General features: G+C 29.8%; 63 protein-coding genes, 1 tRNA gene and 1 pseudogene (1 of these 65 running past the window's edge). 61 read left to right on the top strand and 4 right to left on the bottom strand.

The features are described 5' to 3' along the window. The 34 genes from alaS to L1S49_RS11930 form a co-directional block, all read left to right on the top strand. Positions 1-661, top strand: partial view of an alanine--tRNA ligase gene (alaS, locus tag L1S49_RS12095; RefSeq protein ID WP_238904702.1) — the end only. The gene continues 1,979 nt to the left of window position 1, outside the view; only the last 661 of its 2,640 coding nucleotides appear in the window; its start codon lies off the left edge, out of view; it ends in the stop codon at positions 659-661. 113 nt (positions 662-774) lie between these two features. Beyond that, positions 775-1,032 carry an IreB family regulatory phosphoprotein gene (locus L1S49_RS12090; protein ID WP_021802211.1) on the top strand — a complete coding sequence of 86 codons (258 nt, stop codon included), beginning with the start codon at positions 775-777 and terminating at the stop codon, positions 1,030-1,032. Between the two features lie 57 nt (positions 1,033-1,089). Beyond that, positions 1,090-1,503: a Holliday junction resolvase RuvX gene (gene ruvX / locus L1S49_RS12085; protein ID WP_021802210.1), complete on the top strand. Its 414-nt coding sequence runs from the start codon at positions 1,090-1,092 to the stop codon at positions 1,501-1,503. 47 nt (positions 1,504-1,550) lie between these two features. Further along, the gene (locus L1S49_RS12080) at positions 1,551-1,802 is read left to right on the top strand and encodes a DUF1292 domain-containing protein (RefSeq protein WP_073015851.1); all 252 of its coding nucleotides are present in this window, start codon (positions 1,551-1,553) and stop codon (positions 1,800-1,802) included. Positions 1,803-1,825: 23 nt separating this feature from the next. Next, positions 1,826-2,278 carry a Fur family transcriptional regulator gene (locus tag L1S49_RS12075; protein ID WP_021802208.1) on the top strand — a complete coding sequence of 151 codons (453 nt, stop codon included), beginning with the start codon at positions 1,826-1,828 and terminating at the stop codon, positions 2,276-2,278. Positions 2,279-2,341: 63 nt separating this feature from the next. After that, the gene (locus L1S49_RS12070) at positions 2,342-4,009 is read left to right on the top strand and encodes a ribonuclease J (RefSeq protein WP_073015852.1); all 1,668 of its coding nucleotides are present in this window, start codon (positions 2,342-2,344) and stop codon (positions 4,007-4,009) included. A gap of 15 nt (positions 4,010-4,024) precedes the next feature. Continuing rightward, on the top strand, positions 4,025-4,378 hold the full coding sequence (locus tag L1S49_RS12065) for a YlbF family regulator (RefSeq protein ID WP_073015853.1): 354 nt from the start codon (positions 4,025-4,027) through the stop codon (positions 4,376-4,378). A gap of 102 nt (positions 4,379-4,480) precedes the next feature. After that, positions 4,481-6,307: a translational GTPase TypA gene (gene typA, locus L1S49_RS12060; protein WP_238904700.1), complete on the top strand. Its 1,827-nt coding sequence runs from the start codon at positions 4,481-4,483 to the stop codon at positions 6,305-6,307. A gap of 63 nt (positions 6,308-6,370) precedes the next feature. Beyond that, positions 6,371-7,015, top strand: coding sequence for an O-methyltransferase (locus tag L1S49_RS12055; RefSeq protein WP_238904689.1), 645 nt, complete (start codon positions 6,371-6,373; stop codon positions 7,013-7,015). A gap of 4 nt (positions 7,016-7,019) precedes the next feature. Further along, positions 7,020-8,243, top strand: a complete 1,224-nt coding sequence (locus L1S49_RS12050) for a U32 family peptidase (RefSeq protein WP_238904680.1) — start codon at positions 7,020-7,022, stop codon at positions 8,241-8,243. Between the two features lie 11 nt (positions 8,244-8,254). Next, positions 8,255-8,875, top strand: a complete 621-nt coding sequence (gene udk / locus L1S49_RS12045) for a uridine kinase (protein WP_073015857.1) — start codon at positions 8,255-8,257, stop codon at positions 8,873-8,875. 52 nt (positions 8,876-8,927) lie between these two features. After that, on the top strand, positions 8,928-10,532 hold the full coding sequence (locus tag L1S49_RS12040) for a penicillin-binding transpeptidase domain-containing protein (RefSeq protein WP_238904678.1): 1,605 nt from the start codon (positions 8,928-8,930) through the stop codon (positions 10,530-10,532). A 71-nt stretch (positions 10,533-10,603) separates the two neighbouring features. After that, positions 10,604-11,308, top strand: coding sequence for an RNA polymerase sporulation sigma factor SigK (gene sigK / locus L1S49_RS12035; RefSeq protein WP_021802200.1), 705 nt, complete (start codon positions 10,604-10,606; stop codon positions 11,306-11,308). Positions 11,309-11,453: 145 nt separating this feature from the next. Beyond that, positions 11,454-12,509: a type IV pilus twitching motility protein PilT gene (locus L1S49_RS12030; RefSeq protein WP_238904675.1), complete on the top strand. Its 1,056-nt coding sequence runs from the start codon at positions 11,454-11,456 to the stop codon at positions 12,507-12,509. Positions 12,510-12,684: 175 nt separating this feature from the next. Continuing rightward, entirely contained in the window at positions 12,685-13,959 is a 1,275-nt protein-coding gene (locus L1S49_RS12025) for a glycosyltransferase family 2 protein (protein ID WP_073015859.1), read from the top strand. A 578-nt stretch (positions 13,960-14,537) separates the two neighbouring features. After that, a complete protein-coding gene (ftsZ, locus tag L1S49_RS12020) occupies positions 14,538-15,635 on the top strand; it encodes a cell division protein FtsZ (RefSeq protein ID WP_238904672.1) in 1,098 nt (365 codons plus the stop codon). 170 nt (positions 15,636-15,805) lie between these two features. After that, positions 15,806-16,609: a sigma-E processing peptidase SpoIIGA gene (locus L1S49_RS12015; RefSeq protein ID WP_238904667.1), complete on the top strand. Its 804-nt coding sequence runs from the start codon at positions 15,806-15,808 to the stop codon at positions 16,607-16,609. A gap of 15 nt (positions 16,610-16,624) precedes the next feature. Beyond that, on the top strand, positions 16,625-17,332 hold the full coding sequence (gene sigE / locus L1S49_RS12010; protein WP_021802195.1) for an RNA polymerase sporulation sigma factor SigE: 708 nt from the start codon (positions 16,625-16,627) through the stop codon (positions 17,330-17,332). 80 nt (positions 17,333-17,412) lie between these two features. Next, positions 17,413-18,186, top strand: coding sequence for an RNA polymerase sporulation sigma factor SigG (gene sigG, locus L1S49_RS12005; RefSeq protein ID WP_021802194.1), 774 nt, complete (start codon positions 17,413-17,415; stop codon positions 18,184-18,186). Positions 18,187-18,352: 166 nt separating this feature from the next. Further along, the gene (locus L1S49_RS12000; protein ID WP_021802193.1) at positions 18,353-18,613 is read left to right on the top strand and encodes a YlmC/YmxH family sporulation protein; all 261 of its coding nucleotides are present in this window, start codon (positions 18,353-18,355) and stop codon (positions 18,611-18,613) included. 59 nt (positions 18,614-18,672) lie between these two features. Further along, a complete protein-coding gene (gene nrdR / locus L1S49_RS11995) occupies positions 18,673-19,134 on the top strand; it encodes a transcriptional regulator NrdR (protein WP_021802192.1) in 462 nt (153 codons plus the stop codon). Between the two features lie 101 nt (positions 19,135-19,235). Further along, positions 19,236-19,949: a peptidoglycan editing factor PgeF gene (pgeF, locus tag L1S49_RS11990; protein ID WP_238904665.1), complete on the top strand. Its 714-nt coding sequence runs from the start codon at positions 19,236-19,238 to the stop codon at positions 19,947-19,949. A gap of 18 nt (positions 19,950-19,967) precedes the next feature. Continuing rightward, complete coding sequence (locus L1S49_RS11985; RefSeq protein ID WP_238904663.1) at positions 19,968-20,666, top strand: response regulator transcription factor; 699 nt, start codon at positions 19,968-19,970, stop codon at positions 20,664-20,666. Positions 20,667-20,668: 2 nt separating this feature from the next. Then, positions 20,669-22,366 carry an ATP-binding protein gene (locus L1S49_RS11980; protein ID WP_238904661.1) on the top strand — a complete coding sequence of 566 codons (1,698 nt, stop codon included), beginning with the start codon at positions 20,669-20,671 and terminating at the stop codon, positions 22,364-22,366. A gap of 225 nt (positions 22,367-22,591) precedes the next feature. Continuing rightward, positions 22,592-23,485, top strand: coding sequence for a phosphate ABC transporter substrate-binding protein (locus L1S49_RS11975; protein ID WP_238904658.1), 894 nt, complete (start codon positions 22,592-22,594; stop codon positions 23,483-23,485). 67 nt (positions 23,486-23,552) lie between these two features. Further along, entirely contained in the window at positions 23,553-24,449 is an 897-nt protein-coding gene (pstC, locus tag L1S49_RS11970; protein ID WP_073015866.1) for a phosphate ABC transporter permease subunit PstC, read from the top strand. Further along, positions 24,446-25,330, top strand: a complete 885-nt coding sequence (pstA, locus tag L1S49_RS11965; protein ID WP_073015867.1) for a phosphate ABC transporter permease PstA — start codon at positions 24,446-24,448, stop codon at positions 25,328-25,330. The genes pstC and pstA overlap by 4 nt, the downstream gene beginning before the upstream one ends. A gap of 9 nt (positions 25,331-25,339) precedes the next feature. Continuing rightward, on the top strand, positions 25,340-26,089 hold the full coding sequence (gene pstB, locus L1S49_RS11960; protein ID WP_073015868.1) for a phosphate ABC transporter ATP-binding protein PstB: 750 nt from the start codon (positions 25,340-25,342) through the stop codon (positions 26,087-26,089). A gap of 24 nt (positions 26,090-26,113) precedes the next feature. Then, positions 26,114-26,770, top strand: coding sequence for a phosphate signaling complex protein PhoU (phoU, locus tag L1S49_RS11955; protein ID WP_238904656.1), 657 nt, complete (start codon positions 26,114-26,116; stop codon positions 26,768-26,770). 95 nt (positions 26,771-26,865) lie between these two features. Next, positions 26,866-28,200, top strand: a complete 1,335-nt coding sequence (locus L1S49_RS11950) for a DUF512 domain-containing protein (RefSeq protein WP_238904652.1) — start codon at positions 26,866-26,868, stop codon at positions 28,198-28,200. A 3-nt stretch (positions 28,201-28,203) separates the two neighbouring features. Then, complete coding sequence (gene der / locus L1S49_RS11945) at positions 28,204-29,520, top strand: ribosome biogenesis GTPase Der (RefSeq protein ID WP_021802182.1); 1,317 nt, start codon at positions 28,204-28,206, stop codon at positions 29,518-29,520. A gap of 3 nt (positions 29,521-29,523) precedes the next feature. Beyond that, positions 29,524-30,516: an NAD(P)H-dependent glycerol-3-phosphate dehydrogenase gene (locus L1S49_RS11940; protein WP_238904651.1), complete on the top strand. Its 993-nt coding sequence runs from the start codon at positions 29,524-29,526 to the stop codon at positions 30,514-30,516. A gap of 270 nt (positions 30,517-30,786) precedes the next feature. Then, a complete protein-coding gene (spoIVA, locus tag L1S49_RS11935; protein ID WP_073015872.1) occupies positions 30,787-32,265 on the top strand; it encodes a stage IV sporulation protein A in 1,479 nt (492 codons plus the stop codon). Between the two features lie 296 nt (positions 32,266-32,561). Then, a tRNA-Pro gene (locus L1S49_RS11930) sits at positions 32,562-32,637 on the top strand. A gap of 97 nt (positions 32,638-32,734) precedes the next feature. On the opposite strand, the gene L1S49_RS11925 is transcribed toward L1S49_RS11930, so the two are convergent. Continuing rightward, positions 32,735-32,875: a hypothetical protein gene (locus tag L1S49_RS11925; RefSeq protein WP_238904649.1), complete on the bottom strand. Its 141-nt coding sequence runs from the start codon at positions 32,873-32,875 to the stop codon at positions 32,735-32,737. A 152-nt stretch (positions 32,876-33,027) separates the two neighbouring features. On the opposite strand from L1S49_RS11925, the gene L1S49_RS11920 reads away from it, so the two are divergent. Continuing rightward, a complete protein-coding gene (locus tag L1S49_RS11920) occupies positions 33,028-33,582 on the top strand; it encodes a hypothetical protein (RefSeq protein ID WP_238904647.1) in 555 nt (184 codons plus the stop codon). Between the two features lie 271 nt (positions 33,583-33,853). Here the strand turns inward: L1S49_RS11920 and L1S49_RS11915 are convergent, their stop codons facing one another. Further along, positions 33,854-34,171, bottom strand: a complete 318-nt coding sequence (locus L1S49_RS11915; protein ID WP_238904645.1) for a hypothetical protein — start codon at positions 34,169-34,171, stop codon at positions 33,854-33,856. Positions 34,172-34,624: 453 nt separating this feature from the next. Between L1S49_RS11915 and L1S49_RS11910 the strand changes: the two genes are divergently transcribed. From L1S49_RS11910 to L1S49_RS11890, 5 genes and pseudogenes are all read left to right on the top strand, one after another. Then, positions 34,625-34,771, top strand: coding sequence for a hypothetical protein (locus L1S49_RS11910; protein WP_238904643.1), 147 nt, complete (start codon positions 34,625-34,627; stop codon positions 34,769-34,771). A 188-nt stretch (positions 34,772-34,959) separates the two neighbouring features. Then, positions 34,960-35,133: a hypothetical protein gene (locus L1S49_RS11905; RefSeq protein WP_238904641.1), complete on the top strand. Its 174-nt coding sequence runs from the start codon at positions 34,960-34,962 to the stop codon at positions 35,131-35,133. Between the two features lie 15 nt (positions 35,134-35,148). Beyond that, positions 35,149-35,634 (top strand): annotated as a pseudogene (locus L1S49_RS11900) (DUF998 domain-containing protein); the annotation flags it as partial. Between the two features lie 429 nt (positions 35,635-36,063). Next, positions 36,064-36,318, top strand: coding sequence for a hypothetical protein (locus L1S49_RS11895; protein WP_238904638.1), 255 nt, complete (start codon positions 36,064-36,066; stop codon positions 36,316-36,318). Positions 36,319-36,392: 74 nt separating this feature from the next. After that, entirely contained in the window at positions 36,393-36,650 is a 258-nt protein-coding gene (locus L1S49_RS11890) for a hypothetical protein (protein ID WP_238904636.1), read from the top strand. Positions 36,651-36,815: 165 nt separating this feature from the next. Here L1S49_RS11890 and L1S49_RS11885 read toward each other — a convergent pair whose 3' ends face one another. After that, a complete protein-coding gene (locus L1S49_RS11885) occupies positions 36,816-37,172 on the bottom strand; it encodes a hypothetical protein (RefSeq protein WP_073015927.1) in 357 nt (118 codons plus the stop codon). A gap of 156 nt (positions 37,173-37,328) precedes the next feature. Between L1S49_RS11885 and L1S49_RS11880 the strand changes: the two genes are divergently transcribed. Both L1S49_RS11880 and L1S49_RS11875 read left to right on the top strand, forming a co-directional pair. Continuing rightward, the gene (locus tag L1S49_RS11880; protein ID WP_238904634.1) at positions 37,329-37,925 is read left to right on the top strand and encodes a peptidoglycan-binding domain-containing protein; all 597 of its coding nucleotides are present in this window, start codon (positions 37,329-37,331) and stop codon (positions 37,923-37,925) included. 221 nt (positions 37,926-38,146) lie between these two features. After that, positions 38,147-39,175, top strand: coding sequence for a substrate-binding domain-containing protein (locus L1S49_RS11875; protein WP_238904632.1), 1,029 nt, complete (start codon positions 38,147-38,149; stop codon positions 39,173-39,175). A 207-nt stretch (positions 39,176-39,382) separates the two neighbouring features. Here L1S49_RS11875 and L1S49_RS11870 read toward each other — a convergent pair whose 3' ends face one another. Next, positions 39,383-39,631, bottom strand: a complete 249-nt coding sequence (locus tag L1S49_RS11870) for a hypothetical protein (RefSeq protein WP_238904630.1) — start codon at positions 39,629-39,631, stop codon at positions 39,383-39,385. 194 nt (positions 39,632-39,825) lie between these two features. Here L1S49_RS11870 and L1S49_RS11865 point away from each other — a divergent pair, with 194 nt between their 5' ends. The 19 genes from L1S49_RS11865 (at position 39,826) to pknB (ending at position 57,405) form a co-directional block, all read left to right on the top strand. Then, a complete protein-coding gene (locus L1S49_RS11865) occupies positions 39,826-40,077 on the top strand; it encodes a phage holin family protein (protein ID WP_073015931.1) in 252 nt (83 codons plus the stop codon). A gap of 171 nt (positions 40,078-40,248) precedes the next feature. Further along, a complete protein-coding gene (locus tag L1S49_RS11860; protein WP_021802167.1) occupies positions 40,249-40,440 on the top strand; it encodes an aspartyl-phosphate phosphatase Spo0E family protein in 192 nt (63 codons plus the stop codon). Positions 40,441-40,541: 101 nt separating this feature from the next. Next, the gene (locus tag L1S49_RS11855) at positions 40,542-41,096 is read left to right on the top strand and encodes a hypothetical protein (RefSeq protein ID WP_238904628.1); all 555 of its coding nucleotides are present in this window, start codon (positions 40,542-40,544) and stop codon (positions 41,094-41,096) included. Between the two features lie 132 nt (positions 41,097-41,228). Continuing rightward, the gene (locus L1S49_RS11850; RefSeq protein WP_021802165.1) at positions 41,229-41,402 is read left to right on the top strand and encodes a Spo0E family sporulation regulatory protein-aspartic acid phosphatase; all 174 of its coding nucleotides are present in this window, start codon (positions 41,229-41,231) and stop codon (positions 41,400-41,402) included. Positions 41,403-41,420: 18 nt separating this feature from the next. Next, the gene (locus L1S49_RS11845; RefSeq protein WP_238904626.1) at positions 41,421-43,031 is read left to right on the top strand and encodes a bifunctional diguanylate cyclase/phosphodiesterase; all 1,611 of its coding nucleotides are present in this window, start codon (positions 41,421-41,423) and stop codon (positions 43,029-43,031) included. A 283-nt stretch (positions 43,032-43,314) separates the two neighbouring features. After that, the gene (locus L1S49_RS11840; RefSeq protein ID WP_238904624.1) at positions 43,315-44,697 is read left to right on the top strand and encodes an NCS2 family permease; all 1,383 of its coding nucleotides are present in this window, start codon (positions 43,315-43,317) and stop codon (positions 44,695-44,697) included. Between the two features lie 159 nt (positions 44,698-44,856). Beyond that, positions 44,857-45,738: a YicC/YloC family endoribonuclease gene (locus L1S49_RS11835; protein ID WP_238904622.1), complete on the top strand. Its 882-nt coding sequence runs from the start codon at positions 44,857-44,859 to the stop codon at positions 45,736-45,738. A gap of 14 nt (positions 45,739-45,752) precedes the next feature. Then, positions 45,753-46,022: a DUF370 domain-containing protein gene (locus L1S49_RS11830; RefSeq protein ID WP_021802161.1), complete on the top strand. Its 270-nt coding sequence runs from the start codon at positions 45,753-45,755 to the stop codon at positions 46,020-46,022. Beyond that, positions 46,022-46,660, top strand: a complete 639-nt coding sequence (gene gmk / locus L1S49_RS11825; protein ID WP_073015936.1) for a guanylate kinase — start codon at positions 46,022-46,024, stop codon at positions 46,658-46,660. The genes L1S49_RS11830 and gmk overlap by 1 nt, the downstream gene beginning before the upstream one ends. After that, complete coding sequence (gene rpoZ, locus L1S49_RS11820) at positions 46,641-46,859, top strand: DNA-directed RNA polymerase subunit omega (protein WP_073015937.1); 219 nt, start codon at positions 46,641-46,643, stop codon at positions 46,857-46,859. The genes gmk and rpoZ overlap by 20 nt, the downstream gene beginning before the upstream one ends. Before the next feature lie 2 nt (positions 46,860-46,861). Continuing rightward, positions 46,862-48,052, top strand: a complete 1,191-nt coding sequence (gene coaBC / locus L1S49_RS11815; protein WP_238904619.1) for a bifunctional phosphopantothenoylcysteine decarboxylase/phosphopantothenate--cysteine ligase CoaBC — start codon at positions 46,862-46,864, stop codon at positions 48,050-48,052. A 51-nt stretch (positions 48,053-48,103) separates the two neighbouring features. Beyond that, positions 48,104-50,305, top strand: coding sequence for a primosomal protein N' (gene priA / locus L1S49_RS11810; protein ID WP_238904615.1), 2,202 nt, complete (start codon positions 48,104-48,106; stop codon positions 50,303-50,305). Positions 50,306-50,314: 9 nt separating this feature from the next. After that, positions 50,315-50,758, top strand: coding sequence for a peptide deformylase (gene def, locus L1S49_RS11805; RefSeq protein WP_021802156.1), 444 nt, complete (start codon positions 50,315-50,317; stop codon positions 50,756-50,758). A gap of 11 nt (positions 50,759-50,769) precedes the next feature. Beyond that, complete coding sequence (gene fmt / locus L1S49_RS11800) at positions 50,770-51,705, top strand: methionyl-tRNA formyltransferase (protein WP_238904612.1); 936 nt, start codon at positions 50,770-50,772, stop codon at positions 51,703-51,705. A gap of 12 nt (positions 51,706-51,717) precedes the next feature. Further along, a complete protein-coding gene (locus L1S49_RS11795) occupies positions 51,718-52,401 on the top strand; it encodes a zinc metallopeptidase (RefSeq protein WP_073015942.1) in 684 nt (227 codons plus the stop codon). A gap of 7 nt (positions 52,402-52,408) precedes the next feature. Next, the gene (rsmB, locus tag L1S49_RS11790; RefSeq protein ID WP_238904611.1) at positions 52,409-53,725 is read left to right on the top strand and encodes a 16S rRNA (cytosine(967)-C(5))-methyltransferase RsmB; all 1,317 of its coding nucleotides are present in this window, start codon (positions 52,409-52,411) and stop codon (positions 53,723-53,725) included. An 8-nt stretch (positions 53,726-53,733) separates the two neighbouring features. Beyond that, positions 53,734-54,765, top strand: a complete 1,032-nt coding sequence (gene rlmN / locus L1S49_RS11785; protein ID WP_238904609.1) for a 23S rRNA (adenine(2503)-C(2))-methyltransferase RlmN — start codon at positions 53,734-53,736, stop codon at positions 54,763-54,765. Between the two features lie 17 nt (positions 54,766-54,782). Further along, positions 54,783-55,499, top strand: coding sequence for a Stp1/IreP family PP2C-type Ser/Thr phosphatase (locus L1S49_RS11780; RefSeq protein ID WP_238904607.1), 717 nt, complete (start codon positions 54,783-54,785; stop codon positions 55,497-55,499). 1 nt (position 55,500) lies between these two features. After that, the gene (pknB, locus tag L1S49_RS11775; protein ID WP_238904604.1) at positions 55,501-57,405 is read left to right on the top strand and encodes a Stk1 family PASTA domain-containing Ser/Thr kinase; all 1,905 of its coding nucleotides are present in this window, start codon (positions 55,501-55,503) and stop codon (positions 57,403-57,405) included. Positions 57,406-57,671: the final 266 nt, after the last annotated feature.

Genomic DNA, 57,671 nt, shown 5'->3' with positions numbered 1-57,671 from the left:
TGGGGAATTCTCAAAGGAACTATGTGGAGGAACCCATGTTAGAAATTCAGGAGAGATTGGATTATTTAAAATAGTTTCTGAAGCTGGTGTTGCAGCTGGAGTAAGAAGAATAGAGGCTTTAACTGGATTTAATGCTTTAAGATATATGGAAGAAAAACAAAATCTATTAAAAGAAGCTTGTGGAATATTAAAATGCAGCGAAAAAGAAGTAATTAAAAAAATTAATACAACAACTCAAGAGCTTAAGGAAAAGGACAAAGAAATTCAAGAGCTAAAGAGTAAATTAGTTTCTGGAATTGAAGATGAAATATTAGGAGCTAAAAAAGTAATAAACGAGGTAGAAGTTGTTGCTTATGTAGTTTCAGATGTTGATGCGAATTCTTTAAGAGATCTTGCTGATAAGGTAAGAAATAAATTAGACCTTGGTGTAGTTGTTTTAGGTAGCGTTTTAGGAGATAAGGTTAACTTTGTATCTATGGCTACTAAAAATGCATTACCAAAAGGAGTACACTGTGGTAAAATCATTAAAGAAGTTGCTACTGTAGCTGGCGGTGGCGGTGGTGGAAGACCAGATATGGCGCAGGCTGGTGGTAAAGATCCGCTAAAAGTTAATGAAGCTATTGCCAAATCATATGAAGTGATTGAAAATTTGGTAAAATAGTGTACATTTTTAATATATTAAGTTATAATAAACTTAGATAATGGGTATATTTATTAATATGTTAATGTAATATTGTGCGAAGGGATGGTGAAGCTGCCTTTTAGCAGCGAATTATGAACGACAATATACAAAATACTATGATGTTTGATAGAAATAGAGATAAAAAAGATTTAACAAAGGCAATGCTGACAGAAGTTTATGATTCACTTATTGAGAAAGGATATAATCCTGTGAATCAATTAGTAGGCTACTTGATTTCCGGAGATCCAACATATATTACTAACTACAATGGAGCTAGAGCTCTAGTGAGAAAACTAGAAAGAGATGAGATTCTAGAAGAAGTAATAAAATCCTATCTAGGAATAGAGTAAAGAGTGCCTTCGGGTGCTCTTTATTGTTAATTGAGTGTTAATTGAGGAGTATATATAATGCGTATTTTAGGTTTAGATTTAGGCACTAAAACTATAGGAGTTGCTGTAAGCGATCCTTTAGGGTTTACTGCACAAGGAATTACTACTGTAAAAAGGAAGAATTTTAATAGCGATATCGAAGAAATAAAAAGGATATATGATGAGTATTCTGTACAAACTATAGTGATAGGACTACCAAAAAATATGAATGGAACTATAGGAGAAGCAGGAGAGAGAACATATAAATTTTGCGAAAAGTTAAAGGCTGCTTTTAATCCTGAAATTGTGTATTGGGATGAAAGACTTACAACTGTGGCTGCTCATAGAGCTATGTTAGAAGCGGACTTATCAAGAGAAAAAAGAAAAAAAATAGTGGATAAAATAGCTGCAACCTTTATCTTACAGGGCTATTTAGATAGAAAATCTAGATAGGGTTAAGGCTTAATATATAATTTTAAAATATTTAAAGGAGTGTTTTTATGGAAAACGAAGTTGATAAAATTACCTTATTAGATGAGGACGGAGAAGAAAAAGAATTTGATGTTGTGACAAAACTTGATATTGAAGAAAATGAATATGTAATAGTTATTCCTTCAGATGGGGATGAAGAAGAAGCTGTTGCGTTAAAAATTGTTAAAGATGAAGATGGAAACGAGGTTCTTGTAAGCATAGAAGACGAAAATGAATTTGAGATGGTTGCAGAAGCTTATGAAACGTTATTTAGTGAGTAATTTATAGAAGAGAGGGTAATTTTATGCCATATTTAAATGAGGAAGAAGTAAATTCTTTAAAGGAAGATTTTAAGAAAAAAGGGTATAAGCTGACACCTCAAAGAAGAGCGATTGTAAACTCTATAATCAAAAATGAGGGTAAGCATTTAACTGCTGAGGAAATTTATGATGAGGTAAAGAGAGATTGTCCAGAGATCGGGCTAGCTACGGTTTATAGAACCATACTTTTACTTGAAGATTTAGGTATAATATATAAATTGGATTTAGATGATGGTTGTGCTAGATTCGAATTAGCTCATGAGGGCGAAAATCATAGACATCACCACTTAGTATGTAACGTTTGTGGTGGGGTTATAGAAGTGGAAGACGATTTATTAGATGAAATTGAACAAAAGATTCAAAATTCTTATAACTTTGCGATAACGGATCACTCAGTTAAGTTTTTTGGAGTTTGTGATAAATGTAGAGACAAATAAATAAAGGTATCCTCTCGATTGAGATGACATCCTTTGTAGACACCTATAAGAAGGAGGGGAAATATGAAAAGAGAAAAAGCAAAGGTTAAAATAATTCCTCTTGGGGGAATTAGTGAGATCGGGAAAAACATTACTGCTATTGAATTTAAAGATGATATCGTAGTAATAGATTGCGGAATGAAGTTTCCAGATGAAGATATGTTTGGAATAGACGTTGTAATTCCAGATGTATCATACCTACAGAAGAACGCTGATAAGGTTAGAGGAATATTCTTAACTCATGGTCATGAAGATCATATAGGAGCATTACCTTATGTCTTAAAGCAATTAAATGTTCCTGTGTATGGAACTAAACTTACCTTAGGGTTAGTTGAAACAAAATTAAAAGAGCACGGTTTATTAAGTTCAGTTGAACTTATAAGAGTAAAACCAAGAGAGGTTGTGAAACTTAATGCTGTGTCTGTGGAGTTTATAAAGATAAATCACTCCATTGCAGATGCATGTGCAATAGCAATTCACACCCCTATTGGAGCAGTACTTCACACTGGTGATTTTAAGATAGACTATACTCCTATTGATAATGAACCAACTGATTTTTCAAGACTAGCTGAGCTTGGAAGAAAAGGAGTACTTGTAATGCTTGCTGACTCTACTAATGTTGAAAGACCAGGTTATACCTTGTCTGAAAGAGTGGTTGGTGAGAACTTTATTAATTTTTTTGGAAAAGCTAAAGGCAGAATAATAGTTGCAACATTTGCATCCAATGTTCACAGAATACAGCAAATTATAACTGCGGCTCAAATATATGGCAGAAAAGTAGCTGTTTCAGGTAGAAGTATGGAGAATGTTGTTCAAGTTGCTGTAGAGCTTGGATATATAGAATTTAATAAGGATGTATTAATAAGCGTTGACGATATTAATAAGTATCCTAATGATAAGGTTGTTGTAATAACTACAGGCAGCCAAGGTGAGCCTATGTCAGCTCTTGCTAGAATGGCAAGTTCTGATCATAAGAAACTTAATGTTATTGAAGGGGATACTGTTATAATATCAGCTTCACCAATTCCAGGTAATGAAAAGTTGGTTTCTAGAGTTATAAATCTTTTATTTAAAAAAGGTGCAGATGTTATTTATGAAGCGTTAGCTGATGTTCACGTATCAGGTCATGCTTTCCAAGAAGAACTTAAACTTATGCATACTTTAGTTAAACCAAGAAACTTCATACCTGTGCATGGAGAGTTTAGACACTTAAAACAACATGGAGAACTAGCTATGAAGTTAGGACTTCCTGAGAAGAATATCCATATTCCTGAAAATGGGGAAGTTATAGAGGTTACAAGAGATTCTATAAGAAAAAATGGAACAGTAACTTCAGGACAAATTTTTGTTGATGGACTTGGTGTTGGAGATGTTGGAAATATTGTTTTAAGAGACAGAAAACATCTATCACAAGATGGAATACTTACTGTTGTAGTTACTATTGAAAAAGAATCTAGTACTGTTATAGCTGGTCCTGATATAATTTCTAGAGGATTTGTATATGTTAGAGAATCTGAAAGACTTATGGATGATGCTAGAGAGATAGTTAAAAAGGTACTAAGAAACTGTGAAGAGAAAAAGATAACTGATTGGGCTACAATGAAAACAAATATTAAGGATGAATTAAGAAATTTCTTATATGAAAAAACTAAGAGAAGACCTATGATTCTTCCTATAATAATGGAAATATAGATTTAGGAGAAATTTATGGCAAACATTAATGATAAGGTAAATGAATTAGCTAAAGCCTTAAAAGAAGATTCTCAAGTTGTGGCCTATAGAGAGGCTACAGAAAAAATAAATGGTAACCCAGAAGCTAAAAAGATGGTTGAAGATTTTAGAAAGATTCAATTTAAAGCATATAGTGAGCAAGTGCAAACTGGAACTGTTTCAGCAGAGACTCAAGAAGAAATGAGAAACTTTGGAACTATTATGACTTTAAATCCAGAAGTTTCAAATTACATTTCATCTGAAGCTAGCTTCGCTGTTATGTGGGATGGTATTTTAAAAACTTTAAATGAGGCAATAGGTGTAAATATTATTGCACCTTCTCAAGAATAAAGTTTGACTTTTTCTCACTATAAGATTAGAATGTAGTATAGACATGAAATTGGATACGTAAGTATCCAATTTTATTTTGCAAATTGTTTGGAGGAATAAATAATGAACTTAACTGTAAGAGAAGATATAAGAAATATAGCAATTATTGCCCATGTTGACCATGGTAAGACAACATTGGTAGACGCACTATTAAAACAAAGTAATATATTCAGAACTAACGAAAGAGTAGAAGAAAGAGTAATGGACTCTAATGACCTAGAAAAAGAAAGAGGAATAACAATTCTTTCTAAAAATACTGCTGTTATACATAATGGTATAAAGATCAACATTATAGATACACCAGGCCATGCTGACTTTGGTGGAGAAGTTGAACGTGTTCTTAAAATGGTAGACTCTGTTCTGCTTGTAGTAGATTCTTATGAAGGTCCAATGCCACAAACTAAATTCGTTTTAAGAAAAGCACTTGAACTTGGATTAAAACCTATAGTTGTAATAAACAAAATTGATAAACCTAATGCTAGACCAGAAGAAGTTATAGACGAAGTTTTTGACTTATTCTTAGAACTTGGTGCTGAAGATGAGCAATTAGATTTCCCTATAGTTTATGCATCAGCAAGAGAAGGTATAGCAAAACTTGAGATAGATGAAGAATCAAGTAACATGGAACCTTTATTTAATACTATAGTTGAAAGAGTAGATGCTCCTAAAGGATATCCAGAAGAACCACTTCAAATGCTTATAACTACATTAGATACTAGTGAGTATGTAGGTAAAATAGCTATTGGTAAAATAGTTCGTGGAACTATAAAGAAAAACCAAAACTTATCAATAGTTAGAAAAGATGGAAGTACAACTAACTTTAAAGCTTCTAATATCTATACCTATGAAGGACTTAAAAGAGTGGATGCTGATACTGCTTCAATTGGAGATATAATCGCTGTTTCAGGTATTGGTGATGCTAATATAGGTGAAACTATAGCAGATTCTGCTAATCCAGAAGCACTACCATTTGTTGATATAGACGAGCCTACTTTAAGCATGAACTTTATGGTTAATGACTCACCATTTGCAGGTAAAGAAGGAGACTTTATAACTTCAAGACATTTAAGAGACAGATTATTTAAAGAACTTGAAACAAACGTAAGTTTAAAAGTTGTAGAAATTACTCCAGACTGTTTCGAAGTATCTGGTAGAGGAGAACTTCACTTATCAATATTAATCGAAACTATGAGAAGAGAAGGATATGAGCTACAAGTTTCTAAAGCTAATGTTATATTTAAAATTGAAAATGGTAAGAAGCTTGAGCCAATAGAATATTTAACTATAGATGTTCCAGAAGAATTTATGGGACCTGTTATGGAAAAATTAGGACCAAGAAAAGCAGAAATGGTTAATATGACATCTGCTCAAAATGGTTATACAAGATTAGAATTTAATATCCCAGCTAGAGGACTTATAGGATTTAGAAATGAATTCTTAACTGATACTAAAGGTAATGGTATAATGAACCACGTATTCCACGGATATGAGCCATTTAAGGGTGAAATTCCAGGAAGAAGCAGAGGATCAATAGTTGCTTTTGAATCAGGTGAAGCTATAACTTATGGATTATACAATGCTCAAGAAAGAGGTACCTTATTTATAGGTGCTGGAGTTGATGTATATGAAGGAATGATAGTTGGAGAATCTTCAAGAGCTGATGATTTAGATGTTAATGTATGTAAGAGAAAGCAATTAACAAATACTAGATCTTCAGGTTCAGATGATGCTTTAAAATTAACAACTCCTAGAGCGATGTCTCTTGAACAATCTTTAGAGTTCATCAATAGCGATGAATTAGTAGAGGTTACTCCTGAAAACATAAGAATGAGAAAAAGAGTTTTAAATAGCGGAGAAAGAAAAAGAACAACATCAAGAAATAAAAAATAATTAATAGCCTTAGGGCTTTTAATTATATTAAGAGTAAATTTACCTTTAAAGGTTGGAGGGAAAATGAGCGGAATTACTTATGATTATATGGAAAGCTATATAAGAGGACTTATTCCTGAAAATATTGGAATCTTAAAGGAACTCGAAGATTATGCAAAAGAAAATAAAGTTCCAATAGTTCAAAAAGAAACTGCAAAGTTTTTAGAGTTCATGGTAAGTTTTCAAAAGCCTTTAAAAATTTTAGAGTTAGGTACAGCTATAGGATATTCTGCAATAATGATGTATGAGGCAAGTGGAAAGCTTGCTCATATAACTACCATAGAAAGAAGCGAAGAGATGATAACTATGGCAGAAGAGAATATTAAAAGATTTTCTTTAGAGGATAATATAAAAATTCTAAAAGGTGACTGTTTAGAAATTTTAGAAAGCTTAGATGAAGAGTATGATATGATTTTTATGGATGCTGGAAAAGGACATTATAATCATTTTTTACCTCACTGTTTAAGACTTCTTAAACAAGATGGAATTATTATTGCAGATAATGTACTTTTTAGAGGAATGGTTGCTTCTAGAGATTTACTTCAAAGAAGAAAAATAACTATAGTAAAAAGAATGAAAACATATTTAGACTTAGTATCAAAAGATGAAAGCTTAATCACCTCTGTTATACCAATGGGTGATGGGATAGCTATAACTAAAAGGAGGTAGGGTTATGAGGATACCAGAACTACTAGCACCAGCAGGTAGTTTAGAGAAGTTGAAAACAGCCATAGATTACGGTGCTGATGCAGTTTATTTAGGTGGGAATAAGCTTAATTTAAGAGCTTTTGCTGATAATTTTACAAATGAACAAATAAAAGAAGGGGTAGAATATGCTCATAAAAGAGGGAAAAAAGTCTATATGACTTTAAACGTAATTCCTCATAATGGAGATTTATATGGTTTAGAGGATTATCTAAAAGAAATATATTCTCTTGAAGTAGATGCTATAATAGTAGCAGACCCTGGTATAATAGCTACTGCTAGAGAAGTTGTTCCTGAGCTAGAGATACACTTAAGTACTCAAGCTAATAATACTAACTGGAGATCAGCTAAATTTTGGTATGATCAAGGGGTTAAAAGAATAGTTCTTGCAAGAGAGCTTACTATGAAAGAAATTAATGATGTAAGAGAAAACCTTCCTGAAGAATGTGAGATAGAAGCATTTATTCATGGTTCTATGTGTATGAGCTATTCTGGAAGATGTGTAATGTCTAATTACATGACAGGAAGAGATTCTAATAGAGGGGCTTGTGCGCAGCCTTGCAGATATAAGTATTATTTAGTTGAAGAGAAAAGACCAGGAGAATACTTCCCTATAATTGAAGATGATAAGGGAAGTTACATAATGAATTCTAAAGATCTATGTATGATTGAACATATTCCAGAACTGATGGAAAGTGGAATATATTCATTTAAAATAGAAGGAAGAATGAAAAGCTCCTACTATGTAGCAGCTATAGTTAAGTCTTATAGACAGGCAATAGATGCATATTTAGCGAATCCAGAAGGATATGAACTTAAGCAGTCTTGGGTAGATAATTTATTAAAGGTATCACATAGAAGTTATCATACAGGATTTTATTTTAATGAACCTAATAAACAAGTATATGACACATCATCCTATGTAAGAGATTACGATATAGTTGGTGTGGTTAAAGAATATGATGAAGTAAATAAAATAGCTACGATAGAGCAAAGAAACAGAGTATTTGAAGGAGATAAGGTAGAGGTATTAGGCCCTGTTGGAGAAAACTATGAGATAGTATTATCCGATATGCATGATGGAAAAGGTGAAAAGATTGAAGTTGCACCAAGGGCTCAAATGATATTCTCAATTAAAGTAGATGCTCCTTTAAAAGTTAAAGATATGCTTATTAAAGGAAAAGATAACTAGAGGGGGATATTATGAATAAACCTATTCTTATTGGAATTACTGGGGGAACTGGCTCAGGCAAAAGCACTATAGCAAAAGAAATATATAATAACTTTTCTGAAAATCGTATAGGTATGATTGAACAAGATTCTTATTACAAAGATCAGTCACATTTAAGTATGGAAGAAAGAGTTAAAACTAATTATGATCATCCAAAAGCTTTTGATAATGATTTATTAGTTGAACATCTTAAGCAATTACTAGAATGTAAAAGCATAGATAAGCCTATATACGATTTTTCAAATCATAATAGAAAAAGTGAAACTATAAAGGTTGATTCAAAAGAAATCATAATAATAGAAGGAATATTAGTTCTTGAAGATGAAAGAATAAGAGATCTATTAGATATAAAGATTTATGTTGATACTGATGCTGATGTTAGAATAATCAGAAGAATGGTTAGAGATATTAAAGAAAGAGGAAGAACTGTTGAGTCTGTTATTGATCAATACCTATCAGTAGTTAAACCAATGCATCTTCAATTTACAGAGCCTACTAAAAGGTATGCTGACATTATAATACCAGAAGGTGGACAGAATAAGGTTGCAATAGATATCATGGTTTCTAAAATAACTCAAATTTTACAAAATTAATTGAATAAAACATCTCTCTAGAGTCAAAAATTTAGCTGGGGAGGTGTTTTTTTTGTTAAGAAAAAAATATTCAAAAAGACTAAGAGCCATGATTATAGTATTTTCGCTAATTTTATTAGTTTTATCATACAGAACATATGATGTTGTTACAAAATATAGTCCTCAAAGTACCAAGGGAGCTGTAGCTAATACTCAAGTAGAAAATTTGTCAGAAACAAATTACATGCTTTTAGATACTAATGGCAAGGACTTAAGAAGCTACAAGAAAAAATATGTTGTTGTAATAGATTCTAAACCTTTTTCTTTAAATAATTTTGAAGAAAACATTGAGGGGCTTTTAGCCTTTAACTTTATTATGAAGTCACAGGTAGATAACTTTGCCTATGATGAGGTTCTGAAAAAAGGTGGAAAAAGTTATTTTGTTGTTAATCAAGAGGCTTATGAAAAAGTTAATAAGATTCAGGGTGTTAAGGGAATATATACATATGTATATGATGAAATAGAAAGAAACTACGCCTGGGGAATTGGAGATATTTTAAGCAATATAAATGAAAAAAATAATTACGAGGAAGACTCACTTGAGGAAAAGCTTCTAAAAGAGATAAAATCTAACGATCCTCCTCAAGGAAAATTTGAGATTGAAAAAGATGGAACTTACAAGGCTGGAGTATTAGGAGTAAATCCAGAAAATAAAAATATTAAATTAACCATAGACCTTGATATGAATGAAAAAATAAAAGATATATTAAATAAAGAGCAGTTTTCTAATTTAAGTAATATAGGGGTTATACTTATGGATAGTGAGACAGGAAAAATTAAGGCATTAGCTCAAAAAGATGACTCTATGCCAAACATCTTAATTGGAGCTGAAGGCTTAGGGTTTGAACCTGCTTCAACATTTAAATTAATAGTAGAAGAGGCAGCTTTAGAGAATAAAGCAGTAACTTTGGATTCAACCTTTACCTGTACAGGACAAATATGTCAAAAAGATGGAAAACCTTATTCTCATGGTACTCTAACCGTTAGAAAAGCCCTTGAGATATCTTGTAATGATACTTTTTACCATGTAGCTCAAAAGGTTGGTTATGACAAGTTAATGGAGATGGCTGAGAAGCAGGGACTGTATTCTAAAGTACTTGGTTTAACAAAAGAGGTTACTGGACAAAAACCTTTAGAAGAGGCTAGTTTAAGAAATATAGCAATAGGTCAATCTATGACAGTAACGCCAATACAGATGGCAGGTGCCATAAATACTATTGTAAATAATGGTGTATATGTTGAGCCAAGTGTAATAGAAGGGTTTGTGGATAATAAAGATAATGTTGTAGATACCTTTAATTATAAAAAGACTACAGTTATATCAAAGGAAACAGCAAACTTAATAAAAAGTAATATGAGAGATGTTGTTAGTAAAGGAACTGGTACAACAGCATATATAAAAAATGTTGAAATCGGAGGAAAAACTGGTTCTGCTACTGGAAGCAATGGAACTACCCATGGATGGTTTGGAGGATATTTCAAAAAAGGAAATAAAAATTACACTATGATAGTTTTTGTTCCAGACATTAATGGGAAAAACAAACAAGGAGAAGATTTAGTAGGTGGAAACACAGCAGCCCCTGTTTTTAAAGATATTGTTTTAGAACTTTTAAAATAAATTTAATGATACATGCAACATTGGATCATTATTTCATATTATATTAATAAGCATTATTAGGAGGCACATCTGTGTTTATGATTAGTAACCTTATAGATATAATATGTAACTTACCTTTATTGACTGGGTATATAAATAACAATAATAATACATTTCCAAAGCCACTTTCAGAAGCTGATGAGGAATTGTATTTAAAAAAATTCCATGAAGGAGATGTATCAGCGAAAAGTATACTTATCGAAAGAAACTTAAGATTAGTAGCACATATAGTAAAAAAGTATTCAATGCAGAACAAGGATGTAGATGATTTAATCTCTATAGGAACTGTAGGCTTAATTAAAGCCATAGAGTCTTTTGACTCTTCAAAAGGTACTAGATTAGCTACTTATGCAGCTAGATGTATCGAAAATGAAATACTTATGCTTTTTAGAAATAATAAAAAAAATAAAAGTGAAGTATATTTACAAGATCCTATAGGAATAGATAAAGAAGGTAACGAGATATGTTTAATGGATGTATTGAGCAGTGAAAGTGATTCTGTAGTTGAAATAGTTGAAAATAATCTACAAGTGAGAAGTCTCTATAATAAAATGAGTAAGTTTTTAAGTACAAGGGAAAGAGAAATCTTAGAGATGAGATATGGATTAATAGATGGAAAGGTTAAAACTCAAAGAGAAATAGCTGTAATTTTAGGTATATCTAGATCTTATGTATCAAGAATAGAAAAGAAAGCTTTAAAAAAGCTAAATAAAGAGATGAACTTTAATAAGATATAGTTAATGACCAGAGGTTAACTCTGGTCATTAACTATAATTTTTTATGAAAAAAAGGAATTTAAATTTTAGTATAGAATTTAGTTTATTAATGGTATAATTAGTTATTATTGATATTTTTTATTACACCTTAGATTGGAGGAAATTAATGTACGTTTTAGTTGAACTGTTAAGTAAAACATTAGAGTTAGGGGCATCAGATTTGCATCTTACAGTAGGAATTCCACCTGTAATTAGAGTTAATGGTGGATTAATTAAAATAGGAAGTTCTAATCTAACTCCTGTAGACACCGAAAAATTTGCAAAAGAAATACTAGAAGAAAAATTTTCAGAATATAGTCAAGTGGGTGAATATGATACATCTTATTCAATTGCTGGCTTAGGTAGATTTAGAGTGAATGTATTTAAACAAAGAAATTCAGATGCATTAGCACTTAGAGTTATTGCATTAAAGATACCTACACTTCAAGAGCTTAGTCATCCACCTGTATTAAAAGAGTTAACAGAGAAAAAGAGAGGATTAGTTCTAGTTACAGGGCCAACTGGAAGCGGTAAATCTACTACTTTGGCTGCCATGCTTAATGAAATAAATCATAATAGAGAAGCTCATGTAATAACTTTAGAAGATCCTATAGAATTTTTACATAAACATGATAAGTGTATAATTAATCAAAGAGAAATAGGAAAAGATTCAAATAGTTATCAAAATGCTTTAAGAGCTATATTAAGAGAGGACCCTGATGTTATTCTAGTTGGAGAGATGAGAGATCTTGAAACTATAGCTATAGCAATAACAGCTGCTGAAACAGGGCATTTAGTCTTTTCAACACTACATACTATTGGAGCTGCAAAGACTATAGATAGAATAGTAGATGTTTTCCCTCCGCACCAGCAACAACAAATAAGAATTCAATTGTCAGCAGTTTTACAAGGAATTGTTTCGCAACAATTGGTACCAACAGCTGATAAACAAAGTAGAGTAGCAGCATTAGAAGTTATGATCACTACCCCAGGAATTCAAAATATAATAAGAGAAGGAAAAACCCATCAAATTGAATCATCAATACAAACTGGAAGCAAATATGGAATGAAGACTATGGATATGGCTTTAGCTGAGTTATATAGAAAAGGAATTATTAGTCAAGAGACAGCTTTAAGTTATGCCGTTGATAGAGAGACTATTAAAAGAATTATGTTGCTTTAGATAAAACTAATTTGTAAGATATCAGATTCATCTTACAAATTAGTTTTTAAATATATTTGATATAGACCCAAAAAAATTAAATAATTAGCAATAAATTAACATATTAAGGCGAACAATAAGTAGTATTATAAGTTGTTTTATGCTAAAATGGGTATGAATTAGGGGGGAACTTTTGATGCAATATATAAAAGGTATACTAGACTATATCTCAGTTATTTATTCAAACGTAGTATTTGTAATATCAATGTACTTTTTATTTCTTTCATTTTTTGGACTTATTAAGGTTAAATCAAAGAAGAAAAAGAAACCCACAACAAGTTTTGCATTAGTTGTTGCGGCTCATAATGAAGAGAAAGTTATTAGCGGTATAATAGATAGTTTAAATAGGTTAGATTACCCTAAAGAATTATATGATATTTTCGTTATAGCAGACAATTGCACTGATAATACAGCTAGAATTGCTAGACAATGTGGTGCACAAGTTTTTGAAAGAATGGATGCAGAGAAAAGAGGAAAAGGATATGCTTTAGAGTGGATGTTTAATAAATTGTTTTCCATGAAGAAGCAATATGATTCAGTTGCAGTTTTTGATGCCGACAATTTGGTAAGCAAGAACTTTTTAAGTGAAATTAACAACAAATTTTTAGATGGATATAAAGTTGTTCAAGGATATTTAGATTCTAAAAATCCTAATGATACATGGATTACAGCTAACTACTCAATATCTTTTTGGTTATCTAATAGAATATTCCAATTGGCCAGAGCAAATATCGGATTATCAAGCCAATTAGGAGGTACAGGTTTTTGTATAAAAACAGATATACTTAGAGAATTAGGATGGGGAGCTACTTGTTTAACAGAAGACTTAGAGTTTACTTGTAAGCTTGTACTGAATGGATATAAGGTTGGATGGGCACATGATGCTATCATCTATGATGAAAAACCTTTAACATTAGGGCAGTCTTGGGCTCAAAGAAAAAGATGGATGCAAGGATTTGCAGATGTATCTAGTAGATATTTCTTTAAGTTATTGAAAAAGGGAATAAAAGAGCTTAATGTTGTGGTTTTAGATTGTGCACTTTATAGTATACAACCGATAATTATAGTTTTGCTTGGAATAGCTTTGGTTTTAAATATGTATAATCAAGTTGTTAATGCCCCAGAGCTTATATCGGGAGTTCTAAGTACTCTTAATAATTTTAATGCTAATATTACAAAGGTTGGAGCGACTGGACTAATAATACTACAATTTTTATATAATCCTATAATATTGGTTTTAGAAAGAAAGTTAAGCTTTAAAATACTACTATATTATATTTTAAATCCTATATATTCTTTAACATGGGTACCAATATCTATTCAAGGTATGATAGATAAAAATAAAAAAGAATGGTCTCATACAGCTCACACTAGAAATATAGATATAACTGAGTTAGAGAAGGTGAATTAACATACAGGAAACTGTATGTTTTTTTGTTTTTGGTATAATTTACATAGAGGAAAAATTAAAGTTTTGTTGAATATACTTAATAGTTCTAATTTCTTTCTGAAATGAGAATAAATATTTTAATTTGGTTATAAAACAAATCATTTTATTTACGATAATATAATGAGAGGGAATATAACCAGAATATTCATAGGGAAATTATTGATAATTTTTATAAAATAATTTAATAAATCCTTAAAATCATAATATTTCAGTTAAAAAAACGAAAATAGTATGATAAAATAAATAATATAGTTATTTTTGGTGATATCTTAATTTATTTTGAAAATACTAAGAAATGTTTATAATATTTGTAGGAAAATTGTTAATTTTATCTCCAAATGAGACTTATTTACAAATTTCTTCAACAAATTCATCCTTACCACTTGTAAAGGATGTATATGATGATTTAAAATTAATGTATAGGATTTTTACAATTGAGAATATTTTAACTAAGGAAAGTAGTAAACAAATGAACTATTAATAACGAATTAACTAAAATAAAATTTTACTAAAGGAAATTTTCTAAAGGAGGAATTACTTTGTTAGACTTTGAAGTAGATATGCATGATTTTGCCAATATAAAGGTTGTTGGCTGTGGTGGCGGAGGTAGTAACGCCGTTAATAGAATGATTGTTGAAGGATTAAGAAATGTTGAATTTATTGCTATAAATACTGATAAGCAAGCACTTATGCTTTCACATGCTAATCAGAAAATACAAGTAGGAGAAAAATTAACTAAAGGTTTAGGAGCAGGAGCTAACCCAGAGATTGGGAAAAAAGCTGCTGAAGAAAGTAGAGAAGAAATCGAAGAGGCTATTAAAGGCGCTGATATGGTGTTTATAACTGCTGGTATGGGTGGGGGAACTGGAACTGGAGCTGCCCCTGTAGTAGCTGAAATAGCTAAATCTTTAGGTATATTGACTGTTGGAGTAGTTACTAAGCCATTTCCTTTTGAAGGAAGAAGAAGAATGAAACACGCAGAAATGGGTATAGAGAATCTTAAAGAAAAAGTAGATACATTAGTTACAATTCCTAATGAAAGATTATTGTCAATGGTTGATAAAAAAACTACTTTACTTGAATCTTTTAAATTTGCAGATGATGTATTAAGACAAGGTGTACAAGGTATATCTGATTTAATAACTATACCTGGACTTGTTAATCTTGACTTTGCAGATGTTAGAGCAGTTATGTTGGACAAAGGTTTAGCACATATGGGGGTTGGAACTGGTACTGGCGATAATAGAGCTCAAGATGCAGCAAAGCAAGCTATATCATCACCATTATTAGAGACATCAATTGTAGGAGCTACTGGAGTATTATTAAATGTAACTGGAGGAGCTGATTTAGGTCTTTTAGAAATTAATGAAGCGGCAGAAATAGTTCAAGAGGCTGCTGACCCAGATGCTAACATAATATTTGGTGCTGTGATTGATGAGACATTAAAAGATGAAATAAGAATCACTGTTATTGCTACAGGTTTTGAAGAAGAAATAAGAAGAATTCAAAAACAAGAAGTTAAAGAAGAAGTAGCAGCAACTACAATGACAAGAGAGAAAGAAGAAGTAGTGGAAAGCCAGGCTTTTGATCCAGAAGAGATAAATATACCTACTTTTTTAAGAAATAGAAGAAAATAATAAAATTTATGATAAACAGCTATGAGGTTTTATAAACCGCATAGCTGTTTTTTTAACTATGCAATGTAATTTATTGTAAAAAAGAGGTGTAAAATAATTGAAATTATAATGTTTAAAATGACAAAATTCTGATATTAATAGTTTTATAATTTACTTGTGAGGTGGAATTGATGGAGATAAATTTAGATATATTTTTAATAGAGAATTTTGTGATTAATTTATTTTTAATAGTAATAATGATGAAGTTATTAAGAGCCAAGCGAAAACGAAGAATGGAAATTATAGCAGCAATGGTTGGAGCTTTTTACACTTTAGTTATGATATTTCCTGAAGTGAGTATTTTAGCCGCCTTACCATTTAGAATAATAGTAGCTGTTATTATGGTTTATATAGCTATGAGGTGTAGAAATGTTAAAGAGATACTTAAGGGAACATTAGTGTTAATATTAACATCATTTATATTAAGTGGAGTATCCTTTGGATTTTCTTTAATGGGTAATGGATATAGCTTAGAAGATGGACTTACAATAAATAATTATCCAATAAAATATTTAATAATGTCTATATTAACTATATTTATATTAGTTGAAAGAATTGTTAATACAATCAGAGATAAGATGTTTGTGGAGAATTATATATACAATTTGACAATAAAGTACCATAGTAAAGAATTTTATGCTAAAGGTTTTTTAGATACAGGAAATGAATTGAGAGAACCAATTACAGATTTGCCTGTGATTGTAGTTGAAAGCGATATATGTAAATATGCCGATTTTAATGAAAAAGAGGCTATATATATAAATATAAAAACTATCAATGGTGATGGTGGAAAGCTAAAGGGTTTCAAAGTTAAAGATGTAGTAATTGAAAATGAAAAAAGTAAGTTGATTAGAGATGTTATTGTCTGTTTAACAGAAAATATATTAAGCGGAGAAGGAGCTTATAATGCATTGTTATCTAGAGGAATAGTATAAGGGAGTTGTGACGTTATGATGAAAATACTTTTATTACTTAATAAGCTTGTAATCAAATTAAAGTTATTTAAAAAGAGGGTTTATTATATTGGTGGAAGCGATGCTTTACCACCACCACTATCAAAAGAAGAAGAAGAAGAACTTGTAGAAAATCTTATGTCTGGAGACGAAAGAATAAGAAGTACATTGATTGAAAGAAATCTAAGATTAGTTGTTTATATAGCTAGAAAGTTTGAAAATACGGGGGTAGGTGTTGAAGATTTAATTTCAGTTGGTACTATTGGATTGATAAAGGCTGTTAATACTTTTAATCCTGAGAAAAAGATAAAACTTGCTACTTATGCATCAAGGTGTATAGAAAATGAAATTTTGATGTATTTAAGAAGAAATTCAAAGGTAAAAGCCGAAATTTCTTTTTATGAGCCACTTAACATAGATTGGGATGGAAATGAATTATTATTATCAGATATATTAGGCACAGAAAATGATATAGTATATAACCTAATAGAAGATGAAGTGGACAAACAACTTTTGTTTATGGTTCTTAAAAGTTTAAATGAAAGAGAAAAGGAAATAGTTAAATTAAGATTTGGATTATATGGGGTTAGAGAAAAGACACAGAAAGAGGTAGCCGACATGCTTGGGATATCACAATCATATATTTCAAGATTAGAAAAAAAGATAATAAGTAGATTAAAAAAAGAAATGAATAAAATGATTTAAATTATTATCAGTATAAAATTTACTTCTTAGGGATATACTCTAAATGCAATCAGTTATTACTTCCTAAGGGGTTGATCATTTTGATAATTAATAAGGTTGAAATCTGTGGAGTAAATACTTCAAAGCTTCCTGTACTAAAAGGCAAGGAAATGAAGGAGCTTTTACTCAAAATGAAAGCTGGAGATGATAGTGCTAGAGAGATATTCATAAAAGGAAACTTAAGGCTTGTATTGAGTGTTATACAAAGATTTAACAACCGTGGTGAAAATGTTGATGACCTTTTTCAGGTGGGTTGCATAGGATTAATGAAAGCTATTGACAATTTTGATTTATCACAAAATGTAAAATTTTCTACCTATGCTGTTCCAATGATTATAGGAGAAATCAGAAGATATTTAAGAGATAATAATTCAATTAGAGTAAGCAGATCTTTAAGAGATATTGCATATAGAGCTCTATTAGTGAGAGATAGATTAATTAATGAAGATAATAAAGAACCAACTATATCTCAAATTGCAAAGGAGTTAGATCTACCAAGAGAAGAGGTAGTATTTGCATTAGATGCAATACAAGATCCAGTATCATTGTTTGAGCCTATTTACCATGATGGTGGAGATGCTATTTTTGTAATGGATCAGATTAGTGATAGCAAAAATGGAGATGATAGTTGGTTAGAAAATATATCGATTAAAGAAGCCATGAAGAAATTAAACGAAAGAGAGAAATTAATATTAACATTAAGATTTTTTAATGGAAGAACACAAATGGAAGTCGCAGATGAAATAGGTATTTCTCAAGCACAAGTCAGTAGACTAGAAAAAACAGCATTAAAACATATGCGAAAGTATGTCTAAGAGCTCAATTGAGCTCTTATTTTTCATTGTTTATAGGAATTAGTGGCATTGTATTAATTTAACGTGTGCAGAAATATTTTTTATTGTGCAGAAATATTTTTTATGTGCATATATTTTTAATTAAAGAATATTATGTAATACAGTAAAAGTTATAGGGGGGAGAACAATGGATGAGGAATTACATTCAATAAACTCTATTCGAGCTATGGAAGTTATTGATATTGAGCGTGGAGCTAAAATAGGATTTGCTAGAGATTTTAAAATAGATTGTGAAAGTAGTACCATAGAGTCAATACTTATTCCAGTTCAAAAAGGATCTTGGTTTGGTAAAGTGGAATTTATAGAAGTACCATGGAAAGATATAATAAAAATAGGTGATGATGTTATTTTAGTTAAGTTAAATACATTTATGGATGAAATACTCTAGAAAAAATCGTATATTGACTGTATAATATAATTACATTAGAAAAGAAGGGCGTGAAGTTAGTGAGATGTCCATATTGTTCTTATGAAGAAAGTAAGGTTGTTGATTCTCGTTCTACAGAGGATTTTACAGCTATTCGAAGAAGAAGAGAATGTCTTAGCTGTGGGAAAAGATACACAACTTATGAAAAGGTTGAAGATATACCTATTTTGGTAATTAAAAAGGATATGAACCGCGAGATTTTCTCAAAGGAAAAAATAGTTAGCGGTTTAATAAAAGCATGCCAAAAGCGACCTGTATCTAGAGCTCAAATTGAAGATTTAGCTAATGATGTTGAAAAAGCTATTAGTAATAAGATGATTTCTGAGGTTAAGTCAGAATATATTGGTGAGATGATAATGGAAAGGCTTAAGGTAATAGATGAAGTATCCTATGTTAGATTTGCATCTGTATACAGACAATTTAAGGATATCAATACTTTTTTACAGGAAATTAAAAGCTTAATGACAAACAAGGACTACTAATAGAAGGTAGTCCTTTTGTTATAATTAAGTTAAAAAAGCAATTATAATGTTTCAAATTAACTATAAAATGTTAAAATTAAATTACTTGAGGAGGATAATTGATGACAAAAATTAATAATGAAGAATTCATATCATTTTCTGATGATAAGTTTGAAATATATTTTTCTATAGGAGATAAAAATTATAACAGAAAGCTTGAAAAAGGCAGGAATAATATAGAGAAGTTAAAAGATATATTTGAATTAAGTTCTATAAAGTATCTTACCCAAATACATTCAGATAAAATCATAAATGTATCTAATGTTAATGAAGAAACTAGTAGCGAAGAAGCAGATGGTCTCATTACAATTTTGAAGAATATGGGAGTAGGTGTTTTTTATGCAGACTGTGTGCCAGTTATATTATATGATAAGGTTAAGGGCGTCATAAGTGCAGTTCACAGTGGATGGAGAGGAACTTATGATGAAATAGTTAAGAATGCAATAAGCATGATGAAAGATAAATATAAATCAAATGAAGAAGATATTAAAGTTATTATAGGGCCCCATATTAGGCAATGCTGCTATGAGGTTAGTGAAGAATTAAGAGATAAGTTTAATAATAAGGAATCTTTTAAGGGAGAAAATCTTTTTGAGGGAAGAAATCTTTCATTAGAGAAAGTAATATTAAAGACATTGAGGAATAATAGGATAAAAGAAGAAAATATACAGACTATTAAATTATGTACTTGTTGCGATACGAATAATAAATTACATTCCTATAGAAGAGATGGAAATGAAGCTGGAAGATGTTATTCGTTTATAGTTAAAAGATAATTAATTGGAGGGATTTTTGTGGCTAATGAAAAGATTCTTATTGTAGATGATGAAGAACATATATTGGAGTTATTAAAATTCAATTTAGAGAATGCTGGATATAAGGTCACTACATCTACGAATGGTATAGATGCATTAAAAAAGGTTAAAAATGATTTACCTAATCTAGTATTATTAGATTTAATGCTACCTGGGTTAGATGGGTATGATGTGTGTAAGGAAATAAGAAAAGATCCTAATGCTCAAAATATACCTATAATTATGACCACTGCCAAAAGCGAAGAGTTAGATAAAATATTAGGTCTTGAATTAGGTGCTGATGACTATATAACAAAGCCATTTTCAGTAAGAGAACTTCTTGCAAGAGTTAAGGCTGTTTTAAGAAGAATTAATACTACTCCAACTTCAGAAAGAGCTTTCAATTTTTCTAATATATCAGTAGATTTTAATAAGCATGAAGTGGTAAAAGATGGAGAAAAAGTAGATTTAACATTAAAAGAGTTTGAATTGTTAGAAATACTTATAAAAAATAGAGGTAGAGTTTTAACAAGAGAAACTTTACTAGACAAAATATGGGGATATGAATATATTGGTGAAACAAGAACTGTAGATGTTCATATAAGACATCTAAGAAAAAAAATTGAGATAGATGATAAAAATCCTAAGTTAATAGAAACAATTAGAGGAATAGGCTATAGATTTTTTAATGGAGATTAAATATGAAAAAGAAGATATTAATAACTGTAATTATAGCAATCTTATTTGCATTAATTGTAATAAGCTCTTCATTTATAGCCATAGTAAATTATAGATATATCGACAGTTCTAAGGAAACTTTAAAATTCTATAATGATTTAATAAAATATTCAGATTTAAGCAAAATTGAAAATCTAAAGGAACTAGTTAAGGCTGATGAAGAGGCAAAGCAAGTAAGAATCACATATATATTGCCTGACGGAACTGTAATTTATGATACAAATGTAGATAAATCCACACTTGAAAACCATAATAACAGGGAGGAAGTTAAAGAAGCAGAAGAAAAGGGAGAAGGTTCCGCTGTAAGATACTCAACTACATTAAAGAAAACATTAGTGTATTATGCTACAAAATTAAATGATGGGAGTATTATAAGAACCTCTATTGCTATAGAGAACACTAAAGTATTTAAAGATGGACTTTTAAAATATTATTTAATTATATTGGCGATTGTTATTTCTATTTCTATTATAATATCTTTAAAATTAATTAGGGTTATATTAGAGCCTGTTAGGGAAATGGAGTTTATCACTTCTAGAATTGCTAGAGGGGAATTAAACAGAAGAGTAAAGATATTATCAAATGATGAACTAGGTACATTAGGAAAAACATTTAATAATATGGCAGATCAATTACAAGGAAAGATAAATGAAGTTTTAGATAAACAGAATCGATTAGAAGCTATATTACAAAGTATGGATAGTGGTGTGATAGCTGTAGACAGAAAACATAATGTCATAATGATGAACCATTATTCTAAAAAGATATTTGGAATAAAAAAGGATATAATAGGGGAACCACTTATGGATCACATACGTGACTTTGAGTTAGATCTATTATTTGAAAAAAAAGATGTACGTGTTCATGAAATTAAAATAATTTGGCCGAAAGAAAGTATTCTTAGAATAAGAACTGCTGATATTATAAACGGTCTTGATTATATAGGAACAGTTGCAGTTTTACAAGATATTACTGATATAAGAAGGCTTGAGAATATAAGGTCTCAATTTGTAGCAAATGTATCCCATGAACTTAAAACTCCATTAACTTCAATAAAAGGTTTTGCAGAAACTCTTAAATATGTAAAAGATGATGAGAATAGGGAACGTTTCTTAAATATAATTAATGATGAGGCAGAGAGGCTTACAAGACTTATTAATGATATATTAACCCTTTCTAATATTGAACAAAAGGGAGATGTATTTAAGGAAGAATTTTTCCCTAATGATGTTATTGATGATGTTTTTATTCTTATGAATAATTTAATAGAGGATAAAAAAATTAAATTGGAGTTTGAAAATAATAACACTAAATATCTTTACGGAAGTAGAGATGGGTTTAAACAAATGTTAATTAATCTTATAGAGAATGCGATTAAGTATTCTGAAGAAGGAGATAAAGTTACTTTTAGAAGCTATAATTTGGACAGTAAACTAGTAATAGAGGTTGAAGATACTGGTTGTGGTATTCCGGAATCTGAAATACCTAGAATCTTTGAACGTTTCTATAGGGTAGATAAAGCTAGAAGCAGGGCAAAGGGTGGAACAGGTCTTGGATTGGCTATAGTTAAACATATAGTTAAGAATTTTAATGGAGATATTACTGTTAATAGTGTCTTAGGTAAAGGAAGTAATTTCATAGTGAAAATAAAACATATATAAAAATAGGATGCCTCAAGGGAAGTTTATAACCTTTGATGCATCTTATTTTATTTAATATAAGAATTTCAAGAAATTATTCAATTGTTAACTTTTCTTAACAATTATCTAATATTACTTAACATCAAACTAATAACAGGTTAACTTTTAATGTTTATTATATTATTTGTAAGGAATAATAAATGCATAGAAAGAAATAAACATGAAAGAATCTTTGGAGGTTAAAAGATGAAAAGAAGAGGTATAAAGTTAGCTATTTTAGGATTATCATTAACAATAGGATTAGGAGCTTTTGCAGGTTGTTCAAAAGGAACTGATAATGCTGCTCCAGATAAAAAAGAGTTAAGTGGAAGTATAACATTATCAGGATCATCTGCTTTATTACCATTAATAGAAGCTTCAGCAGAACCATTCCAAGATGAAAATCCAGATGTTACAATTAATGCTCAAGCTGGTGGATCAGGTCAAGGATTAACTCAAGTATCAGAAGGTTCAGTAGATGTAGGAAATTCTGATGTGTTTGCAGAAGAAAAATTAGATGCTGCTAAAGCAAAAGAGTTAATAGATCATAAAGTTGTAGCACAAGGTTTTGCAGTTGTTGTAAACAAAAACCTTAATGTAACTAATTTAACAAAACAACAAATTCAAGATATATTCTCTGGTAAGGCTAAAAACTGGAAAGAAGTTGGAGGACCAGATAAAGAAATAATTATAGTTCATAGACCAAGTTCATCAGGAACTAGAGCTACATTCATCAAAACAATTCTTGATGGAAAGAAAGAATTAGAAAATGACCAAATAGGTGTAACTCAAGAAAGTAATGGCGCAGTAGTTAAAGCTATGGAAAACTCAGATGGAGCAATAAGTTATGTAGGGTTAGCTTACTTAAATAGTGATGAAGCTAAAAGCAAGCTATCAGCAGTTAAAATTGATGGTACTGAAGCAACAGTTGCTAACATAACAACAGGTAAATATCCATTCTGGGCATGGGGACATATGTATACAAAAGGTGAACCAAATGAAATCTCAAAAGCATTTATTGATTATATAACAAGTGATGCAAATAAGAAAATTGTTGAAAAGCAAGGATATATCAGTGGAGCTGAAATGAAGGTTAAATAATAATCTTAATTCTCCAAGGACTGGCAAATGCGCCAGTCCTAAATTCAGTGAGGGGGAAAGTACAAAAATGGAAGACTCAAAAAATGTATTAAAGAAAATTAAAAATGAATATGCTGGAAGAGGATATGCATATTTCTGTGGAGTAATGATAATTATAATTACTCTATCCATCATGATATTTATAGCCTCCAAAGGAGTTCAAACTTTTATAAAAGATGGAGAGAGTTTAAGTGGATTTTTATTTGGAACAAGATGGAATCCTAGTGGAGATGTTCCACAATATGGTGCTTTAGTATTTATATTAGGGTCAACATTTATATCTGTTGGAGCAGTCATAATTAGCGCACCTATAGCTATAGCTTTAGCTATATTTATGAATTTAATATCATCTAAAATAGGAAAAACTGTACTTCAACCAGTTTTAGAACTATTTGTTGGAATACCATCGGTTGTTTATGGATGGATGGGTATAACAGTTCTTATACCTCTAATAAAAAATTCTTTCGGTGGACTTGGATTTAGTTTGCTTGCAGGTATTTTAGTACTTAGTGTAATGATATTACCTACAATAGCTTCACTTTCATCAGATGCTATTAAAACTGTACCAAGGGAATATTTAGAGGCTTCTTATGGATTAGGGGCAACAAGATGGCAAACAATAATAAAAGTAATATTACCAGCGGGTAAAAATGGTATATTAACAGGTGTTGTTTTAGGTATTGCAAGAGCCTTTGGAGAAGCATTAGCAGTTCAGATGGTTATAGGAAATACTGCAAGACTTCCATTTAATTTAACAGAATCTATGGCAACTCTAACAAGTATTATAACTATGGATATGGCTAATACAGCAGGTGGATCAACATGGAACAATGCTTTATGGACACTTGCACTTATACTATTAATTATAAGTTTTGTATTTATATTAATAATAAGAAAAATAGGATCTAGAGGTGAAGAGAGATGAGTGCAAAAACGCAAGACAAAATAGCTACCGTTATTTTATATATAATAGCTTCTTTAGTTGTATTATTATTAGTATCATTTTTCGCAGTTGTTATTTATAGAGGAGCATCTTCATTAAACTTTAAGTTTTTATTCGGCACACCTAAAACCACTGCGGCTGGTGGTGGAATAGGACCACAATTATTTAATTCAGTTTATATGTTAATAATTTCTTTAATAATAACTGTACCTTTTGGTATAGGTGCAGGGATATTCTTAGCTGAATACGCAAAGGAAGGTAGATTTGTTAGGTTTGTTAGATTATCAATAGAAACAATGGCATCTTTACCATCAATAGTAATAGGTTTATTTGGATTATTGATATTTGTAACCTATTTTGGATGGGGTTATTCTCTTTTAGCAGGAGCTCTATCAGTATCAATATTGAATTTACCAGCTTTAGCTAGAGTTAGTGAAACTGCTATAAAGGAATCATCTAAAAAAGTAAAAGAAGCAAGCTTAGGATTAGGAGCTACTAAATGGCAAACGATAAAAAAGGTAATATTACCTTCTGCAATGCCACAAATATTAACAGGAATAATTTTAGCTTCAGGAAGAATATTTGGTGAAGCAGCTGCATTTCTATATACAGCAGGGCTTAGTGCAGGAAGACTTAGATTCTCTAATATAAGCCTTACTAATAATGTATCACCATTTTCATTATTTAAACCAGCAGAAACTTTAGCAGTACATATATGGAAGCTTAATGCTGAAGGCATAGTTCCAGATGCTGCTAAAATAGCTAGTGGTACATCAGCAGTTTTAATTCTTGCAGTATTATTATTTAATATTATAGCTAGATTAATTGGAAATGCATTATATAAATCGTATAGTGGAAAGTAGGAGGAAAACATGAGTATTATTGAAACAAAAAAATTAAATTTATTTTATGGGACTTCACAAGCTTTAAAAGAGGTTTCTCTTCAAATAGACAATAATTCTGTAACAGCCCTTATAGGACCTTCAGGATGTGGTAAATCAACATTTTTAAGAACTATAAACAGAATGAATGATTTAATAGATGGTGTAAGAATTGAAGGGGAAGTACTTTTTGAGGGAAAAAACATATATAGCGATTATGATGAAATATTATTAAGAAAAAGAATAGGGATGGTATTCCAAAAACCAAATCCTTTCCCTATGTCTATTTATGATAATATAGCATATGGCCCAAGAATACATGGAATAAAGAACAAAAGTCAATTAGATGAAATTGTAGAAAAAAGTTTACAAGGAGCTGCTCTTTGGAATGAAGTTAAGGATAGATTAAAGAAAAGTGCTTTAGGACTATCAGGTGGACAACAACAAAGACTATGTATAGCAAGAAGTTTAGCTGTAGAGCCAGAAGTGTTATTAATGGATGAACCAACTTCTGCACTTGACCCTATTTCTACTAGTAAAGTTGAAGAACTTATGGATGAATTAAAAAAGAAATATACAGTAATAATAGTAACACATAATATGCAACAAGCAGGTAGAATTGCAGATAAAACAGCTTTTTTCTTAAATGGAGAAGTGGTAGAATATGATTTAACAGAGAATATATTCTATAAACCTAGAGATAAAAGGACAGAGGATTATATTACAGGAAGATTTGGATAAAATACTTTAAAAGGAGCGAGAATTATGACAAGAACTTCATCAGATTTAAGACTACAAAAATTACATGATGCAATTATAAAAATGGGCAGCATCGTGGAAAAGCAAATTTTTAATTCAGTGGAAGCATTAAAAAATAAAGACATAAAGTTAGCAAACGAAACAATAAAAAAAGATGATTTAGTTGATGATTTGCAGAAAGAAATAGAAGATGCATGTATAAAGTTTATAGCAACTGAGCAGCCTTTAGCTATAGATTTAAGAAATATATTTACAACTGCTAAGATAGTTACAGATTTAGAAAGAATGGCAGATCATGCAGTAGATATATGTAAGATTGCAAAGAAGTTAAAAGAAGAAATATATATAAAGGAACTTAAACACATTAGTGAAATGGCTGAGAAAGTTCAAAATATGATAAAAATATCTATAGATGCTTATGTGGAATCAGATGATATACGAGCACTTGAAATTTGCAAGATGGATGATGAGGTAGATGACTTATATAAAGCTGTTTTTGAAGAACTACTTCTATTAATGAGTAAAGACCATAATGCGATACAACAGTCAGCACAATTTTTATTTGTATGTAAATACTTAGAGAGAATTGCAGACCATGTTACAAACATATGTGAATGGACTATATATCTTAAAACTGGGAAATATGTAGATTTAAATGAATAGCTTTAAAAAGGGGGCCTAGGCTCCTTTTTTATTGACTAAAGTTATTAATTAAGTTAATATTACATAATGAAAGTAAATAATTTAGGAGACTAGAAATGAAAAATAAGATTACTAGTGTTGAACCTAATAGTTTGGGAGAAGAACTAGGCATTGAAGTAGGAGATTATTTGGTATCCATAAATGATACTCCGGTTAAAGATATCATAGATTATAAGTTTTTAATGAATGATGAATATATAGAGGTTGAAATAGAAAAATCCGATGGAGAAGTTTGGATATTAGAAGCAGACAAAGATATTCAAGAGGATTTAGGTGTGGACTTTGAGAGCTCTATTATGGATAAAGCAAAAAGCTGCTCTAATAAATGTATATTTTGTTTTATAGATCAACTTCCTGGAGGAATGAGAGATACACTTTATTTTAAAGATGATGATTCTAGATTATCTTTTTTACAAGGAAACTTTGTAACCCTCACTAATATGAAGGAAGAAGATATAGATAGAATTATAAGCTACAGAATAAGTCCTATAAATGTTAGCGTACATACAACTGATCCAAAGTTAAGAGTTCAGATGCTTAACAATAGGTTTGCTGGAAATCTTTATGATAGATTAAAAAGATTAGCAGAAGCGGAAATTGAGATTAATGCTCAAATAGTTGTAGTGCCTGGAATTAACAATGGAGAAGAACTTAAAAGGACAGTTGAAGACTTATATAAACTTTATCCTTCAGTTCAAAATGTGGCAGCTGTACCAATAGGAATAACAAAACATAGAAAAGGCTTAAAAGAGCTTGAGATTTTTAACAAGGATACAGCTAAAAAAGAAATAGAGGATTTAAAGAAGCTTCAGCAAAAGTATATAAAGGAGATAGGAGCTCCTTTTGTTAGACTTTCAGATGAATTTTACGTTTTAGCAGAGATGAATCTTCCAAGTGAAGATTTTTATGGAGAATATGATCAGCTAGAAGACGGAATTGGAATGATTACCTTATTTAGAAAATACATTAAAGATTCGCTTAATTACTTAAGCAATAAAAATAAAGGGAGTTTTACAATTGCATCTGGAGTATCTGCATATAAAGAACTTTTATGGGCAAGTGAAGTTATTAAGGAAGCTAATCCTAATATAATTTTAGACGTTTATGAAATTAAGAATTACTTCTTTGGAGAAACTATTACAGTTGCAGGACTTCTTACTGGAAAAGATATTATAGAACAATTAAAGGGCAAGATAAAAACTGACTATTTAATTTTATCTAGTAATATGTTTAGAAAAGGTTATGAACTTTCAAATTCAAAAGAACAAATAATGCTTGATGATATGAAAATAATAGATATTGAAAAGGCATTAAATATAAAAGTTATAGTTGTCGATTATACTGGTGAAGATTTAATTGACAAGATTAATACGCATTTACAGGAGGAATAAAAGATGGGAAAGCCTATAGTTGCTATAGTTGGTAGACCTAATGTTGGGAAATCAACCCTATTTAATAAATTAGCAGGAAAAAGAATATCGATAGTACAAGATACTCCAGGAGTAACTAGAGATAGAGTTTATGCAGAAGCAGAGTGGCTTAATTATAATTTTACAATGATTGATACTGGTGGTATAGAACCTGAAAATCAAGACATAATAGTAAAGCAAATGAGAAGACAGGCACAAATTGCTATTGAAACAGCAGATGTTATAGTTTTTATAGTTGATGGTAAAGAAGGATTAACTGGTGCAGATAATGAAGTTTCGCAAATGCTTAGAAAAAGCAAAAAACCAGTAGTTCTAGTTGTTAATAAAGTAGATTCTCTTAAAGAAGAAGATAATGCTTGGGAGTTCTATAATTTAGGAATAGGTGATCCTATTACTATATCAGCGTCTCAAGGTTTAGGTTTAGGAGATATGCTTGACAGAGTAGTAGAGCACTTTAAAGAATTAGGAAATCAAGACGAAGATGAAGATTACATTAAAATTGCCATGATAGGTAAACCTAATGTAGGAAAATCCTCTTTAATAAATAAACTTTTAGGTGAAGATAGAGTAATAGTTTCAGATATACCAGGAACTACTAGAGACGCTATAGATAGCTACTTAGAAACAGAAGATGGGAAATTTATACTTATAGATACAGCTGGGCTTAGAAGAAAGAGTAAAGTAAAAGAAGAAATAGAAAGATACTCAGTTATAAGAACTTATGCAGCAGTAGAGCGTGCAGATGTATGTATACTTATGGTAGATGCTCAAGAGGGTGTAACAGATCAAGATGAAAAAATCATTGGTTATGCACATGAACTTAACAAAGCTATTATGGTAATAGTTAATAAATGGGATCTTATAGAAAAAGATGATAAAACTATGAATTTATATCAAAAAGATTTAATGGCAAAATTAAACTTTATGCCATATGCTAACTACTTATTTATATCAGCTTTATCAGGTCAAAGAGTTCATAAAGTATTAGAAGTAGCTAAATATTGTTATGCTAACTACTCTAAGAGAATATCTACGGGAATATTAAATGAGGTTATTAATAAAGCAGTATTAATGAAAGAACCTCCAGTAGTGGGACTTAAAAGATTAAAAATATTTTATGCAACTCAAGTTGCTACAAAACCACCAAAGTTTTTATTCTTTGTTAATGATAGAAATGCATCACATTTTTCTTATGAGAGATATTTAGAAAATCAGCTTAGAGAAAGTTTTGACTTTAAAGGGACTGGTATAGATATTGAGTACAGGGAAAGAAAGGAATAAGGGATGAATAAAGTTGCTTTTTTAGGTGGGGGTAGTTTTGGAACAGCCCTTGCGGTATTAATAGCTAATAAGGGATATGAAGTTAACTTTTGGCTTAGAGATGAAGTTCAAGCTAAAGAAATTAATGAACATAGAAGAAATATAAAATACTTAAAAGATATTATTATACCTGAAAATGTAACAGCTACAGCTGACCTTGAAACTGCACTAGAAGGTGTTAAATATATAGTTCTCACTATACCTTCTTTTGCTGTTAGAGAAATGTGTGAGAGAATAAAACCACTTTTAAAAGAGGACCAATTAATTGTTTCCTTAGCAAAAGGAATAGAAGAACATAGTAACTTAAGGTTATCAGAAGTTATAGAAGAAACTTTAAATCACTCGCCAATAATACTATCAGGGCCTTCTCATGCAGAAGAGGTAGCTCAAGGAATTCCTACGACTATAGTATCGACAAGCAAAGATATGAAGTTAGCTGAAGAGGTGCAAGAATTATTTATGACACCAGACTTAAGAGTTTATACAAATGATGATTTAGTTGGTGTTGAAGTTGGAGGAGCAGTTAAAAATATAATAGCTGTTGCTGCAGGAATTCTTGATGCTATAGGATATGGAGATAATACAAGAGCTGCATTGATTACTAGAGGTATGAAAGAGATTTCTAGAATAGGCAAAAGCCTAGGTGGAAAAGAAGAAACTTTTTATGGGCTTACTGGTATGGGAGACTTAATAGTTACCTGCACATCCATGCATTCTAGAAATAGAAGAGCTGGAATATTAATAGGTAAAGGCCTGACTCTAGATGAAACATTAAAGGAAATTGGAATGGTTGTTGAGGGCGTTAAAGCTTGCAAAGCCTTTTATGATTTGAAAGAACATCTGCATGTATCTATGCCTATAACAGACTTGTTATATAATGTTCTTTTTGAAGGAGAAGATCCTGTAAGAGGAATTCAAGAGTTGATGTTAAGAGATAAAAAAAGTGAAAAGTTTTAATTAAAGAAACGTTGTAAAGTAATTAATAAATTATTTTGCAACGTTTTTATTTTATGAAGAAAATATATTTTTTCTTATGTAACGATTTCAAGCGTATATTTTAGATAGGATACAAATATCTTATAATAAGTAGAATTTCAGAAATATATATTATTAGAAATACTCGTAAATGATGGTTAAAAAAGATAAACTAAATCCCAAAATTTCAGTATACTTTTATAAATTATCTAATATATATATATTGTCAATAATATTATTAGGAGGATTATCTTGGAAGATTATAATATCTATAAAGATATAGCGGAAAGAACCCAAGGAGATATTTATGTTGGGGTTGTAGGACCTGTAAGAACTGGTAAATCAACATTTATAAAAAGATTTATGGATCTTATGGTAATACCGAACATAGAAAATTCTTATAAAAAAGAAAGAGCAAAGGATGAATTACCACAAAGCGGATCAGGAAAAACAATCCATACTACTGAACCTAAATTTGTACCTAACGAAGCAGTAGAAATATCCTTAGAGGAGGAATTGAAACTAAAAGTTAGACTTGTAGATTGTGTTGGATATATAGTTAAAGGAGCTTTAGGCTATATAGAAGAAAACAATCCTAAAATGGTAAATACACCATGGTTTGATTATGAGATTCCTTTTGAAGATGCTGCTGAGATAGGAACAAGAAAGGTTATAACAGATCATTCAACAATAGGTCTTGTAGTAACTACAGATGGATCTATCACAGGAATACAAAGAGAAGACTATGTAGAGGCTGAAGAAAGGGTTATAGGAGAATTAAAATCTATAAATAAACCATTTATAGTAATATTAAATACAAATAATCCTAATGCTACAGAAACAATGGAATTAAAGAAAAGCATGGAATTAAAGTATAATGTATCAGTTGAAATAATGGATGTACAAAAAATGGATGAAGGATCCATACAAAAATTATTCAAAAAAGTACTTAAAGAGTTCCCTGTAAAAGAAATAAACATAGATATGCCTGAGTGGATAGAAAAATTAGAAGGTTCTCATTGGTTAAAATCTAATTTTATAAACATAGTAAAATCAATGTGTGAGAACATATTTAAAGTCAGAGATATAAAAGAATGCCTAAATAATAATTCTGGAGAAGATATCTTTGCACAATCAGAAGTTACTGAAATGAATTTAGGAAATGGTACAGCTAGAATTAATATGAAGCCTAAGGATGGAATATTCTATAAAATTTTAAGCGAACTATGTGATACAGAAATAGCATCTGAATCACACCTTATAGATTTAGTAAAAGACCTTCACCATGCAAAAGTTGAATACGACAAAGTATCAATAGCATTACAAGATGTTAAAGATACAGGTTATGGATTAGTAGCTCCTCAGCTTTCAGAAATGAAATTTGAAGAACCTGAAATAGTTAAACATGGTTCTAAATATGGAATAAAACTAAAAGCAAGTGCACCTAGTTTACATTTAATAAAAGCAGATATAGAAACTGAAATATCTCCTATTATGGGAACTGAAAAAGAAACAGAAGAATTAATGAAATCATTACTTAACCAATTTGAAAATGATCCATCAAAATTATGGCAGAGTAATATGTTTGGAAAGTCTTTAGAAGTATTAGTAAAAGAAGGACTTCAAAACAAGTTATATAAGATGCCAGAAGATGTACAAGTAAAGATACAAAAAACACTTCAAAAAATTATTAATGAAGGTAATGGCGGATTAATCTGCATAATTCTATAGTTTAAAATTTGACCACAATATTTCTAAATAAATATTTAAGAAGTAATGTGGTTAAATTTATTTGCAGTTACAAATTGCCTTCAGAAATATGGATATGATAATTAAAAATAAGGAGGAAATACTATGCCTGATAAAGGAAAAAGTAAAAGTGGCTCAACTAAAAAACCAAAGGCAAATAAAAACAATAAAGCAGGTACCAGCTCCAAATCTACTTCATCAGATAAAAAGAAAAAGAAATAGCTAAAACTATGAACATTGCGCGAACACCTAATTTGGTATATAATTATATTTAACTTCTGGGTATAGCGCAGATGGTAGCGTACAAGACTGGGGGTCTTGGGGTCGCGGGTTCAAGTCCCGCTACTCAGACCAAAATAAGATTAAAACCCTGTAAACATGAGAGTTTGCAGGGTTTATGTTTTTGTGGGAAATATGGGCTTGTGGCCAATTTGTGGTCTAAGTAAAAAATTTAGTCAAAAATATCTTCAAGTTTACGTACAGCTTCAAGCTGCATATTAGGAAAAACATGAGAGTAAATATCTAAAGGCATACTTATATTTGCATGGGCTAAACGCTCACTAACTATCTTTGGATGAATACCTTGCTGCAATAGTAAAGTAGCAAGTATCCCCCTAAACTCATACCAGTTTGAAAAGATAGAAAAAGTATATAGTAACATTTACTGGATAATATGTAATGTATAGAAAATAAATAGGGGATATGGTATACTAATTTTATTGTAAAATGCGTATTAAAGGGAGGGTGGTACTGAAAATGAAAAGTATGATGAAAAGTATGAGAATGAGTAAAAATGAAATTCCAGTCGATATAGTGCCTTTGTTTGAGAAGATTGTTCAAACATATAAGGGAGACGAATGTGAAGAAAAGTTTATGATAGCTATGGAAGAACATCTCTCTAAAGAGCAGCGATTCCGCTTATGTGAACAAAATGGAAGTTGTAGGGGTACTGGGGAAGATAAAGAGAGAAAAGCATTCGCACTTGAACATGCTGACAAACCTCTTGGCGAGAGATTGAGATTATTTACAAATAAATTTAGAAGAACAGCTGTTTTAAATGAGGATAATACAATTACAGTCAATTTTGCTTGTAATCATGGATACTATAAGCATGCACCAAAAGGAACGTTTCAGTTTCCAAAATCCATTGAAACATATTTTGAAAGATGTGCAGGTGGGCGCTTGTATGAATATCAAAAGGCATTAGGAATAAAATTGAAGATTAAGTCAGTTGATGTATCTCCACTCATCGAAAATATGATAAATCCAGTCGTATTTACTTTTGAGATAGTGAATTAATACCAGGTTAAAAAAAGATAGTAAATATGTACATAAGAAAATAGGGTGTCTGTCACGGACACCTTTATCTTTTATTCCCCTTTCCATACTTCTATCTAACATACTCAATAAAGTAATCTATTATTTTCAGCAACACCAGTAGCATCGGTAATGCCAGTAACACTAGTTGGAGAAACTATATCATTTTACACTGTGACTAGATTTACTTCAACAAATACGATTCTAAAATAGCAAATATTAAAGCAATTTTAAAGATGCTTATTAGTACCTTTTAAGATATATAGGCTTCTCCATCACCTATAATCACTATTCTGTGCTCTGGTTTTAATGATATTAAATTAAATTTTTGTGATTTAGGAGGTAGGCGTATAGCTTGTTGTGCAATCTGATCTTTATCATAAATCTGCAATAAGAGAGAGCCCTTTTCAGATATATTTTGAATATAGTGAAGATTGTCTTCTGAAAAATTAAAATCAGATACTTTATAACCCCCTTCTTTAAAAGTATTCGAATTTGGAACTGCGTTAGCTTTATATGGAGTTAAAAATAAGAGCAAAATAATTAAAAAAGTACTAGTAAATTTCCTCATATGCATAGCCACCTTTCATGGTTATTGTGAGAATAAGTAAATATAAATATTCATAAGTTGGAAGAAACCTTAAAAACATAAAAGAATCATATCTGAAGGATGTTAATCTTCAAATATGATTCTAAGAAGGGTAATTTATATATTAGCATATAATGAGGATACCAACGCTTTGGAATTAAGTATCAGCACATTAGTAAGAAAACTTTTAGGAAGATGGTACATCAATAGTTTAAGCGAAAAATAGATGCCTATACTAGAAATTAATAGAATTAGGCTTGAATGCCCTATATAAGCCATTCATTAGAATTTGTAAAATATTATGTTTAATAACCATATAACCAGTTAACCAGAAATACAGATAACCATATAACCAGAAATACAGCAAATTGGAGCAAAATAAGAAAAATTGGTTCTTAAGATTACACCAGGTAATGAGATAGCTGTAACTACAGTATGGCAGTAGACAAGTTTAATCCATCTACAGGTAAGAGAGAAGCTGATTTGATCTCAATAACCATATGGGTAAACAGGCTGAAAATACAGCTAACTTCTATGGCTATGCAGATAAAGTTTATCATCATGCATATGAAAGGTAATTAATTATTCAGTAAAAAGATAAAAAGATAAAGTATCTAGCAACTTTAAGATATGAGCAATTAACCAAGGGAATTTTAGATAGAAGTTGCAAGAAATTCTTTTTTAATGTTCCTTGAGAAGTGAATAATGAGGTTTTGAAAATATATTTTTGTTGTTTATTATAGGGTATAATTAAGTAATCTAACTATATAATGAAGGGGTGCTTAAACATAACAAATTATAAAATAAAGTTAGTTCAAAAAATCGGAACTATATGTGGAATGTTAAGTTCCGTGGTATATATTTTACATGTATTTTTAGGGGCGAATTTATGGGGTGAATATTCTTCTATAAAGCAGCCAATTAGTGATTTAACTGGAGAATGAGCTCCAAATGCTGAACTTCTTAGGCTTTTTACTGGTATATATGGAGTATTAGCAATATTTTTTGCTGTTACTTTATATTTAAGCTTAAAAAAGTATGTAAATATACCTTCTAAAATAGGAATGGTATTATTAATAATAATGGAAATATCATCATTTTTGGGATACTCTTTATTTCCTCTTGATGATATAAATGCGGGAATGACATTTCAAAACCTAATGCATATTATAGTAACTGCAATTGTTGTAATAACTACTATTGGCTCAACATTTTTTATTGGGATAGGCTTTAGAAAAATAGAAAATATGGGGACATTGGGTTCATTTATTATCCTATGTGGATGTATAATAACAATTTCTGGAGCTTCCACAGGTATAGTTATATCAAACTCAATTCCTATTTTAGGATTAATAGAGCGTATAAATATTTTTACCGTACAATTAATGATTTTTATACTATCGCTTTTTTTAGCAAAAAACAACAAATATAGAATCGAAGTATAACTCAATAGAATTGTAAGGTGAAATTGAAAGCTAAGATAAGCAAAAGAGAAGTTATAGTTTTCTGTTGATTGTGATTAGGAGAGTTTATAATATTTCTTACGCCTCTTCTTTAGGATGGATAGTGGTAGGAATAGCAGTTTAATACATATCCTTAAAAACGATAGCATATGATACCGCATTATTTAATAAAAAGAATATGCGGTATTTTTATTCAACAATTAATTCTATGAAAGTGCTGTTAACCATAAACGTAAAATGATTATATTTATTTAGAAAACTCAATAAAGAATTTTAGGATTGAGTTCAACAGTTGTGGCTTTTAATTTATAATCTATATTCTTGTCCTAAGAATATCATGTTAAAATACAATAAGAATGGTAAATTATCATAAAGAGTAAAAAAGAAATATATTAATTATGGAGGGGTATTATGGAATTTTATTTCAAAAATGTTGGTGGGAAAACACACCTTTATAGTGAAGATGGGTTTATTGATGAAGATTTAGGTGAATTAGAGACAACATTTACAGGTAAGTTGAAAACTAATAATATTTTTGGTGAAGATTATGAGCTAGAGGATATTTCAGGTTTCTTTTCTAAAGGAAAACGATATTCTATTAAAAGTAGTAATGGAATTAATGGTGTAATAGAGAAATCCTCTGGTGGTAAATATGTTCTTAAGTAGCTACTTATAGTTATAAATTGTAATTGAAAAGTAAATCAATATTTTGTTCAATTATGTTTGTATTGTATTTTAGTGTGCTAATATTTTATACAAAAGATGGTATGATTGCAGGGGTAAAAGATGTACTTAAATTAATAACTAATGATTATGAGTACACTACTGGTATTGTTTATGAAGTTAGAAATGGGAGGGGTAGTAATATAATATATGTGAATGGTCTTAAAATTTATGAAACCAAAGTCTTTATAAAAGCTAAAATCAAACAAGGACATGAATATAGGATTGCATATTTAAAAAATACAAAAGAGTGTGTAGGTTTTAAAGAACTATAAATACTTAAATAAGGTGGACAAAAAGGTAAAATAACTTAATAAAAAGAAAGTGTTTTTGATAAAATTATTTGAAATATTAGTTAATTAACATTTAAGATGTATTCTTAATTTTATATACACAGGTAGCTTAAATTGAAAAAGGTAGTTTAAGCTACCCTTTTTAAATTACCTTATAATAGACCCAAGTAAGAACAAAGGTAGCGGATTAAATCCATATATAGGGTAGGTATAGTATGGATAATAATGAGGATAGTAAGGATTGTAGGGATATCCGAACTGATTATAATAAGGTCTAGGGAACTCAGAATTATAGGGTCTATTAGTATTAGATATAACTTCGGGATCTATAGGTTGTTTAATAGGAATATTTTTATAGTTTGGATTAATAAATAGAAAATTACCCATAAGCTCATAATACTCTTCAGGATATCCTGTTTCATGCATTAGTCCTGGAAGCGTATGTGAGTCAATATATTCTAAGTTTTCTTTTGTATCTTGATTTAAGGACTTTTTAGTGTCCATATTATCCTCCAATAAAATAAATCACATTATTTATATATGAAACTAATAAGTCTATGTGAAATAAAAACATTATGATATTTAGTGAAAAAAGAAGGTATTTAAATATTAATATTGAATTACTTATTTTGTATACTAATATTTATAAGGAGTGGTTCAATGATTTTAAAAAAAGCATGTACGATAACTTTAGTATTAAGTATTTTATCAGGAACAACAGCTTTAGCTGCAACAACTACAAACAGCAATAAAAACATTTTAGATTCACAATATCAGTCAGAAAAATCTTCTGAACTTGGGCTGAATTTAACTCAATATACATACATAAATGCACCAGAAGATATTCGTAAGATGCATGAAGAAAACTGTATATCAATAGGTAAAACGGTTAATTTAGATGACGTTATTTATGTCCCTTCTGTAAATAAATTAAATGAAGTGATGTATAGTAATAGTAACTCTACATATCTTAATAATGCGTGGGCTCTTGATAATGGAAATAGAATAGAATTTTATTTAAGAGGAACTTGGTATACTGTTTATAAAAGCACCTATGTAGGATATAACTATACAACTAGTGGGATTCCAGTATACTTATTACAACATCTATTGATATTGAAGGGGTATGATGTTGGAATAATGGATGGAGTTTTTGGGTCTAAAACCCATAGTGCCTTAATTAATTATCAAAGTAGTAGAGGGCTATCTGTAGATGCAATATGTGGACAAAATACCTGGAGCTCTTTTTGGTGGTAAATATAAAAGCTAAATATTTAATAGATTTTTTAATATTTTAAGAAAACTAAAAGACATCAAAACCTGAATGAATAAAGGGTTTGATGTCTTTTTATATTTTATAAACTTTTTTTAGAGATATGTTTTGTGGTCAATTTGTTGTGAAGAAAAAATAAAAAGTATCTTAAAAAGGCTTAAAAGAATATTTTAATTATATATATAATAATTAACAGGGGAATAATATGAAAAGTTTCATTTCAAAAACCTTAAATGGTTCATTTAAATATATAGATTTAAGAGAATTAGGTATAGAACAATTAAGAGAATGTAATTTTATGAATAAAAAAGAAAATAGAGATAATGAACGTGTTGGTATTATTTTACCTAATCAGCGAGAAGAAAGATGGAAAAGAGATAAATCTGCTATGGAGAAAGAAGGAAAGATAAGAGATCTAAGTTTGATATTTGAGTATAACGATTTTGAAATGGATAAGCAAATTGAAGCAATTAACAAATTAATATTAGAAGAGGTGGACGTATTAATTATATGTCCAATAAATGGAGAAGGAGAACCAGAGGCCATTGAGAAGGCTAAAAAGAGAGGTATTAAGGTAATATCGTATGATATACTTGCAATGAATAGTGATATAGATTTATTTGTTTCCTTTAACCTTATGAGAGTAGGAGAACTCCAAGGTAAATATCTTATAGGAAAAGTACCTAGAGGTAACTACATTATTTTATTAGGGGAACCAAATGGAGAGGTTTTTATAGAAGGGGCAATGGAGTATATTATGCCCTTAGTTTATACAGGGAATATAAAAATTATCACTCAAGAAAAGGTAGAAAGATGGAGTCCTGATTACGCTTATAATATTGTAAAAAATTCTTTAATTCAATATGAAAATAATATTGATGCTGTCTTGGCTCCGAACGATGCAATAGCAGGAGCTGTAATAGGGGCCTTGGATGAAGAAAATTTGGCTGGAAAAGTTGCTGTAACTGGTCAGGATGCAGACATTTCTGCAATTAGGAGGATTATTGAAGGTACTCAATCCATGACAGTACTTAAAGATACTAATGAATTAGCCTGGGTTGCTATAAATGCCGCAATTAAATTAATAAAAGGTGAACAGAAAATCACGTATAAGTCAGTTAATAATGGAAAGATAAATGTTCCTTCAATACTAACTAATCCAATATTAGTTGATAAAAATAATGTATACTCTATTCTTAATGAAACAGGATATTATAAAAATTATATTATATAAGATATTAAGTTGTTAGACTTTTTTATTATAGAAAGTCATATTTGAAGAAGCCTAAGCTTCAACAAATATGACTCTACAAAAGGGGTAATTTATATATTTGCGTATCGAGAGGATACCAATGCTTTGAAACGAAATACATGCCAATTAGTAAAATTACTTTTAGGAAGATGATACATCTATAGTTTAGTCGAAATATATAAATTTATACTATTTTTTTTTGCTTTTTGAGGGATTTGAAAGAGCCTCAATTTTATCATTTAACTCATCTAATTGCTTTTTAAATTTTTCTTTTACTTTAATAAGTTGTTTTATTTTTGGATCCAAATTTTTTAATAATTTAGTATTATTAGACTGATCATCTTTTAAATTATCTATATCTTCACTAATTGTTTTATAACCAAAATCTAATTCAGAATAGATCTTATCTAGCAATTCAAGTAAATCTTTATCTTCCAATTATAGACACTCCTCTAACTAATAATAAGGCTTATAGTATTAGTATATATTTAATATGTTAAATATAGAATTGAGTTCAATTTTAAGCAACAAATTAATTAAACTTGAATATATAATTATTAAGGAAATTTTTTTACTAAAGAATATACCTTATTATAAACTTTTCACTTTAAGATGTAAGGGGTGAGTCTAATATGGATTTTGTAAGTTTAATTACAGATAATGCACTTATTTTAGTGCCTGCATTATATGTCTTAGGAATGATATTTAAGGGAACTGAAAAGATACAAGATAAATATATACCTTTGATATTATTGCCAATAGGAATAGCTGGTGCAATTGCTTTAATAGGATTTAGTGTACAAGGATTTGTACAAGGGATATTAGTAGTTGGTGCAGCTGTTTATGCTAATCAATTGGTTAAACAATTTAAAAAAGATGAATAATTGGGGAGGATATCCTCCCTTAAACTATGGAATTTTAGTTCTTTATAAAAATATTATTATAATTGACATAAATAATGTTCAAATATTAAAGAGATGAATAATATAGTAGTGAGAATGTATATAAGTATTAAACCTATAAATAAGTTTATAGTAAAAACTTAGGAGGAAAACATGGGAAGAATACTTCTTTTAATAGAAAAAAAAAGATTTGAACTAAATAAAGCTATAGAGATATTTGGGATTAATGATTATAGAGTTTTAATTATAAGTGAAGAGCTTGATAAATTGATAACTATAGAACAACGGATGAGGCTATGGCTAGCATATACTGGATTTTATACTAAAATTAATATGGTAAAATAAAGATACCTTCTTAGCCCTTAGGGGCTATTTTTTTATATACATAATATGGTATAATTAACTTGTTAAGGTGAATAAACTAATTAATTTTGGAGGTGTTATTTATGGATAATCTAAGTACAATAGCAATTTCAAAAATAGCTGATATATTATCAACAGGGGATATACTGGTACCTACAGCAGGGATTTGGGAGAAAATATTTTGCAATTCTGGATTAAGTAGTTATTATGAAGAGAGTAAAGAAAATTTAGAGGTTGTTTTTATGAACAATAAATACTCTCATAATCCTTTATGTTATTCTGAACTTAAGAAAATATTTATAGAATTATATGATAGTAATAATATTATGGAAGTATTACAAAACATAATAGATAAAATAAGTATATATAATGTGTTTCATGAAAATATTAATTTAAAAATGAACATTACGTTTTATATGGTTGATATAGTAGAACATTTAAAGAGAAAGGTGTTAACATATAGATTAAAAATACTTGATAAGTATCCAAGTAAAGAATTTAAAGAATTAAGAAATAATATAAGAGATTTGGGATTTGATTTTATTTTTAAAGAAGGAGAAGATATAAAACTAATTATTGTAGCTAAAGATTTATTACAAGAAAAATTAAATGCAAGTTTAATAAATTCAGCATCCTAATGAAAACATTTACCTATATAAATAGACTAAGAGTACTATAAAAAAAGTACTTTTAGTCTATTTTTTTATAATTTAATATATGTGAGTATTTAATTCAATTATGGATAAAATTATATTTAGGAGGTGTTTAAAGTGAAAAAAGAAGAAATTATATCTATTCATATAGATATATTAAGAGAAAGACTTGAGCATTTAATAGAGATAAAGGAAAATAATTTAATAGATGAAGAAGTAATTTATGCTAGTAATCTTTTAAATGAAGCGTTAAATAAATATAATAATTTGGTTCATAACGTAAAGATTTAATTCTGAATAGGTGACGAAATGTTTAAAAATTCATTTAACTTAAGAAAAGTAAAAAAATATAAAGACTTAGGAGCTGGAATAAACCCAAGAAAAGAAGCCTTGAAAATAGCATTAGTTTATTTAATATTAGGAGTATTCTGGATTAAAACATCAGACTTCTTATTAGAAAAACTGGCAAAAGATAATAGAGTTTATTGGGCAATACAAACATATAAAGGGTGGATATATGTCTTAATTACTATGTGCGTAATTTATATTTTAATTGCTAAAAAAATATTGTTATTAGAGAAAGCTTTTGTTGAACTGAATAATAGTAATAGAAAATTAGATAAATTAGCTTATTATGATACCTTAAGTAATCTACCTAATAGTGCTTTTTTTAAACTTACAGTTAATGAGTTAATAGATAATAAAAATATAAAAAACAACAAGTTTGCTTTGGTATATATAGATATTGATGATTTTAAAAACATAAATAATACTTTAGGATACACCTTAGGAGATAAGCTTATAATATATATATCAAATATATTGAAATATCAAGTTAAAGAAGAGGATTTTGCATCTAGGTTTGGTGGAGATGAATTCACAATTCTTTTTACCAATATTGAAAAGAATGTTGATGTTGTTTATAAAATAGAAGAGCTTTTAAATATACTCAGAAGACCTTGGAAACTGGAGGGTCAAGAGTTTTTTATTTCCTATAGCGTAGGAATAGCTATCTATAAAGACCATGGAAGTGACTTTAATGAACTTCTTAAAAATGCTAATACAGCTATGTTTGAAGTAAAGCGTAGAAGTAAAAATGGATATACTTTTTATAATCATGATATGGAAAAAAGAATTTTGGAAAAAATTAATTTAATTAATGAAATGAAACATGCTATTGGTAAGGATGAATTTATGTTGTATTATCAGCCTATAATAAGATTAGAAGACAATACCGTTTATGGTTTTGAAGCCTTAATAAGATGGTATAAACCGAATAAGGGTTTTATATCTCCCATGAATTTTATACCTTTATCTGAAGAGATAGGATATATAGACCCAATAAGTAGGTGGGTATTAAAGTCAGCTTTTGAGCAAATAAAAGAGTGGAGAGAAAATGGAGTAAGTGGTTTAGTTATAGGAATAAATATATCAGGAAAATTACTAATAAATGATGATATAGTAGATTATATAGCTGAGCTGCTAGATTTATATAAAATAGATAGTAAAAGTATAAAATTAGAGATTACAGAAACGGCAATAATGACTAATTTAGAAGAAGCTATAAAAGTACTTAGAAAAATGAGGTCTATGGGATTACAATTATCTCTTGATGATTTTGGGACAGGATATTCCTCATTAACATATCTAAAAAAGTTACCTATGAATATGGTAAAGCTTGATAAAGAGTTTATAAATAATATTTTTTCAAGTGATCAAGATAAAATAGTTGTAGAGTCTGTAATAAATCTTATAAAGGATTTAAAGTTAAAAATTGTAGCTGAGGGAATAGAGACAAAAGAACAGTTAGATTTTTTGAAGAATAATCAATGTGATTTTGGGCAAGGGTATTATTTTAGTAAACCTGTGCCAAAGGATGAGTGTATACATATTATAACAAACATTAATTGTCTAAAATGATTTTGAGAGACTGCAAGAATTAACTTAGTAGTCTTTTTATTTTTTTCAAAAGATTAATTTTAAAATTTCATAATAAAAACTTAATTTGTCTATATATAATTCGACATTAATTAAAAAGTGCGAATATTAAGCTTAAGCGAAGTGGCTAAAATTTGAGTATTGACTAATTTAAACTAATTGATATATAATAATATTCGTTGATTTTGTTTCTCACACAAATTAAATAGACTAATTTGTCATATTATGTGTGGAAACACAATATATTAAGAAAAGGGGATTAATAATGGAAAAATTGACTTTAAAGGAAAAGTTTCTTCCTATTTTTACAAATAAGAATGTTGATTTCAAAAAAGAAATAATAGCTGGAATTACAACATTTTTAACAATGGCTTACATAATAGCTGTTAACCCATCTATTTTAAGTGCAACAGGAATGCCTGTAGGAGCATTAGTTACAGCAACTTGTTTAACTGCTGGTGTAACAACTATTTTTATGGGATTATATGCAAATTTACCTTTTGCTTTAGCACCAGGTATGGGGTTAAATGCTTATTTTGCTTTTTCAGTATGTATTACAATGGGAATATCTTGGGAAATAGCATTAACAGCCGTTTTTGTTGAAGGAATTATTTTTATATTTTTATCTTTATTTAAAGTAAGAGAAGCAGTTGTAAATGGTATACCAACTAATCTAAAACATGCAGTTACTGCTGGTATTGGATTATTTATAGCATTTATAGGTTTTACTGGTAGTGGCATTGTTGTGAAAAATGACTCTACATTAGTTGGAATGGGAAGTTTTACAACACCTTCAGTTGTTGTTACCTGTATAGGATTATTAGCTATCGTTATTATACAAAAGAAAAATATTAAAGGAGCAATGCTTCTAGGAATAGTAGTTTCTACAGTGGTTGCATGGGGATATGCATTAATTAATCCAGAAGGTGCCGCTGCATTTAACATATTCTTGCCACAAGGTATCTTTAAGTTTGAATCAATTGCACCAATAGCTGGTAAAGTTGACTTTGGCTACATGATGAATCCAAACAACATTTTAAACTTTGTTGTTATAGTATTTACATTTTTATTTGTAGACTTTTTTGATACAGTTGGAACTTTAGTTGGTGTTGCATCAAGAGCTAAGATGTTGGATAAAGATGGAAACTTACCTAATGCAGGAAGAGCTTTATTAGTGGATGCTATAGGTACTACAGCAGGAGCTTTAGTTGGTACATCTACAGTAACAACATATGTTGAAAGCTCAACTGGAATCAGTGAAGGCGGAAGAACTGGATATACTTCTATAGTAACAGGAGTATTATTCTTAATTGCTATGTTCTTCTCACCATTATTTATAGCTATACCATCTGCTGCTACTGCGCCAGCACTAATTTATGTTGGATTTTTAATGATGGGAGCAGTTAAGGAAATAGAGTTTGATGACTTATCAGAAGGAATACCAGCATTTTTAACTATTGCTTTAATGCCAATGACTTACAGCATAGGTGATGGTTTAACTATAGGTGTTTTAGCTTATGTATTTATAAATGTTTTAGTGAATTTATTTTCTAAAAAAGAAGATAAGAAAAAAGTTTCACCAGTTATGATAGTACTTGCTATAATATTTGTAATAAAATTAACACTTCATTATTTTACTGCAGTATAATACTTAGTAAGTTATTTGATTGGCCATTACATTTTGTGATGGTCAATTTTTTACGAATTTAATTGTAAACTTTCTGTTAACAAACCATTGACCTAAGGTGTCATAAGGGTATATTATCTTTATATAGCTTAATAAACAAACTCTTAAGGGGGATAAAAAATGGCAAGAAGCATGACTGGATTTGGTAGATCCACTAGCGCTGAAGGTAGCGATAAAATATTTACTCTAGAAATGAAAAGTGTAAATCACAGATATTTAGATATAAATATCAGGATGCCTAAGTCTATGATAAGTTTTGAAGATAGAATAAGAAGAATATTATCTCAGAGTTTAAATAGAGGTAAAATTGATTTATTCGTAAATTTAAAAAATTATCATAAAGGAGATCAAGTTACTAAATTTAATGAAAGTTTAGCTGATAGCTATTTTAAATCCTTATTAGAGATAGAAAATAGATACGATGTAAAAAATGATATATCTGTTTCATTAATTGCTAGATTTCCAGATGTTATAATGGTTGAAGAAAAAGAAGAAAACATAGAAGAACTATGGAGATGTCTTGAACCTCTACTTCATGATGCTGTTACTATGATGGTAGATATGAGGGAAAAAGAAGGAGCTAAGCTAAAGGAAGATATTATCTTAAAAACTAGAGAAATAAAAGAACTAGTTAAGAGAGTAGAAGATAAATCAGGTACTATTGTTGAAAGTTATAAGATAAAATTGCAAGATAGACTTAAAGAGCTAAAGAACATAGTTGATATTGACGATAGTAGAATAGCGATGGAAATAGCTATCTTTGCTGACAAGGCATCTATTGATGAGGAAATAACTAGACTATATTCCCACATAAATCAAGTGGTTGAAACATTTGATTTAAGTGAACCTATTGGAAGAAAACTAGACTTCATAATTCAAGAAATGAATAGAGAAGCAAATACTATAGCTTCAAAATCATCTGATATTGAAATAACTAACATAGTTATTAATATAAAAAATATAATAGAGAAAATAAGAGAGCAGACTCAAAACATTGAGTAACTAGGAGGAAAGAAATGAGTATTAAATTAATTAATATTGGGTTTGGAAACATAGTTTCTGCTAATAGATTAGTTGCTATAGTTAGCCCAGAATCTGCCCCAATCAAAAGAATCATACAAGAGGCAAGAGATAGGGGTATGTTAATAGATGCTACATACGGAAGAAGAACGAGAGCAGTTATAATTACTGATTCAGATCACGTTATATTATCAGCTGTACAACCAGAAACAGTGGCTCATAGATTATCAGCTAAGGATGAGGTTGTAGATGAGGTTGATGAATAATGACAGAGGTTACTAGAGGTTTGTTAATAGTAATTTCTGGACCGTCAGGAGCTGGAAAAGGTACTATATGTAAGGAATTATTAGATAAAAATGATGATTTATACATATCTGTTTCTGCAACTACACGTAATCCTAGAGATGGAGAAATAGATGGAGTTAATTATTACTTTATAGATAGATCTGAATTTATGAAAAAAATTGAAGCTGATGATTTTTTAGAGTATGCTGAAGTTTATGGTAACTTTTATGGTACTCCAAAATCTAAAGTTGAAGAAATGCTTTTAAGTGGTAAAAATGTTATATTAGAAATTGATATTCAAGGAGCACTTAAAGTAAAAGAAAACTCAAAAGAAGGTATTTTTGTGTTTATTCTTCCTCCATCTATGGAAGAATTAAAACAAAGAATAATAAAAAGAGGTAGTGAAACTACAGAATCTCTTATGACTAGATTTAAATCTGCGTATCAAGAGATTAATTATGTATCAAAATATAATTATGCAGTAGTTAATGACCAAGTAGAAGAAGCAGTTAAAAAGATTGAAGCAATACTTACTGCTGAAAAATGTAGAGTAGACAGAATAAAAGAAAATATATTAGATTCTAAGGAGGGCGTAATCCATGAGCAACTCTATGATTAATCCATCAATAGTAGATTTATTGAAAAAGGTAGATAATAGATATTCACTTGTTATTGTTACTTCAAAAAGAGCTAGACAATTAATAGACGGTCAAGAACCAACTATTAAGGTTGATTCTAAAAAATCACTAACTATTGCTATTAACGAAGTTAATGAAGGTACAATAAGTTTTGAACAAATAAAAGAAGGTTATAAATAAAAATGAATAATAAATGTGTGGTTATTGGAGTTTCAGGAGGGGTAGCAGTATATAAGGCCCTTGAAGTAATATCTAGGTTAAGAAAAAAAGATATTGAAGTTAGAGTAATAATGACTGAATCAGCACAAAAATTTGTAACCCCACTAAGTTTTCAATCTTTAAGTCAAAATATGGTTACTACAGATATGTTTGATGAGCCTAAGGCTTGGGAAATTCAACATATATCTTTAGCTAAAAAAGCAGATCTAATGCTTGTATTACCTGCTACAGCAAATATAATAGGAAAGGTAGCAAATGGAATTGCAGATGATATGTTATCAACTACAATTATGGCCACAAAAGCACCAGTAGTTTTTGCGCCTGCTATGAATACAAATATGTATGAAAATCCTATTGTGCAAAATAATATTGAAAAACTAAAAAGTTTTGGATATGAATTTATTGAACCTGCTTCCGGTAGGCTTGCTTGCGGGGATGTGGGATCTGGAAAACTTGCAGATGTTGAAGATATTTATGAGTTTGTTTTAAAAACTTTATATAAAACTAGCGATTTAGAAGGTAAAAAGGTGTTAATAACAGCTGGACCAACTATATCACCAATAGATCCAGTAAGATTTATTACAAATAGAAGTACTGGAAAAATGGGTTATGCTATAGCTGAGGAAGCAAGAAATAGAGGCGCAGAAGTTACTTTAATTTCTGGACCTACTAATATAAAGCCGCCATATGGAGTAAAGACTATAAAGATTTCTACTAATGAAGAAATGAAAAATGAAGTTTTAAAATATTTTGATAAAACTGACATAGTTATTAAGTCAGCAGCTGTTGCAGATTATAAAACTTTAACCTATTCAGAGCAGAAAATTAAAAAAGGTGAAGGGAATTTAAACTTGGAATTTACTAGAGATAGTGATATACTTAGTATTCTAGGTGAAAAGAAAACTTCGCAAATATTAGTAGGCTTTGCAGCTGAAAGTAATAACTTAGAAGAAAATGCTACAAGAAAATTAATAAAAAAAAATCTAGATTTAATAGTTGGAAATGATATTACAGCTAAAGAAACTGGATTTGGATCTGATGATAATAAAGTTATATTTATTTCAAAAACAGGAGAGAAAACTGTACTTGATAAGATGACTAAACTGGAAGTAGCAAAGAAACTATTTGATGAAATTATAAAAATTAAGGGTTAGTAAATATTTAAGCTCTCTATGTAACCATAGGGAGTTTTTTTATAAAGGGTGATGAAGTTGTTTGCTCAAGTTGTTATAAATAATGATGCAGTTAGTGTAGATAAGTTATTTACATATAAAATTCCAGAAAAGTTTGTTAATGATATAAAGCTAGGACATAGAGTTCTAGTTCCTTTTGGCATGGGAAATAGGTTTTATGAAGGTTTTGTTATAGGTATTCAGGAGAATAATGAAAGTGGATTTAATAATATTAAGTCTTTAATAAATATTTTAGATAAAGAACCTATACTAAAAAACGAAAGTCTTCTACTATTTGAATTTCTGGTTAATAGATATCTATGTAAAAAAATAGAAAGTATAAGGCTTCTTATCCCTACAGGAATAATGAGAGGGGTAAAAGAAAAAAAGAAAGAAGTTATATGCTTTAATAAAGAACTTGATGGCAAATTAGAATCTAAAGATGAATACATAAAAATAGTAGATTTTATAAAAATAAATAATGGGAAGTATATGAAAAGTCAGTTAATAAATGACTTTAATTACTCTTCGTATATGATTAATAAACTGATATCTGAAGAATATCTTATTAAATTAGATGAAAAAGTCAATAGATTAGATAATAGAGAATATGACTTTTATGATACTTTTGAGTTAAATGAAGAGCAGCAAAATGCATTTAATAATATAGTTTTTTCAAAAGAAAAGTTATTTTTACTAAAAGGGGTAACTGGAAGCGGAAAAACAGAAGTATATATGAGATTAGCTAAAAAGATGCTTGAAGAAGAAAAAAGCACCTTGATATTGGTTCCAGAAATTTCATTGACCCCTCAAATGATAGAAAGATTTAAAGGAAGATTTGGGAATTCGGTAGCAGTATTTCACTCCAAATTATCTCAAGGAGAAAGATTTGATGAGTGGCACAGGGTATCTGAAGGAAAAGTTAAACTAGTTGTAGGAGCAAGAAGTGCAATATTTCTTCCTTTTAAAAATTTAGGACTTATTGTTGTTGATGAAGAACATGAGGGAACGTATAAATCCGAACAGAACCCTAAATATCATACAAGAGAAGTAGCTGAATATCTTAGTGAGATAAGTGAATGTAAGGTAGTTTTTGCATCTGCAACACCTTCTGTAGAAAGTTATTATTATGGTTTAACTGACAAATATAAATTAATTGAACTTAAAAATAGAGTTGCAAGTAAAAAAATGCCTAAGATGAAGATTATAGATATGAGACAGGAACTTAAAAACAATAATAAAAGCATGTTTTCTAGGGAATTATATGAAAAAATATCTTTAAATCTTAAGGATAAAAATCAAAGTATTATTTTTTTAAATAGAAGAGGACATTCGACTTTCGTGTCTTGTAGGCAATGCGGGTATGTGTATAAATGTCATCATTGTGACATATCTATGACCTATCATAATAATGGATACCTAATATGTCATTACTGTGGAACTGCTAAAAAGATAGATAATAACTGCCCTAAATGCGGTAGTAAGTATATTAAATATTTTGGCGCAGGCACTGAAAAGATTGAAGGTGAAATAAAGAGGCTTTTCCCTAAATCAAGAGTTTTGAGGATGGATGTTGACACTACTAGAAATAAAAATTCTTATGAAAAGATATATAATTCCTTTAAAAATGGAGAAGCAGACATTTTAATAGGAACTCAGATGATAACAAAAGGTTTAGATTTTCCTAATGTTACTTTAGTTGGTGTAATAGCCGCTGATATGTCCTTAAACCTTCCTGATTATAGATCGGCTGAAAGAACTTTTCAGCTTATAACTCAAGTGGGAGGACGAGCGGGTAGAGGAGATAAAGAAGGGGAAGTTATAGTACAGACTTATACTCCTGAACATTATTCAATTATTCACTCAATGAATAATGACTATGAAGCCTTGTTTAAGGAAGAAATAGTAATGAGGAAAGATTTTAATTACCCTCCTTTTGGAAAGATATTTCTTATCCATTGTTCATCAAAAAATGAGGAGCTATTAAAAAACTTCATGAAAGAACTTGGGAATCATCTTAATAAAACTCTAGAAGAATATGATTTAGAAATGCTTGGGCCTTGTTCTTCTATAATATCAAAAATAAAAGAGAACTATAGATGGCAGATAGTATTAAAAGGTGATTTGCCTGAGGAAACATGTAAATTTATCAAAGATAGGGTTTATGAAATCTACTCTAATGTATATAATGAAATAAGAGTATCTATTGATATAAACCCAAACAGTTTAATATAGGAGGAAATTATGGCTAAAAGAATCATAAGGATAGTCGGAGATGAACTATTAAGAAAAAAAAGTAGAAAAATTGATGAAGTTAATAATAGAATAACTACATTAATTAAAGATATGTTTGAAACCATGTATGCTGCAAATGGAATTGGGCTAGCAGCACCGCAAGTAGGTATACTAAAAAGGTTGTTTGTTATAGATATAGGAGAAGGTCCATTAGTTTTTATAAATCCAGAAATATTAAGTACAGAAGGTGCTGTATGTGATATTGAAGGATGTTTATCTATTCCAAATGAGCAGGATGAAGTTGAGAGACCAGAAAAAATAAAAGTTAAAGCTCTAAATGAAAAAGGTGAGGAATTCACTTTAGAAGCAGAAGGGCTGTTAGCACGTGCTATATGCCATGAAAATGACCATTTAGATGGTATATTATTTACAGATAAAATTAAAAGTAAGTAGGAGGGAAATAGATGAAAATAGTTTTTATGGGAACACCAGACTTTGCGGTGCCTTCTCTAAAAGCTTTAATAGAAAATCATCAGGTTGAGGCAGTTTTCACTCAACCTGATAAACCAAAAGGAAGGGGAAAAAAACTTTCCTTTTCCCCAGTTAAAGAAGAGGCTTTAAAACATTCTATTAAAGTATATCAACCAGAGAAAATAAAAAATAATGAAGAACATATAAAAGCACTTAAAGATATTGCTCCAGACTACATAATTGTAGTAGCTTATGGTCAGATATTAACAAAGGAAATACTAGATATACCTAAATATGCTTGTATAAATCTTCATGCATCTATATTACCTAAGTTTAGAGGTGCTGCTCCTATAAACTGGGCAGTTATAAATGGAGAAAAAACTTCAGGAAATACAACAATGCTTATGGATGTGGGATTAGATACAGGAGATATGTTGTTAAAAGATGAGGTTGAAATAACACCTTATATGACATCTGGTGAACTTCATGATATTTTAATGGATAGAGGAGCAGGACTATTATTAGATACAATTAAAGGTTATACTAATAATGAAATTATTCCTATGAAGCAAGATGGTAGTTTAAGTTCCTATGCATCTATGTTAAATAAGGAAATTGCTAAAATAGATTGGAATAAAACTGCTTTAGAAATTCATAACATGATTAGAGGACTAAATCCATGGCCTATAGCATATACAACTTATAATGAACAAAATATGAAAATCTTTAAAAGTGAAGTAATAGATGAAGATAAAACTACAGAAGATATAGGTAAGATAATAGATGTAACTAAAGATGGAATAAAGGTTTCTTGTGGAAAAGGAATACTTCTTATAAAAAGAGTTCAATTCCCTAATGGAAAGCCACTAGACATAAGTCAATATTTAAATGGAAATGAGATTGAGAAAAATATTATAATAGGAAAATAAGAGGTGATATTTATGTATTGGTTTGATCCAACAATGATTATTTTGTTACCAGCAATAATACTTTCTCTTTGGGCACAAGGAATGGTAACATCAACATTTCAAAAGTATAAAAGGGTAAGAAGCTTTAACGGGCTAACTGGTGCTGACGTTGCTAGAAGTTTATTAGATGCTGCTGGGCTTTTTGATGTAAGAATAGAGCAGGTTCCAGGCTCTTTATCCGATCATTATGACCCTAGAGCTAGAGTGTTAAGATTATCAGGAGATGTTTATGGAAACACATCTGTAGCATCTATAGGTGTTGCAGCTCATGAAGTAGGGCATGCTATTCAACATAACGAAAAGTACGCTCCACTATTATTTAGAAATGCTATTGTTCCAGTTGCTAACTTTGGTAACTACTTTTCTTGGATATTAATACTTATAGGGATTTTCTTCTCTATGACTAATTTAATATACTTAGGAATAATATTTTTCCTTGGAGTAGTAATATTTCAATTAGTAACTCTACCTGTAGAGTTTGATGCTTCTAAAAGAGCTATAACTTTATTAGATACTAGAGGTATATTAATAGGTGATGAAGTTAATGGGGCAAGAAAAGTTTTAAAAGCAGCAGCTATGACTTATGTTGCAGCAGCAGCTACAGCTATTATGCAACTAGTAAGACTTTTATATATAGCAAATAGATCGGATGATTGAGGTAAAAATGAATAGTAGAAAAATTGCACTAAAGGTATTAGATGAAGTGCTAAATAAAGGAGCATATTCAAACTTAGCTTTGAATAATGCTTTCAAGGATGCTTCACTAGAACAAAAAGATAGAGGCTTTATTACAGAAATTGTTTATGGAACAATTAAGTATAAAGAATCAATAGACAGCATAATATCCTTGTATGTAAAAGATGTTAATAAGATAGATAGAAGAGTTATAAATATTTTAAGATCTTCTATCTATCAGCTAAAATACTTAGATAAAGTTCCAGAATATGCGGCAGTTAATGAAGCAGTAGGAATAGCAAAGAAATTTTCTCTTTCTACCTCTAAGTTTGTAAACGGAGTGCTTAGGAATTTTATAAGAAACCTAGATAAAGAGCCAGAGTTTAAGAAATTGAACTCAAAACTTGCCTTTAAATACTCATTTCCTTTATGGATGGTAGATTTCTTTATAAGTCAATTTGGAAATGAAAAAGCAGAAGAAATCCTAATAGGGCTTAATATGACACCTAAGTTAACCGTTAGAGTTAATAATTTAAAAGGGGATTATCAAGAAGTTTTTGATAGTCTAAAAGAAAAGGGCTACAAGGTAAGTGAAGGGTATGCATCACCAGAAGCTATATCAATAGATCGAGGTAGTTCTATAGAAAATAATGAATTTTTTAAAGAAGGAAAGTTAATAGTTCAAGATGAAAGTGCAATGCTTGTATCTCCACTTCTAGATTTAGAAGAAAATATGACAGTTATGGATTTATGCGCTGCACCAGGGGGGAAGTCTACCCATATCGCAGAACTATTAAATAATAAAGGAAAGGTTTTATCCTTTGATATTCATAAAAATAAGCTTTCCTTAATTAGAGAAAATGCTAAGAGATTAGGAATAAGTATAATTGATGCTAGACAGCAGGATGCTACTAAGTTAAATGAGGACTTAGTTAATACAGCAGATAGAATACTATTAGATGTTCCTTGCTCAGGGCTTGGAATTATTAGAAAAAAACCAGAAATTAAATATCAAAAAACAATAAAAGACTTAAAAGATATAAGAGATATCCAGATAGATATAATGGAAAATGCTTGGAGTTACTTAAAGTCTGGTGGAGTAATGGTTTATTCCACATGTACATTAAATAAAGAAGAAAATGAATATAATGTTAAAGAATTCTTAAGAAAACATGAAAACTGTGAAGTTGAAAAGATATTTATTGGGAATTTACCTAATTTTATTTATAATGAAGATGGAACTTTAACAATATTACCTAATGAATTCATGGATGGATTCTATATGGCTAAGCTTAAGAAAAGGTAGGTGTAAAAATGAAATACCTATTAGATTTTAATCTAGAAGAGTTTAAAGAGGAATTAGTTAAAATAGGAGAAAATTCTTTTAGAGCAAAACAAATATTTCAATGGATATATAAAGAGGTTTATGATTTTGAACATATGAAAAACATCCCAAGTCCATTGAAAAGTAAGTTAAAAGAGAGTTTTGATTTATCTCTACCTAAAGTAGTTGAAGAATATACATCTTCAAGCGATGGTACAAAAAAGCTTTTAGTTTCACTAAAAGATAACAATCTTATTGAATGTGTTATTATGAAATATAACCATGGAAACACCATATGTATTTCAACACAAGTAGGTTGTAGAATGGGATGTAAATTTTGTGCATCAACAATAGATGGAAGAATAAGAAACCTTACACCAGGAGAAATGCTTGGACAGGTTTTACTAGCTCAAAATCTAATGAAAGAAAGAATTTCTAACATAGTACTAATGGGAAGTGGCGAACCTTTAGACAATTATGATAATGTTATGAAGTTTCTAGAAATAGTTAATGCTGAATATGGGCTAAATATTGGGCAAAGACATATAACTCTTTCCACTTGTGGGATAGTACCTAAAATATATGAACTTGCAGATAAAGGATTAAATGTTACTTTGGCGATTTCTTTACATGCATTTTCAGATGAAAAAAGAAAAGAGATAATGCCTATAGCAAATAAGTATTCCATAAGTGAGATTATGGAAGCTTGTGAATATTACATAAAAAAGACTAACAGAAGAATAACCTTTGAGTATTCTTTAGTTAAAGGAATCAATGACTCCAAAGAAGATGCAAAAGCTTTAGGAAACTTGTTAAAGGGAAAACTTTGTCATGTTAATCTTATTCCTGTAAATGAGATTAAAGAAAAAGAGTACAGAAAATCAACAAAAGAAGACATAGACATATTTGAGAAAACTTTAAGGAAATATGGTGTAGAGGCTACTGTAAGGAGAGAGATGGGAGCTGATATAAATGCTGCATGCGGTCAATTACGAAGAAGTTATCTGGAGATTAGTAATTAAAATGAGGGGGAATTCTCATGATTGGATTAATTAGCGATGTCGGGAAAAGGCGACCAGTCAATGAAGACTATGCTGACTACCATGAAACAGACGAGTATAAACTTTTTATAGTAGCAGACGGCATGGGTGGACATAATGCTGGCGAAATAGCAAGTAAGCTAGCTACTGAAATCATTTTGGAGTATATTAAGGATAATTGGGATACCTTTAAAGAAGATTGTATATTAGAAAATGCAATTAAAGCATCAAACAAAAAAGTCTTTAGCGTTTCAAATAAAGATGAAGAGTTTAAAGGTATGGGAACAACTATAGCAGCATGTTTAATAACAGAATCAAATTTATACGTAGCTAATGTTGGTGATAGTGCTTGCTTTATGCTAGAAGATCATAAGCTTATTAAGGTTACAAAGGATCACTCGCTAGTACAAGAACTCCTTGATAGTGGAAGTATAACAGAAGAAGAGGCATCAACTCACCCAAGGAAGAATATAATAACAAGGGCAGTTGGAGCTTATGAAGAGGTTATGGTAGATATCTTTAAATTACCTAAGGTAATGAAGAACAAGTATTTACTGTGCTCAGATGGATTATTAAATGAAGTAACTAATGATGAGATAGAAGATATTCTAAATAACTATGATAATGAAGAGGCGGCTAAACAGCTAGTTACACTAGCAAATGAGAGAGAAGGCAGAGATAATATTACAGTTTTAGTGTTTGGAGGAGAGTTATAATATGGAGAATATTATATTAGGAGACAGATATGAACTGCAAGAGAAAATAGGAGAGGGTGGAATGTCTTTAGTTTATAAAGCTAGAGATAAAAAGCTAAATCGTTTTATTGCAGTAAAGATATTAAAGCATGAGTTTATAGACAATGAGGATATAGTAGATAAATTTAAAAAGGAAGCAACAGCAATTGCTAACTTAAATGACCCTTATATAGTTAATGTTTTAGATGTAGGTTCTCAAGATGATTATAATTATATAGTAATGGAATATGTTAAGGGGAAAACCTTAAAAGAACTAATAAGAGAAAAAGGTAGAATTCCATATGATTTAGCTTTGAATTTTTCTACTCAAATAGCTAAAGCTTTAGATTGTGCACATAAAAATAACATCATTCATAGAGATATTAAACCTCAAAATATATTAGTTACTGAAGAAGGAAGTTTAAAAGTTACTGATTTTGGAATAGCAAAATCAACTAACTCTTCAACTATTACTAATACATCAAATGTAATAGGGTCAGCTCATTACTTTTCTCCAGAACAAGCTAAGGGGAACTATATAGATAGCAGAACTGATTTATATTCTTTAGGTGTGGTTATATATGAAATGGTAACTGGAAGAGTTCCATTTGATGCTGATTCACCTGTTTCTGTGGCCTTAAAGCATATACAAGAAGAGGTTGTACCTCCTAAGAATATAAACTCAGCAGTACCTGAGTCTTTAAATAAGCTTATATTAAAGGCGATGGAAAAAGAACAGATAAAAAGATACCAATCTGCCAAAGAAATGATAGTAGATTTAGACAAAATAAAAAATGATCCTAATGCTATAATAGGTACAGTACCTGTTACAGAGGATGATTTTACAAGAGTCATGCCATCAGTTAACCCAGCAAATGTTGCGGCTGTAAAAAACTCAACTTCTAAAAGTAATGATGATTGGGAAGAAGATGAAGATGACTGGGACGAGGAAGAGGATGACTCAAAGAAAAAGAAAAATAAAACTAAGTTAGGAATTATATTAGCCCTTGTAGCTGTGCTTATTTTAGCTGGAGCAGCTATTACAACATATTTTCTTACAACAAATAATAAAAAGGCTGAAGATCTTAAAATGCCTAAGGTAATAGGGCTAAAACAAGATGATGCTGAAAAAACTCTTAAAGATATGGGACTTGAAATGCTAGTAGCTGGAGAAGAAAAAAGTACTGAACCAGCAGGAACAGTAGTTAAAGCTAACAAAAATGAAGGTGATACTGTTAAAAAAGGTGAAACTATAAGAGTTTATGTAAGTGGTAAAGAAACAAAGAAAAAACTTCAAGATGTAACTGGATTAGACGAAAATCAAGCAATTGCCTTTTTAGGTAATGCGGGTTTAGAAGTTGCAGTTAATAGAGAATATTCTGACAGTGTAGAAAAAGGTAAAGTAATAAAACAAGATCCAAAGGGAGATACGGAGATAACAGAAGATACAAAAGTTACTTTATATGTAAGTCAAGGAAAGAAACCTGTTACGGTTCCGAAGTTATTAGGCTTATCAAAACAGGATGCAATAAGTGCACTTAATGCTGTAGGGTTAAATGGAGATTCTAAGGAAGCTGAAACCACAGATAAGAATAAGGATGGAAAAGTTATAGATTCTAGTGTAAAAGAAGGTAATACTGCGGATGCAGGCTCTACTATAACTCTTACTATAGGAAGATATAAAGATGATAATCCTGACATTGAACTAGGATTCCTTATTGGAAAAACTGTTCAAGAAGCAGCTGATTATATGGAATCAAAAGGTATAAACCCAACTACTGATAATAAAAATGGTGATATTGTTGAAAATTTAAGTAAAACTAAAGCTAAAAAAGGCGAAACTGTACAGATTAAAACAAAAAAATCTGAAGTACCAGCAACATCATAGTATTAAATAAATTTTAAGAAAAAGGTATTGCAAAATAATTTTAAAGAATTATTTTAAGCAATACCTTTTATATTTTAAAACCTAAAATTTTAAATAAATGAAAGATATCAATGAAGTTAAAGAAATAAATTATAGATAAAAACAAATCCCTATAAAAATACAGCGGCTCGGCAGGAGCCGTCTGTATTTTTATAGAAGAATTCAAGAAAAGAAGAATTCAAGAAAAGAAGAATTCAAGAAAAGAAGAATTCAAGAAAAGAAGAATT

It is taken from the genome of Clostridium sp. YIM B02506, from assembly GCF_022324845.1.
Lineage (GTDB): Bacteria > Bacillota > Clostridia > Clostridiales > Clostridiaceae > Clostridium_T > Clostridium_T intestinale.
The sequence above is the reverse complement of the archived record's forward strand: the minus strand, read 5'-3'. Positions and strand labels throughout refer to the sequence as shown.

Bases quoted from the DNA above. Each gene is read 5' to 3' on its own strand.
- L1S49_RS12090 (WP_021802211.1), top strand. From the start codon at position 775: ATGAACGACAATATACAAAATACTATGATGTTTGATAGAAATAGAGAT.
- ruvX (WP_021802210.1), top strand. From the start codon at position 1,090: ATGCGTATTTTAGGTTTAGATTTAGGCACTAAAACTATAGGAGTTGCT.
- L1S49_RS12080 (WP_073015851.1), top strand. From the start codon at position 1,551: ATGGAAAACGAAGTTGATAAAATTACCTTATTAGATGAGGACGGAGAA.
- L1S49_RS12075 (WP_021802208.1), top strand. From the start codon at position 1,826: ATGCCATATTTAAATGAGGAAGAAGTAAATTCTTTAAAGGAAGATTTT.
- L1S49_RS12070 (WP_073015852.1), top strand. From the start codon at position 2,342: ATGAAAAGAGAAAAAGCAAAGGTTAAAATAATTCCTCTTGGGGGAATT.
- L1S49_RS12065 (WP_073015853.1), top strand. From the start codon at position 4,025: ATGGCAAACATTAATGATAAGGTAAATGAATTAGCTAAAGCCTTAAAA.
- typA (WP_238904700.1), top strand. From the start codon at position 4,481: ATGAACTTAACTGTAAGAGAAGATATAAGAAATATAGCAATTATTGCC.
- L1S49_RS12055 (WP_238904689.1), top strand. From the start codon at position 6,371: ATGAGCGGAATTACTTATGATTATATGGAAAGCTATATAAGAGGACTT.
- L1S49_RS12050 (WP_238904680.1), top strand. From the start codon at position 7,020: ATGAGGATACCAGAACTACTAGCACCAGCAGGTAGTTTAGAGAAGTTG.
- udk (WP_073015857.1), top strand. From the start codon at position 8,255: ATGAATAAACCTATTCTTATTGGAATTACTGGGGGAACTGGCTCAGGC.
- L1S49_RS12030 (WP_238904675.1), top strand. From the start codon at position 11,454: ATGTACGTTTTAGTTGAACTGTTAAGTAAAACATTAGAGTTAGGGGCA.
- L1S49_RS12025 (WP_073015859.1), top strand. From the start codon at position 12,685: ATGCAATATATAAAAGGTATACTAGACTATATCTCAGTTATTTATTCA.
- L1S49_RS12015 (WP_238904667.1), top strand. From the start codon at position 15,806: ATGGAGATAAATTTAGATATATTTTTAATAGAGAATTTTGTGATTAAT.
- sigE (WP_021802195.1), top strand. From the start codon at position 16,625: ATGATGAAAATACTTTTATTACTTAATAAGCTTGTAATCAAATTAAAG.
- L1S49_RS12000 (WP_021802193.1), top strand. From the start codon at position 18,353: ATGGATGAGGAATTACATTCAATAAACTCTATTCGAGCTATGGAAGTT.
- pgeF (WP_238904665.1), top strand. From the start codon at position 19,236: ATGACAAAAATTAATAATGAAGAATTCATATCATTTTCTGATGATAAG.
- L1S49_RS11980 (WP_238904661.1), top strand. From the start codon at position 20,669: ATGAAAAAGAAGATATTAATAACTGTAATTATAGCAATCTTATTTGCA.
- L1S49_RS11975 (WP_238904658.1), top strand. From the start codon at position 22,592: ATGAAAAGAAGAGGTATAAAGTTAGCTATTTTAGGATTATCATTAACA.
- pstC (WP_073015866.1), top strand. From the start codon at position 23,553: ATGGAAGACTCAAAAAATGTATTAAAGAAAATTAAAAATGAATATGCT.
- pstA (WP_073015867.1), top strand. From the start codon at position 24,446: ATGAGTGCAAAAACGCAAGACAAAATAGCTACCGTTATTTTATATATA.
- pstB (WP_073015868.1), top strand. From the start codon at position 25,340: ATGAGTATTATTGAAACAAAAAAATTAAATTTATTTTATGGGACTTCA.
- phoU (WP_238904656.1), top strand. From the start codon at position 26,114: ATGACAAGAACTTCATCAGATTTAAGACTACAAAAATTACATGATGCA.
- L1S49_RS11950 (WP_238904652.1), top strand. From the start codon at position 26,866: ATGAAAAATAAGATTACTAGTGTTGAACCTAATAGTTTGGGAGAAGAA.
- der (WP_021802182.1), top strand. From the start codon at position 28,204: ATGGGAAAGCCTATAGTTGCTATAGTTGGTAGACCTAATGTTGGGAAA.
- L1S49_RS11940 (WP_238904651.1), top strand. From the start codon at position 29,524: ATGAATAAAGTTGCTTTTTTAGGTGGGGGTAGTTTTGGAACAGCCCTT.
- L1S49_RS11915 (WP_238904645.1), bottom strand. From the start codon at position 34,171: ATGAGGAAATTTACTAGTACTTTTTTAATTATTTTGCTCTTATTTTTA.
- L1S49_RS11910 (WP_238904643.1), top strand. From the start codon at position 34,625: ATGGCAGTAGACAAGTTTAATCCATCTACAGGTAAGAGAGAAGCTGAT.
- L1S49_RS11905 (WP_238904641.1), top strand. From the start codon at position 34,960: ATGAAGGGGTGCTTAAACATAACAAATTATAAAATAAAGTTAGTTCAA.
- L1S49_RS11895 (WP_238904638.1), top strand. From the start codon at position 36,064: ATGGAATTTTATTTCAAAAATGTTGGTGGGAAAACACACCTTTATAGT.
- L1S49_RS11885 (WP_073015927.1), bottom strand. From the start codon at position 37,172: ATGGACACTAAAAAGTCCTTAAATCAAGATACAAAAGAAAACTTAGAA.
- L1S49_RS11880 (WP_238904634.1), top strand. From the start codon at position 37,329: ATGATTTTAAAAAAAGCATGTACGATAACTTTAGTATTAAGTATTTTA.
- L1S49_RS11875 (WP_238904632.1), top strand. From the start codon at position 38,147: ATGAAAAGTTTCATTTCAAAAACCTTAAATGGTTCATTTAAATATATA.
- L1S49_RS11865 (WP_073015931.1), top strand. From the start codon at position 39,826: ATGGATTTTGTAAGTTTAATTACAGATAATGCACTTATTTTAGTGCCT.
- L1S49_RS11860 (WP_021802167.1), top strand. From the start codon at position 40,249: ATGGGAAGAATACTTCTTTTAATAGAAAAAAAAAGATTTGAACTAAAT.
- L1S49_RS11855 (WP_238904628.1), top strand. From the start codon at position 40,542: ATGGATAATCTAAGTACAATAGCAATTTCAAAAATAGCTGATATATTA.
- L1S49_RS11845 (WP_238904626.1), top strand. From the start codon at position 41,421: ATGTTTAAAAATTCATTTAACTTAAGAAAAGTAAAAAAATATAAAGAC.
- L1S49_RS11840 (WP_238904624.1), top strand. From the start codon at position 43,315: ATGGAAAAATTGACTTTAAAGGAAAAGTTTCTTCCTATTTTTACAAAT.
- L1S49_RS11835 (WP_238904622.1), top strand. From the start codon at position 44,857: ATGGCAAGAAGCATGACTGGATTTGGTAGATCCACTAGCGCTGAAGGT.
- L1S49_RS11830 (WP_021802161.1), top strand. From the start codon at position 45,753: ATGAGTATTAAATTAATTAATATTGGGTTTGGAAACATAGTTTCTGCT.
- gmk (WP_073015936.1), top strand. From the start codon at position 46,022: ATGACAGAGGTTACTAGAGGTTTGTTAATAGTAATTTCTGGACCGTCA.
- rpoZ (WP_073015937.1), top strand. From the start codon at position 46,641: ATGAGCAACTCTATGATTAATCCATCAATAGTAGATTTATTGAAAAAG.
- coaBC (WP_238904619.1), top strand. From the start codon at position 46,862: ATGAATAATAAATGTGTGGTTATTGGAGTTTCAGGAGGGGTAGCAGTA.
- priA (WP_238904615.1), top strand. From the start codon at position 48,104: ATGAAGTTGTTTGCTCAAGTTGTTATAAATAATGATGCAGTTAGTGTA.
- def (WP_021802156.1), top strand. From the start codon at position 50,315: ATGGCTAAAAGAATCATAAGGATAGTCGGAGATGAACTATTAAGAAAA.
- fmt (WP_238904612.1), top strand. From the start codon at position 50,770: ATGAAAATAGTTTTTATGGGAACACCAGACTTTGCGGTGCCTTCTCTA.
- L1S49_RS11795 (WP_073015942.1), top strand. From the start codon at position 51,718: ATGTATTGGTTTGATCCAACAATGATTATTTTGTTACCAGCAATAATA.
- rsmB (WP_238904611.1), top strand. From the start codon at position 52,409: ATGAATAGTAGAAAAATTGCACTAAAGGTATTAGATGAAGTGCTAAAT.
- rlmN (WP_238904609.1), top strand. From the start codon at position 53,734: ATGAAATACCTATTAGATTTTAATCTAGAAGAGTTTAAAGAGGAATTA.
- L1S49_RS11780 (WP_238904607.1), top strand. From the start codon at position 54,783: ATGATTGGATTAATTAGCGATGTCGGGAAAAGGCGACCAGTCAATGAA.
- pknB (WP_238904604.1), top strand. From the start codon at position 55,501: ATGGAGAATATTATATTAGGAGACAGATATGAACTGCAAGAGAAAATA.